Annotated in this window: 49 protein-coding genes, 2 tRNA genes and 1 pseudogene (2 of these 52 cut by a window edge); 40 read left to right on the plus strand and 12 right to left on the minus strand. The window is 71.7% G+C overall.

Annotation, left to right across the window (positions count from 1 at the left end; translation table 11 throughout):
- Both FVS66_RS23285 and FVS66_RS23290 read right to left on the minus strand, forming a co-directional pair.
- On the minus strand, nt 1-424 hold the 5' end (the start) of the coding sequence (locus FVS66_RS23285; RefSeq protein ID WP_149183143.1) for a glycosyltransferase family 39 protein. It extends 824 nt beyond the left edge of the window; only the first 424 of its 1,248 coding nucleotides appear in the window; its start codon is at nt 422-424; its stop codon lies off the left edge, out of view.
- A gap of 27 nt (nt 425-451) precedes the next feature.
- Complete coding sequence (locus FVS66_RS23290; RefSeq protein WP_149183144.1) at nt 452-1,222, minus strand: polyprenol monophosphomannose synthase; 771 nt, start codon at nt 1,220-1,222, stop codon at nt 452-454.
- A 395-nt stretch (nt 1,223-1,617) separates the two neighbouring features.
- Here FVS66_RS23290 and FVS66_RS23295 point away from each other — a divergent pair, with 395 nt between their 5' ends.
- The 14 genes from FVS66_RS23295 (at nt 1,618) to FVS66_RS23360 (ending at nt 17,988) form a co-directional block, all read left to right on the plus strand.
- Nucleotides 1,618-1,842: an FG-GAP repeat protein gene (locus FVS66_RS23295; protein ID WP_187645659.1), complete on the plus strand. Its 225-nt coding sequence runs from the start codon at nt 1,618-1,620 to the stop codon at nt 1,840-1,842.
- A 112-nt stretch (nt 1,843-1,954) separates the two neighbouring features.
- Nucleotides 1,955-2,131 carry a hypothetical protein gene (locus tag FVS66_RS35190; protein WP_187645684.1) on the plus strand — a complete coding sequence of 59 codons (177 nt, stop codon included), beginning with the start codon at nt 1,955-1,957 and terminating at the stop codon, nt 2,129-2,131.
- Nucleotides 2,132-2,157: 26 nt separating this feature from the next.
- Nucleotides 2,158-2,874 carry a class I SAM-dependent methyltransferase gene (locus tag FVS66_RS23305; RefSeq protein ID WP_149183145.1) on the plus strand — a complete coding sequence of 239 codons (717 nt, stop codon included), beginning with the start codon at nt 2,158-2,160 and terminating at the stop codon, nt 2,872-2,874.
- Between the two features lie 771 nt (nt 2,875-3,645).
- Nucleotides 3,646-3,966 carry a 50S ribosomal protein L21 gene (gene rplU, locus FVS66_RS23310; RefSeq protein ID WP_149183146.1) on the plus strand — a complete coding sequence of 107 codons (321 nt, stop codon included), beginning with the start codon at nt 3,646-3,648 and terminating at the stop codon, nt 3,964-3,966.
- A 14-nt stretch (nt 3,967-3,980) separates the two neighbouring features.
- Nucleotides 3,981-4,235, plus strand: a complete 255-nt coding sequence (gene rpmA / locus FVS66_RS23315; RefSeq protein WP_010041940.1) for a 50S ribosomal protein L27 — start codon at nt 3,981-3,983, stop codon at nt 4,233-4,235.
- Between the two features lie 148 nt (nt 4,236-4,383).
- Nucleotides 4,384-5,820 (plus strand): GTPase ObgE, encoded by a 1,437-nt coding sequence (gene obgE, locus FVS66_RS23320; protein WP_149183147.1) that lies wholly within the window; start codon nt 4,384-4,386, stop codon nt 5,818-5,820.
- Nucleotides 5,821-6,020: 200 nt separating this feature from the next.
- A complete protein-coding gene (locus FVS66_RS23325) occupies nt 6,021-8,246 on the plus strand; it encodes a glycosyltransferase family 4 protein (protein ID WP_149183148.1) in 2,226 nt (741 codons plus the stop codon).
- Between the two features lie 303 nt (nt 8,247-8,549).
- Nucleotides 8,550-10,061: a bifunctional cytidylyltransferase/SDR family oxidoreductase gene (locus FVS66_RS23330; RefSeq protein ID WP_149183149.1), complete on the plus strand. Its 1,512-nt coding sequence runs from the start codon at nt 8,550-8,552 to the stop codon at nt 10,059-10,061.
- Between the two features lie 152 nt (nt 10,062-10,213).
- On the plus strand, nt 10,214-12,367 hold the full coding sequence (locus FVS66_RS23335) for a hypothetical protein (protein WP_149183150.1): 2,154 nt from the start codon (nt 10,214-10,216) through the stop codon (nt 12,365-12,367).
- Nucleotides 12,368-12,653: 286 nt separating this feature from the next.
- Nucleotides 12,654-13,790: a glutamate 5-kinase gene (gene proB / locus FVS66_RS23340; RefSeq protein WP_149183151.1), complete on the plus strand. Its 1,137-nt coding sequence runs from the start codon at nt 12,654-12,656 to the stop codon at nt 13,788-13,790.
- A 122-nt stretch (nt 13,791-13,912) separates the two neighbouring features.
- Nucleotides 13,913-14,452, plus strand: coding sequence for a hypothetical protein (locus FVS66_RS23345; protein WP_149183152.1), 540 nt, complete (start codon nt 13,913-13,915; stop codon nt 14,450-14,452).
- A 141-nt stretch (nt 14,453-14,593) separates the two neighbouring features.
- Complete coding sequence (locus FVS66_RS23350; protein WP_149183153.1) at nt 14,594-15,895, plus strand: glutamate-5-semialdehyde dehydrogenase; 1,302 nt, start codon at nt 14,594-14,596, stop codon at nt 15,893-15,895.
- 88 nt (nt 15,896-15,983) lie between these two features.
- Complete coding sequence (locus FVS66_RS23355; RefSeq protein ID WP_149183154.1) at nt 15,984-16,553, plus strand: hypothetical protein; 570 nt, start codon at nt 15,984-15,986, stop codon at nt 16,551-16,553.
- Between the two features lie 136 nt (nt 16,554-16,689).
- Nucleotides 16,690-17,988, plus strand: a complete 1,299-nt coding sequence (locus FVS66_RS23360; RefSeq protein ID WP_149183155.1) for a hypothetical protein — start codon at nt 16,690-16,692, stop codon at nt 17,986-17,988.
- Nucleotides 17,989-18,187: 199 nt separating this feature from the next.
- Here FVS66_RS23360 and FVS66_RS23365 read toward each other — a convergent pair whose 3' ends face one another.
- Nucleotides 18,188-19,276, minus strand: a complete 1,089-nt coding sequence (locus FVS66_RS23365; protein WP_149183156.1) for a M48 family metallopeptidase — start codon at nt 19,274-19,276, stop codon at nt 18,188-18,190.
- A gap of 213 nt (nt 19,277-19,489) precedes the next feature.
- Between FVS66_RS23365 and FVS66_RS35195 the strand changes: the two genes are divergently transcribed.
- From FVS66_RS35195 to FVS66_RS23395, 7 genes are all read left to right on the plus strand, one after another.
- Complete coding sequence (locus tag FVS66_RS35195; protein WP_187645661.1) at nt 19,490-19,654, plus strand: hypothetical protein; 165 nt, start codon at nt 19,490-19,492, stop codon at nt 19,652-19,654.
- A 52-nt stretch (nt 19,655-19,706) separates the two neighbouring features.
- Nucleotides 19,707-20,327, plus strand: coding sequence for a nicotinate-nucleotide adenylyltransferase (nadD, locus tag FVS66_RS23370; protein ID WP_149183157.1), 621 nt, complete (start codon nt 19,707-19,709; stop codon nt 20,325-20,327).
- A 19-nt stretch (nt 20,328-20,346) separates the two neighbouring features.
- The gene (locus FVS66_RS23375) at nt 20,347-22,176 is read left to right on the plus strand and encodes an LCP family protein (RefSeq protein ID WP_149183158.1); all 1,830 of its coding nucleotides are present in this window, start codon (nt 20,347-20,349) and stop codon (nt 22,174-22,176) included.
- Nucleotides 22,176-22,712 (plus strand): ribosome silencing factor, encoded by a 537-nt coding sequence (gene rsfS / locus FVS66_RS23380; protein ID WP_399226125.1) that lies wholly within the window; start codon nt 22,176-22,178, stop codon nt 22,710-22,712. The genes FVS66_RS23375 and rsfS overlap by 1 nt, the downstream gene beginning before the upstream one ends.
- Complete coding sequence (locus FVS66_RS23385; protein ID WP_149183159.1) at nt 22,709-23,362, plus strand: histidine phosphatase family protein; 654 nt, start codon at nt 22,709-22,711, stop codon at nt 23,360-23,362. The genes rsfS and FVS66_RS23385 overlap by 4 nt, the downstream gene beginning before the upstream one ends.
- A 73-nt stretch (nt 23,363-23,435) precedes the next feature.
- Nucleotides 23,436-23,508, plus strand: a tRNA-Ala gene (locus FVS66_RS23390).
- A 263-nt stretch (nt 23,509-23,771) separates the two neighbouring features.
- The gene (locus tag FVS66_RS23395; protein ID WP_030494108.1) at nt 23,772-24,005 is read left to right on the plus strand and encodes a hypothetical protein; all 234 of its coding nucleotides are present in this window, start codon (nt 23,772-23,774) and stop codon (nt 24,003-24,005) included.
- Here the strand turns inward: FVS66_RS23395 and FVS66_RS23400 are convergent.
- Entirely contained in the window at nt 23,984-25,303 is a 1,320-nt protein-coding gene (locus FVS66_RS23400; RefSeq protein ID WP_149183160.1) for a glycosyltransferase 87 family protein, read from the minus strand. The two genes, FVS66_RS23395 and FVS66_RS23400, sit on opposite strands and share 22 nt — an antisense overlap.
- Nucleotides 25,304-25,446: 143 nt before the next feature.
- Between FVS66_RS23400 and FVS66_RS23405 the strand changes: the two genes are divergently transcribed.
- Nucleotides 25,447-25,519 (plus strand) — tRNA-Ala (locus tag FVS66_RS23405).
- Nucleotides 25,520-25,575: 56 nt separating this feature from the next.
- Here FVS66_RS23405 and FVS66_RS23410 read toward each other — a convergent pair.
- Both FVS66_RS23410 and FVS66_RS23415 read right to left on the minus strand, forming a co-directional pair.
- Complete coding sequence (locus FVS66_RS23410; protein WP_149183161.1) at nt 25,576-27,156, minus strand: NADH-quinone oxidoreductase subunit NuoF family protein; 1,581 nt, start codon at nt 27,154-27,156, stop codon at nt 25,576-25,578.
- Nucleotides 27,153-28,463 (minus strand): hypothetical protein, encoded by a 1,311-nt coding sequence (locus tag FVS66_RS23415; RefSeq protein WP_262387162.1) that lies wholly within the window; start codon nt 28,461-28,463, stop codon nt 27,153-27,155. Before FVS66_RS23415 ends, FVS66_RS23410 begins: the two co-directional genes overlap by 4 nt.
- Nucleotides 28,464-28,891: 428 nt before the next feature.
- Here FVS66_RS23415 and leuS point away from each other — a divergent pair, with 428 nt between their 5' ends.
- The 7 genes from leuS to holA all read left to right on the plus strand — a co-directional run bounded on the left by leuS (nt 28,892) and on the right by holA (nt 38,890).
- A complete protein-coding gene (gene leuS, locus FVS66_RS23425) occupies nt 28,892-31,759 on the plus strand; it encodes a leucine--tRNA ligase (RefSeq protein ID WP_149183163.1) in 2,868 nt (955 codons plus the stop codon).
- Nucleotides 31,760-31,887: 128 nt separating this feature from the next.
- Nucleotides 31,888-32,760, plus strand: a complete 873-nt coding sequence (locus FVS66_RS23430) for a hypothetical protein (RefSeq protein ID WP_149183164.1) — start codon at nt 31,888-31,890, stop codon at nt 32,758-32,760.
- A 66-nt stretch (nt 32,761-32,826) separates the two neighbouring features.
- The gene (locus FVS66_RS23435; protein WP_149183165.1) at nt 32,827-33,672 is read left to right on the plus strand and encodes a DegV family protein; all 846 of its coding nucleotides are present in this window, start codon (nt 32,827-32,829) and stop codon (nt 33,670-33,672) included.
- Between the two features lie 393 nt (nt 33,673-34,065).
- Nucleotides 34,066-34,785, plus strand: coding sequence for a helix-hairpin-helix domain-containing protein (locus FVS66_RS23440; protein ID WP_399226129.1), 720 nt, complete (start codon nt 34,066-34,068; stop codon nt 34,783-34,785).
- Nucleotides 34,786-34,970: 185 nt separating this feature from the next.
- Nucleotides 34,971-37,457, plus strand: a complete 2,487-nt coding sequence (locus tag FVS66_RS23445; protein ID WP_149183167.1) for a ComEC/Rec2 family competence protein — start codon at nt 34,971-34,973, stop codon at nt 37,455-37,457.
- 66 nt (nt 37,458-37,523) lie between these two features.
- On the plus strand, nt 37,524-37,787 hold the full coding sequence (locus FVS66_RS23450) for a hypothetical protein (protein WP_149183418.1): 264 nt from the start codon (nt 37,524-37,526) through the stop codon (nt 37,785-37,787).
- Nucleotides 37,788-37,906: 119 nt separating this feature from the next.
- Nucleotides 37,907-38,890 (plus strand): DNA polymerase III subunit delta, encoded by a 984-nt coding sequence (holA, locus tag FVS66_RS23455; RefSeq protein WP_149183419.1) that lies wholly within the window; start codon nt 37,907-37,909, stop codon nt 38,888-38,890.
- 342 nt (nt 38,891-39,232) lie between these two features.
- Here the strand turns inward: holA and rpsT are convergent, their stop codons facing one another.
- Nucleotides 39,233-39,499 carry a 30S ribosomal protein S20 gene (rpsT, locus tag FVS66_RS23460; protein ID WP_149183168.1) on the minus strand — a complete coding sequence of 89 codons (267 nt, stop codon included), beginning with the start codon at nt 39,497-39,499 and terminating at the stop codon, nt 39,233-39,235.
- 219 nt (nt 39,500-39,718) lie between these two features.
- Between rpsT and lepA the strand changes: the two genes are divergently transcribed.
- The 3 genes from lepA (at nt 39,719) to hemW (ending at nt 45,416) form a co-directional block, all read left to right on the plus strand.
- Nucleotides 39,719-41,587: a translation elongation factor 4 gene (lepA, locus tag FVS66_RS23470; protein WP_149183170.1), complete on the plus strand. Its 1,869-nt coding sequence runs from the start codon at nt 39,719-39,721 to the stop codon at nt 41,585-41,587.
- Between the two features lie 315 nt (nt 41,588-41,902).
- Nucleotides 41,903-43,792, plus strand: a complete 1,890-nt coding sequence (locus FVS66_RS23475; RefSeq protein WP_149183171.1) for an AMP-dependent synthetase/ligase — start codon at nt 41,903-41,905, stop codon at nt 43,790-43,792.
- Between the two features lie 391 nt (nt 43,793-44,183).
- Nucleotides 44,184-45,416 carry a radical SAM family heme chaperone HemW gene (gene hemW / locus FVS66_RS23480; protein ID WP_149183172.1) on the plus strand — a complete coding sequence of 411 codons (1,233 nt, stop codon included), beginning with the start codon at nt 44,184-44,186 and terminating at the stop codon, nt 45,414-45,416.
- Between the two features lie 73 nt (nt 45,417-45,489).
- Here the strand turns inward: hemW and FVS66_RS23485 are convergent, their stop codons facing one another.
- Nucleotides 45,490-46,293 carry a DUF3097 domain-containing protein gene (locus tag FVS66_RS23485; protein WP_149183173.1) on the minus strand — a complete coding sequence of 268 codons (804 nt, stop codon included), beginning with the start codon at nt 46,291-46,293 and terminating at the stop codon, nt 45,490-45,492.
- A gap of 128 nt (nt 46,294-46,421) precedes the next feature.
- On the minus strand, nt 46,422-47,159 hold the full coding sequence (locus tag FVS66_RS23490) for an MBL fold metallo-hydrolase (RefSeq protein ID WP_149183174.1): 738 nt from the start codon (nt 47,157-47,159) through the stop codon (nt 46,422-46,424).
- Nucleotides 47,160-47,374: 215 nt separating this feature from the next.
- Between FVS66_RS23490 and hrcA the strand changes: the two genes are divergently transcribed.
- The 6 genes from hrcA (at nt 47,375) to FVS66_RS23520 (ending at nt 52,964) form a co-directional block, all read left to right on the plus strand.
- Nucleotides 47,375-48,391 (plus strand): heat-inducible transcriptional repressor HrcA, encoded by a 1,017-nt coding sequence (gene hrcA, locus FVS66_RS23495; RefSeq protein ID WP_149183175.1) that lies wholly within the window; start codon nt 47,375-47,377, stop codon nt 48,389-48,391.
- Nucleotides 48,392-49,534, plus strand: a complete 1,143-nt coding sequence (gene dnaJ, locus FVS66_RS23500; protein ID WP_149183176.1) for a molecular chaperone DnaJ — start codon at nt 48,392-48,394, stop codon at nt 49,532-49,534.
- A gap of 119 nt (nt 49,535-49,653) precedes the next feature.
- Nucleotides 49,654-50,727 carry a nitronate monooxygenase gene (locus FVS66_RS23505; protein ID WP_149183177.1) on the plus strand — a complete coding sequence of 358 codons (1,074 nt, stop codon included), beginning with the start codon at nt 49,654-49,656 and terminating at the stop codon, nt 50,725-50,727.
- Nucleotides 50,724-51,467: a 16S rRNA (uracil(1498)-N(3))-methyltransferase gene (locus FVS66_RS23510; protein WP_149183178.1), complete on the plus strand. Its 744-nt coding sequence runs from the start codon at nt 50,724-50,726 to the stop codon at nt 51,465-51,467. The genes FVS66_RS23505 and FVS66_RS23510 overlap by 4 nt, the downstream gene beginning before the upstream one ends.
- Nucleotides 51,468-51,693: 226 nt before the next feature.
- Nucleotides 51,694-52,053 (plus strand): histidine triad nucleotide-binding protein, encoded by a 360-nt coding sequence (locus tag FVS66_RS23515; protein WP_149183179.1) that lies wholly within the window; start codon nt 51,694-51,696, stop codon nt 52,051-52,053.
- 5 nt (nt 52,054-52,058) lie between these two features.
- Entirely contained in the window at nt 52,059-52,964 is a 906-nt protein-coding gene (locus FVS66_RS23520) for a ribonuclease Z (protein ID WP_149183180.1), read from the plus strand.
- Nucleotides 52,965-52,983: 19 nt separating this feature from the next.
- On the opposite strand, the pseudogene FVS66_RS23525 reads toward FVS66_RS23520, so the two are convergent.
- The 3 genes and pseudogenes from FVS66_RS23525 to FVS66_RS23535 all read right to left on the minus strand — a co-directional run.
- Nucleotides 52,984-53,198: pseudogene (locus FVS66_RS23525) on the minus strand (IS5/IS1182 family transposase); the annotation flags it as partial.
- 77 nt (nt 53,199-53,275) lie between these two features.
- A complete protein-coding gene (locus tag FVS66_RS23530; RefSeq protein WP_149183181.1) occupies nt 53,276-53,695 on the minus strand; it encodes a roadblock/LC7 domain-containing protein in 420 nt (139 codons plus the stop codon).
- Entirely contained in the window at nt 53,692-55,674 is a 1,983-nt protein-coding gene (locus FVS66_RS23535) for a nitrate- and nitrite sensing domain-containing protein (RefSeq protein WP_262387163.1), read from the minus strand. Before FVS66_RS23535 ends, FVS66_RS23530 begins: the two co-directional genes overlap by 4 nt.
- A gap of 638 nt (nt 55,675-56,312) precedes the next feature.
- Here FVS66_RS23535 and FVS66_RS23545 point away from each other — a divergent pair.
- Nucleotides 56,313-57,362, plus strand: a complete 1,050-nt coding sequence (locus FVS66_RS23545; RefSeq protein ID WP_149183183.1) for an adenosine deaminase — start codon at nt 56,313-56,315, stop codon at nt 57,360-57,362.
- A gap of 183 nt (nt 57,363-57,545) precedes the next feature.
- Nucleotides 57,546-57,671 carry the beginning of a PfkB family carbohydrate kinase gene (locus FVS66_RS23550; RefSeq protein ID WP_149183421.1) on the plus strand. 978 nt of this gene lie beyond the right edge of the window, so only the first 126 of its 1,104 coding nucleotides appear in the window; its start codon is at nt 57,546-57,548; its stop codon lies beyond the right edge, outside the window.

The following is a 57,671-nucleotide window of genomic DNA, read 5'->3' on the forward strand; positions in this document are numbered from 1 at the left end:
GTGCGGCCACGGCGGCGACAGCCCATGCCACATGCCCGGCGGGCAGTGGCAGGACCGCGGAGCCGCCGCGTATCAGCGCCGGGTACAGCGGGAAGAACGCGTACTTGCACAGCTCGCCCTGGACGGTGCAGGCACCGGTCATGGGGGCCGCGTAGCCGTACTCGGCTATGTGGGTGTAGAAGACCGCGTCGTACTTGGCCGTCAGCATCGTGCCGAGGCCCGGCCCGTCGTCGCCCGCGCGCAGGGCCACTGCGGCCACACCGAGGCCGCGTACGACGACGTACGCCAGGAGGGCCGGCCAGGCGCGCGCGGCGGCACTCCGCAGACGGGAGAGAAACGTTTCTGTCGCGGGTGCGTGGCGTCGGTGGGTCCGGCCGGAGGGGCGGGCGGGCGCCTGGGCCGGCTCGGTGCGCAGTGGGGGCATGGGAGCTTCTCGGCTGGAAGGGGCGGCTCAGCGGCGTCCGGGGAGCAGGCGGCCGAGGCGGTGCCCGACCCCCCAGGCGGTGACCCGCCACAGGGCCTCGACCACGATGGCCCGGCTCATCTTGCTGTCGCCGCGCTCGCGTTCGACGAATGTGATCGGGACCTCGACGACCCGGAAGCCGGCCTTCGCGGTGCGCCACGCCAGGTCGACCTGGAAGCAGTACCCCTGGGAGGCGACCCGTTCCATGCCGAGACCCTCCAGGGTCTGTCGGCGGAACGCCCGGTAGCCGCCGGTCACGTCCTTGATCGGCACGCCGAGGAGGGTGCGGGAGTAGAGGCTGCCGCCGCGGGACAGGAACTCGCGGGACTTCGGCCAGTTCACGACCTTCCCGCCGGGTACCCAGCGCGAGCCGAGCACGAGGTCGGCGCCGTCGAGGGCGGCCAGCAGCCGGGGCAGTTCCTCCGGCTGGTGCGAGCCGTCGGCGTCCATCTCGACGAGCACGTCGTAACTCCGCTCGATACCCCACCGGAAGCCCGCGAGGTAGGCGGCGCCGAGTCCCTCCTTGCCGGCGCGGTGCAGGACGTGGGTGTGGTCGTCGGAGGCGGCGAGCTCGTCGGCGATCTTGCCGGTGCCGTCGGGGCTGTTGTCGTCGGCGACGAGGACGTGCGCCTCCGGGACGGCGGACCGTACACGGGACACGATCGCTTCGACGTTGTCGGCCTCGTTGTAGGTCGGAATGATCACCAGAATCGATTCCGCAGGGCTGGAGCCCTGGGCCCGCCGCTCGTTGATGTTCACTGCACCTTCACCCTCGGGATGCCGCCGGCGGGTCGGACGGCCGCGCGGTTTCCCGAAGCATACGGCGTCTCTGTGCTGGTCAGGGGGGTAGGGCGGGATGTCCGTGTTGGGTGTGAAGTACCACCGCCCGTGAACTACCTGTGATGGAGCTGTGACCGTCCAGTTATGGTCATGTCGGATATGTGATCTTGAGCCGTTGTCTGACGACGCGTCAAAGTCGGCCAGGTTATGACAGATTCATTCGGGTGGGGAACACACATGTCCAGCGCAGGAAGGACCTGGCGGCGCAGCGCCGCCGGGATCGCGACAGCGGCATGTCTCGCACTGGGACTGGGGGCGGGATCCGCACAACCTGCGGCAGCTGCCGGCACCTGTGCAGGAGGTCCATACCGAACGTGTCCGACGGCGCGGAGGCCGGTGACCAGTTCGGCTTCTCCTTCTCCGTGTACGACGCCAACAAGGACGGCTGCAGCGATCTGGCCGTCGGTATTCCGTACGAGGACGTCGGCACGGTTCCCGACGCGGGCCTCGTGCACTTGATCTTCGGCTCCACGGCGGGGATCGGCCAGGGCGCGGCGGACAAGGGATTCCAGGCAGGGCGGGGCGCTTTCTGTGGCTGAGGCCCACGCCGGGACTGGTCAGCTGGCCAAGGACGGGGGCGCGACCGTCCGCGCTCGGTCGTAAAGGTCCCGTGCGGTGGGGTTCTTCAGATGGGGTCGCAGGAGGCCGAACATGGTTCTGATCCGGTCGTCGGCGCGGCCGGACAGCACCATGGGGTTGTTGGACCTCGGCTACGTTGACAGGAAGGCTCTTGCCCAGGCGCGCAAGGATGCCGGCGCCGCCTTGGTCGTCCCTGACCTGTTGTGCGATGTGCTCGCCCTGGAGGTCGGACTGCGAAGTCTCATGTGACCAGCCCCGACACGGAAGCCGAGCACGTGGAAGCCACAAACCTCCTGTACCGCGATCCGGCACTTTACGACGTGGTCCAGTCCGACAGCACAAGCGCCGATCTGTGCCAGACCCTGATCGAGCAGCACCGGCCGGACGCCCGGACGCTGGTCGACTTCGGATGCGGTACCGGGCGGGATCTGGAAATTCTGGCCGAGCGTTTCGAGTGCATCGGCGTGGATCTCCAGCCCGGCATGGTCGACCACGCTCACCAGGTCAGGCCGGGACTGGACATCCGCATCGGGGACATGCGCACCGTACGACTCGGCAAGCGCATGGACGTGGTGACCTGTATGGGCAACAGCCTGGCCTACGTACACGACTACGAGCAGATCAGCCAGGTCTTCGCCACCTTCGCGGCCCACACCCGGCCGGACGCGCTGCTCGTGCTGTGCTCCCCTGTCGCCCCGATCACCCGGACCGAGCCGACCACCGCCGCGGTTGACACCCCGAGGGGACCCGCCACGGTCACCATCCGACATGAGTGGGACCTGCGGACCCAGATCAACACCATGCACCGGCGCTGGGTGCTCCCCTGGGGCGACGAGGCCCAGGACGAAATCCGCAGGCGTGTCCTGTTCCCCCGCGAGCTGGAGCGCTACGCGGAGGGTGCCGGCTTCGAGGTCCTGGACATGACCGACGGCACAGGCGCAGGGCCTACCGGCCAATCCGCCTACACGGTGGCCCGGTACACCCGTGCCTGAAACGGCTGGGCGGAACCAGTGCCCGCCCCCGATCTCCTGACGGCAGTAGCGACGGCAACACCCACGGCAGTAGTTGACGCAGGGCAAGGTCAGTGGGCGGTGTATTCGGTGTCGGGTGGTTCGTACCCGTCGTGGGGGAGGTCCTGCCGTCTTGTGGGGGTCGCGCAGGGCGGCATCGACGATGTTGAGGGCGTCGCACCTGCTGGGGGGCCGTTACTCGCTTGCGAAGCTCCCGAGCCCTGAGGGGCCCTCCCGCTCAGGGGCGACGCTGCTGGAGCCCGGCACCCGCGGAGTGGTGGACCCCGACCGTGAGCACGCATCTCCGGATCACCTCCAGGTGACGCGCCTGCTGCGTCGTACCGTGGCGGCGAGGTGGTGAGCAGATGACTGCGGCGTTGGCCGACGATGTCGGCAAGAACCGGTGCCGCGCGGGGATGCCTGGCTCCGTGACCACCGACACGCCAGTCCGTAATGGAGCACGAGGGTGCTTCCGGTTCCGGGAATGTCCACGTCGCCGACCAGTAGGCACGTCCAGGTGCCCATGGTGACGAGCGGTGAACGCGCAGACAGCAGCAGGGCCGGTTTGACCGCCCAGGTCGGGGCCCGTAATCTTGACCGTCGGCGTGTTTCCATGCGCGCCAGCTCCTGAGCACCTTCCCTCCCTGGCTCCGGTCGGGAGAGGCCGTTCCGACCATCCGGTTCAGTCGCGGGCCCCGGCCCGTGCGGGCGGCTGGCGTCAGGGGTTTCCGTTTCGAGCGAGGAGAGATCCGCGTGTACGCCATCGTGCGCAGCGGTGGTCGCCAGCACAAGGTTGCTGTCGGCGACATCGTTGAGGTTGACAAGATTTCCACTGCCAATGTTGGCGACACGGTCGAGCTCTCGACCCTGCTCGTTGTCGACGGCGACGCCGTGACCAGCGACCCGTGGGTCCTGGCCGGGATCAAGGTCCAGGCCGAGGTCGTGGACCACCACAAGGGCGCCAAGATCGACATCCTGCGCTACAAGAACAAGACCGGCTACCGCCGTCGTCAGGGCCACCGCCAGCAGTACACGGCGATCAAGGTCACTGCGATCCCGTCGGCCGCGAAGTAAGGGACTGAGGAGACATGGCACACAAGAAGGGCGCATCGTCCACCCGGAACGGTCGCGACTCCAACGCTCAGCGGCTCGGCGTGAAGCGCTTCGGCGGTCAGGTCGTCAACGCCGGTGAGATCCTGGTCCGCCAGCGCGGCACCCACTTCCACCCGGGCGCGGGCGTCGGCCGCGGCGGCGACGACACGCTGTTCGCACTGCAGGCCGGTTCGGTGCAGTTCGGCACCCACCGTGGCCGCAAGGTCGTGAACATCGTTCCGGTCGCCTGATCGGACTCTTCGCGAGGGCGGACCTCTCTTCTCGTACGGTGTACGCCGTGCGGGAAGCGGGTCCGCCCTTCGCGTGTTACAGGTAAGACAGCTCAACAGCTCAGACTTTTCACTCGCACATTTTCCGCACTGCTGGAGGCACCCCACCATGACCACCTTCGTGGACCGCGTCGAGCTGCATGTCGCCGCGGGTAACGGGGGCCACGGCTGTGCCTCCGTGCACCGGGAGAAGTTCAAGCCGCTCGGCGGCCCCGACGGGGGCAACGGCGGGCGTGGCGGCGATGTGATCCTCGTCGTCGACCAGTCGGTGACGACGCTCCTCGAGTACCACCACTCACCCCACCGCAAGGCCACCAACGGCAAGCCCGGCGAGGGCGGCAACCGCTCCGGCAAGGACGGCCAGGACCTGGTCCTGCCGGTGCCGGACGGGACCGTCGTCCTCGACAAGGGCGGCAATGTGCTGGCCGACCTCGTCGGACACGGCACCCGGTACGTCGCCGCCCAGGGCGGTCGCGGTGGCCTCGGCAACGCCGCGCTCGCCTCGGCCCGCCGCAAGGCCCCCGGCTTCGCGTTGCTCGGCGAGCCGGGTGACCTCCAGGACATCGTCCTGGAGCTGAAGACCGTCGCCGATGTGGCCCTGGTCGGGTATCCGAGCGCGGGGAAGTCTTCGCTGATCTCGGTGCTGTCCGCAGCCAAGCCGAAGATCGCGGACTACCCGTTCACCACCCTCGTACCGAACCTCGGCGTCGTCACCGCCGGCTCCACCGTCTACACCATCGCCGACGTCCCCGGCCTCATCCCCGGCGCCAGCCAGGGCAAGGGCCTCGGCCTGGAGTTCCTGCGCCACGTCGAGCGGTGCAGCGTCCTCGTCCACGTCCTCGACACGGCGACCCTGGAGTCCCAGCGCGACCCGCTCTCCGACCTCGACACCATCGAGGAGGAGCTCAAGCAGTACGGCGGCCTCGACGAGCGTCCCCGCATCGTCGTCCTCAACAAGATCGACATCCCGGACGGCAAGGACCTCGCCGACATGGTCCGCCCCGACCTGGAGTCCCGCGGCTACCGCGTCTTCGAGGCGTCGGCCGTCGCCCACCAGGGCCTCAAGGAGCTGTCCTTCGCGCTCGCCGACATCGTCGCCAAGGCGCGTGCCGCGAAGCCGAAGGAGGAGGCGACCCGGATCGTCATCCGGCCCAAGGCGGTCGACGACGCCGGCTTCACCGTCACCCAGGAGGAGGACGGCCTGTTCCGGGTCCGCGGCGAGAAGCCGGAGCGCTGGGTCCGCCAGACCGACTTCAACAACGACGAGGCCGTCGGCTACCTCGCCGACCGGCTCAACCGACTCGGCGTCGAGGAGGAGCTGATGAAGGCCGGTGCCCGGGCCGGCGACGGCGTCGCCATCGGCCCCGAGGAGAACGCGGTCGTCTTCGACTGGGAGCCGACCCTGATGGCGGGCGCCGAGATGCTCGGCCGCCGAGGCGAGGACCACCGCCTGGAGGCGCCGCGCCCCGCCGCCCAGCGCCGCAAGGACCGGCAGGCCGAGCGCGACGAGGCCGAGCGGGAGTTCGGGGACTTCAACCCCTTCTGAGGACTCATCTTCTGACTGTTGGTCAGTAAGGCGGGGTCGCTTTCCGGCGGCCCCGCCTTTCGCATGCCCCCCGCTCCGCGCGCCTCGCCCGGCCTATGGCTGAAAAGGGTTCCCGACCTGCACAACCTTTCGGTTATCGCCACCGTCTAGCAATCGGGGCGACCGACTAGCGCCCCGTTTCGCACACACACGGGGCATCGGTGAAGATCTCTTTCCTCATCCACACGATCTACGGCATCGGCGGCACCATCCGCACCACGCTGAACCTCGCCGAGGAGCTCGCCGACCAGCACGAGGTCGAGATCGTCTCCGTCTTCCGGCACCGCGACATCCCGCTCTTCACCATCGACCCGCGTATCAGCGTCGTACCCCTGATCGACACCCGCCCCAAGTCGCCCACTTGCGAGAATGAGCACCCGGACCAGCTCACGCCCGCGGAGCTCTTCCCCCGCAACGAGGCGCGCTACAAGGAGTACAGCAAGCTCACCGACGAGCGGGTCCGCGCCCACTACGCGCGCTCCGACGCCGACGCCGACGCCGACGCCGACGTCGTCATCGGCACCCGCCCCGGACTCGTGGCGTACGTCGCGCAGTTCGCGCCCTCCGGCGCCGTGCTCATCGGCCAGGAGCACATGACGCACAACCACCACAAGCAGGTGCTGCGCGAGGAGATGCGGCCTCATCTGGAGGCGCTCGACGCCTTCGTGACCGTCTCCGAGGGCGACGCGGAGGTGTGGCGCGAGCGGATGCGGCTGCCGGACACGCGCGTGCTGTGCATACCCAACAGCGTGCCCGAGCCCATGGTCACCCCCTCCGATCAGTCGGGCACCACCGTCGTCGCCGCGGGGCGGCTCTCCCGGGAGAAGCAGTACGAGGTACTGATCCAGGCGTTCGCGAAGGTCGTCGCCGTACGGCCCGAGTGGACCCTGCGCATCTGCGGCTGGGGCCCCGAGCGGGAGAAGCTCCGCAACCGCATCGACGCTCTCGGCCTCAACAACAGCGTCTTCCTCATGGGCCCCCGCTCACCCATCGAGCCCGAGTGGGTCAAGGGCGCCATCGCCGCCTCCACCTCCCGCCACGAGTCGTTCGGTATGACCCTCGTCGAGTCGATGCGCTGCGGCGTCCCCATGGTCAGCACGGACTGCGACTACGGCCCCCGGGAGATCATCAAGGACGGTGAGGACGGACTGCTGGTGCCGGTCGGTGACGCCGGCGCCGTGGCCGACGCGCTGTTGCGGCTCATCGAGGACGAGGGGCTCCGCCGCCGCATGGGCGAGGCGGCCCTCCGTAACGCCGGCCGCTTCGACCCGTCCGCCATCGCCAAGCAGTACGCCGACCTCTTCGCGGAGCTGGCTGCGGGTGCGGGTGCGGGCGCCGGGGACGGGGCCACCGGCGGGGCCACCGGCGGGGAGGGTACGTCTGCCGGTACGTCCGTCGGCTCCGGCTCCGGCTCCGGCTCCGGCTCCAGTGCCGGTGCCGGTGCCAGTGCCGACAGCGTCGTACGGCCGGACGGGCAGCGGGGCGGTCGGCCCGACGGTCAGTCCGACGGCCGGTCGGAGCCGGACGGCTTCGCGCCCGTCGCCGACTGCGTCGCCGAGGCCGACGGCTCGCTCACCGTCCGCCTGATCTCCCCGCCCGCCGCGGCCGCGCGCTACGACGGGCTGCGCCTCGTGGCCGTAGTCCAGGGCTCCGAGCCCGCGGAGCGGACGTATACGTTCCGCCCCGACGGCACTCTCACCATCCCCTCGGGCGAGGACCTCACCGAGGGCAACTGGGTGTGCCACGCCGAACACCCCGCCACCGGCACCCGCGCGCCCCTCACCGCGCGCGCTGTCGACCAGCGGGGGTCGCTGCACGCCGCCGAGCGGATCGCCCCCGGAGCCGGGGTGCGCCACCTCGTCCCGTACCGCAGGGCGCCCCAGCACCTGCTGGAGCTGCGCTCCTGGGTACGGGCCGTGCATGCCGAGGCCGGCGACATCGAGGTCACCGACCAGGATGTGACCGTCACGGGGCGGCTCATCGGGCCCGCCGACCGGGTCGTCGATCGCCCCCAGCTCGTCCTGCGTCGCTACGACAGCCACGAAGAGGTCGTCGTCACCGGCGCCTGGCTCCCCGACCGGCGCTTCCGGATCACCCTGCCGTGGGCCGAGCCGGCCGGCCGCCGGCGCCGTGAGCAGGACACCTGGGCGCTCTGGCTGCGCCACGCCGACGGCCAACCGCCCATCAAGATCGCCAGGTTGCTCGACGATGTGGTGGCGAAAGCGGACGTCTTCGCGTACCGGCCGGTCCGGCGGCACCGGCAGCGGCCGTTGCTGCTCCTGCGCCGGATCGTGCGGAAGGTGCGCCGACAGCCGCAGCGGATCGACGAGCTCACGCTCCGCTACGACGGCCACAACGCCCTGTACGTCCGCGTCACCGACACATAGGCGACACACAGGGCGACGGCACACACAGTCCCGAGGAGAGCGGAGAGTGACGGAGAGAGTGAGAGAGGGTCGCGGAGCGTACACACCGCGGCCGCGCCGGGCGCACAGGATCTTCCAAACCGCCGGATGGTGTGCCGTCCGTCACCACCGCCGCCCGCTCCCGGCCGCCTCAACAAGGCTGGCCACGAGGTGAACTGCCAGTGGCCGGCAGGGGTAGCGCCCTTCTGTCCCGCCTTGCGATTTGGTAACGGACAGTGCGACCATCAGCCCGTTCCCCCAGCCATAGCAAGGTAGGTCGTCCCTGTGTCAGCGCCTCCGTCCGCGGCCCGAGAAGCCAAGACCCGTACCACTGCCGTCGTACTCGCCGGGGGCACCGGTCAGCGGGTGGGTCTCGCGATCCCGAAGCAGTTGCTGAAGATCGCGGGCAAGGCGGTCATCGAGCACACACTCACGATCTTCGAGCAGGCCGACTGCGTCGACGACGTGATCGTGCTGATGGCACCGGGTTTCGTGCCCGACGTCGAGAAGATCGTCGCCAAGGCCGGGCTGACCAAGGTCACCCAGGTCATCGAGGGTGGCGCCACGCGCAACGAGACCACCGAGCGTGCCATCGCCGCCCTCGGCGAGGGCCTCGGGGACGGAGAGGACCTCAACGTCCTCTTCCACGACGCCGTCCGTCCGCTGCTGTCACAGCGAGTGATCAAGGACTGCGTCGACGCCCTCGACCGCTACGAGGCCGTCGACGTCGCCATCCCGTCCGCCGACACGATCATCGTGACCCGTACGCACGGCGAGGACGGCGAGTTCATCACCGACGTACCGGACCGCTCCCGGCTGCGCCGCGGCCAGACCCCGCAGGCGTTCAAGCTGTCCACCATCCGCAGGGCGTACGAGGTCGCGGCCGGGGATCCCAACTTCCAGGCCACCGACGACTGTTCCGTCGTCCTCAAGTACCTGCCGGACGTGCCGATCCACGTCGTGCCGGGCGACGAGTACAACATGAAGGTCACGCAGCCCGTCGACGTCTTCATCGCCGACAAGCTGTTCCAGCTGGCCTCCACGGCCGCCCCGCGCCAGGCCGACGAGGCCGCCTACCGGGAGCTGCTGGCCGGCAAGACCCTCGTCGTCTTCGGCGGCTCGTACGGCATCGGCGCCGACATCGCGAGCCTCGCCGAGAGCTACGGCGCCAAGGTGTACGCGCTGGGCCGCTCGACGACCGGCACGCACGTCGAGAACCCGCAGCACGTGGACGACGCACTCTCCACGGCGTACACGGAGACCGGCCGCATCGACTACGTGATCAACACGGCCGGGGTCCTGCGTATCGGCAAGCTCGCGGAAACCGACACCGCCACCATTCAGGAAGCCCTGAACGTCAATTACCTGGCTCCTGTACAGATCGCGCGTGCGTCGTACAAGTACCTGGTGGAGACAAAGGGGCAGCTGCTCCTCTACACCTCCTCCAGCTACACCCGCGGACGCGCCGAGTACAGCCTGTATTCATCGACCAAGGCCGCCATGGTGAACCTCACCCAGGCGCTCGCCGACGAATGGGCGGCCGACGGAATCCGTGTGAATTGCGTCAACCCGGAGCGCACCGCGACTCCCATGCGGACCAGGGCGTTCGGCCAGGAACCGGCCGGGTCGCTGCTCTCCTCGGAGGCCGTCGCCCGCACCTCGCTGGACGTTCTGCTCTCCGAACTCACCGGCCACGTCATCGACGTACGGCAGCAGGATCCGACCCGGGCGGCCGGTGAGGCATCCGGGTTCGAGCAGGCTCTGGCGGCCGTCCTGGACCGCCAGGAAGATGTGTAATACTCGCTGGATGTGAAATTCCCGGGCCCCCGCATCAGCGCCTGAATCATCGCCGGATTCGCGAATGCGGGGGCCCGCGCAGTGAAGCCCCACCTTCACGGAACCAACGCCTTGTGAAACAAACCGGCATCCCCGTCTGGAGCAGGTTCTACGTGATTTCGACCGTCATTCGAGTGGCCCGTGTGGGCAGCGGGTCGGAGCTGGCCGCGGCAGTCCTCATGGGACTCGGATATCCGTGCGTCATGCTCGCCGCGCTGATTCCGAACATCTGGTTGTTCGCGGGTGCCGGCGCCGTGACCTATGTCGCCGACTGGTATCTGCACCAGAAGAAGAGCCGTCTGGTCAACCGCCTCAACAGCGTCAGAGCCGGACTCCCCATCCGCTTCCTGCTGCGCCAGCTGCTGCTGATCCTGCTCCTCGCCCGCGAGAACCTCGCCGAGCAGCCGGTGTTCTACGCCACGGTCGCCTGCTTCCTGCTCTTCTACGGCCTTCAGGCTCCGCAGGGCGCCCTCGCCACCTTCATCCGGCTCCGCCGCACCATGCCGGTCGTCACCCGCAACGTCGACCTGCACGGCGTACGCATCCCGGACGCCCCGCCGCGCGCGCTGCTGAACCGCTCCGGCGAGAAGATGCTGCACCTCGACGTCCCCGCCGTCGTCGGCGTCATCGCCGCCGTCGCCACGGGCCGGAACGTTCTCGCGTACGCGGGAGTGACCGCGACGCTGGCCCTCGGCACGCTCTACATCCTGCTTCTCGCCCCGTACCTGCGCCGCAAGCGCCGCGTCCCCGGTCCGGGCGCGGTCCTCAAGGCCGTCGACACCTGGCTGCGCGAGTACCAGCCGACCGTCGCGCTCTACTTCTCCGGCTCCGACGACTCCGCCTACCAGGTCAACATGTGGCTGGACACCATGGAGCAGGTCGACGGCCGGCCGATCATCATCATGCGCGAGCGGAACCTCGTACCGAAGCTCGGCGACACCTCGGTACCCGTCCTCTGCATTCCCGGCGGCCAGCACCTGATGGCGAGGGACCTGTCCACGATCCGGGTCACCCTCTACCCCGCCAACGTCGGCAAGAACATCCACATCCTGCGTGTCCCGACCATGAAGCACGTCTTCATCGGCCACGGCGACAGCGACAAGCTCGCCAGCGTCAACCCGTTCTCCAAGGTGTACGACGAGGTGTGGACCGCAGGCCAGGCCGGCCGCGACCGGTACGCGCTCGCCGACGTCGGTGTCCGCGACGAGGACATCGTCGAGGTCGGCCGCCCCCAGCTCGCCCCCATCCAGCGCTGGACGGGCGCGCCGAAGAACCCGATCCCGACCGTCCTGTACGCCCCCACCTGGGAGGGCTGGGACGGCAACCCGGGCAACACCTCGGTGCTGCTCGCCGGGGAGAACATCGTCAGGCGGCTGCTCGCCGCCGACCCGCCGGTCCGCGTCATCTACAAGCCGCACCCCTTCACCGGACTCGTCAACAAGAAGGCCAAGGCCGTCGACGAGCGCATCCGCAAGCTGGTCACCGAGGCCGCCGCCCGCCGCGCCACCGACCCGCGCTGGGCGAAGGAGGCGGCCGCGGCACAGTCCGGACAGGCCGCCGCCCGCGCCGAACTGAGCCGTATCGAGGCCCGCCTGGCCGCTCTCAGCAGTCCGGGCCGCAAGGGCACCGACGAATCCGAGACATCCCGCGTCTCGCTCGCCGACCCCCACCGCCTCACCGCGATCAAGCGCCTGCGTGCCGAGTGGAACGACGCCTACTGGCGTTCCTTCGGCTGGTGGGAGCACCGCGTCGTCACCGGCTCCCAGCCGCACCTGTACGACTGCTTCAACGAGTCCGACGGCATGGTCTCCGACATCTCCAGCGTCGTCTCCGACTTCATCGCGAGCGGCAAGCCGTACGCCGTGACCGACTCCGCCGAGATCGGCGTCGACGAGTTCCGGCGTCAGAACACCGCCGTACGGGCCGCGGTGATCCTCTCCAACAGCGCCGCCGAACTCGACGAGCTGCTCGCCGCGGTGGCCGACCCGGCCGCCGACAAGCTGGCGGAGGAACGGCGCGGCCTCAAGCGGTACCTCCTCGGGCCCGACGAACCCACCTCCATCGAGCAGTTCAACGCCGCGGTGCGCGCCCTGGCCGCCAAGGCGGAGGCCCGTAACTCGGGCGTCTCCCAGCGGCTCGCCGGGCAGCGGATCGGCGAACTGGACCGTGAGGACGGCGCGACGCCGGTCGCCGCGCCGGACGGCGGGTCCACCGCCGCGGCCGAGGCGGACGACACGGACGCCGCCGAGACGACGGCGGTCGGCTGACCGCGGCCGTCACCCACGCCCGCGCCCGTGGACTCCGCGCAGACACTGCGACGGCCCGTACGCCCCTCGTGAGGGGAGCGTGCGGGCCGTCGCCGTACGGACCCGGGACTGTCCTCGGGGCCGCGCCCAGGTGTGTGCACGCGTGTGTCCCCGTGTGTGTCCCGGTGTGTGTCCCCGTGTGTGTCTCCGTGTGTGTCTCCGAGTGTGTCCATGGGGCTGTCCACGGGTGTGTCCATCGAGTGGGATATCCGCGCACGGGGCGGCGCCGCTGGCATAGATTCGCCATGTGACAGTGGCAAGGCAGTACGTAACGGAAGCTCGCAGGATCGTCGTCAAGGTCGGCTCATCGTCCCTGACCACAGCCTCAGGCGGCCTCGACGCGGACCGCGTCGACGCGCTCGTCGACGTACTCGCCAAGGTCCGCGGCCAGGGGGAGCGGGAGGTCGTCCTCGTCTCGTCCGGCGCCATCGCCGCCGGGCTCGCCCCGCTCGGTCTCGTCCGCCGCCCCAAGGACCTCGCCCGCCAGCAGGCCGCCGCCAGCGTCGGCCAGGGCCTCCTCGTCGCCCGCTACACCGCCTCCTTCGCCCGCTACGGGGTGCGTGTCGGCCAGATCCTGCTCACCAGCGACGACATGAGCCGCCGCGCCCACTACCGCAACGCGTACCGGACGCTCGAGCAACTCCTCACCATGGGCGCCCTCCCGGTCGTCAACGAGAACGACACCGTGGCCACGGACGAGATCCGGTTCGGCGACAACGACCGCCTCGCCGCGCTCGTCGCCCACCTCGTCCGCGCCGACCTGCTGGTGCTGCTCTCGGACGTCGACGGGCTGTACGACGGCGACCCGAGGAGGCCCGGCACGTCCCGTATCGAGGAGGTCCGGGGGCCGGAGGACCTGACCGGTATCGAGATCGGCTCCGCCGGGAAGGCCGGGGTCGGCACAGGCGGCATGGTCACCAAGGTGGAGGCGGCCCGGATCGCCGCGGCCGCCGGCATCCCCGTCGTACTCACCTCGGCCAGCCGGGCGGCCGACGCCCTCGCCGGCCGCGACACCGGCACGTACTTCCACAGCACAGGGCGGCGCTCCACAGGCCGGCTGCTGTGGCTCGCGCACGCCTCCGCGCCGCAGGGCGCCCTGACCCTCGACGAGGGTGCCGTGCGGGCCGTCGTGCACGGCAGGAAGTCCCTGTTGCCGGCCGGAATCGCCGCCGTGGAGGGGGAGTTCGGGGCGGGGGACCCGGTCGAGCTGCGTGACACCGACGGCCGGCCCGTCGCGCGCGGACTCGTCAGCTTCGACGCGAAGGAGATCCCGCAGCTGCTGGGACGTTCCACCAAAGAGCTGGCGAAGGAGCTCGGTCCGGCATACGAGAGAGAAGTCGTACACAGGGACGATCTGGTCGTACTGCACCCCTGGAACGGCTGAAAGTCGGCTCAACCACCGGAGACCTTTACCAAAACCGCCCCACGTTCCGCGCCGGGCTGGTCAACTTTGTCTGGGGGGTAAGCGGGGTGACAGCACGACAACGCATCAACAGGAGGCCGCCGGTGAGACGAGCGCGCCCAGGGGCTTCGCCCCGCGGGACGACCGAACGTGCCTTGACGAGTGTCGAGGCCGGGGCCGATTTCGACGACGCCGCGTTCGGAGCCGGGACCGGCACGGGCGCCGGAGCGAGCACGGGGGCCGGCGCGGGCGTCAGGACGGGCACCGGGACGGGCGCGGGTGACGACACCCCGGACCGGCCGGTGTCGAAGCTGTGGCACATCACGCTCAGCGTGTCCGGCCGGGAGGCCCCGCTGAAGGAGGTCCGGCGGGCGCTCGAGCAGCTCGCCCACGACCATCCGTTCCTGCTGACCAGCAGGTACGCGAACGATCACGCCGAGATCCGGTACTGGGAAGAGGCCCGCGACCTGCACGACGCGGCGGCGGTCGCGCTGCGCCTGTGGGGCGAGCACCGGCAGAGCGCCAAGCTGCCGCCCTGGGAGATCGTCGGCCTGGAGGTCATCGACCGCGAGACCTACCACCTGCGCATCGCCGAGGGGTACGGACCGCCGCCGGCGGCGCCCGTGGGCGTACACCCGTACTGAGGTCCGTCCCGTCGTCGGACGTCGGTGCCCGGCACCAGGGCTCGGTGCCCGGCACCAGGGCTCGGTCTCGCTCCGTCTCGCAGAGCGGGACGGAGCGTTACATATGCGGGATGCCCGCGGGGAGCGCATTACCCTGCGGGCATGACCTCGCACTCCGCCTCTCCCTCCATGAACCCGTACGACGACATGTCGCCGGTGGCCCAGGCCGCCTATCGGGCCCGTGCGGCCGCCGCCGACCTCGCGCCTCTCCCGCGCGCGGTGAAGGACGACGCGCTGCTCGCCATGGCCGACGCGCTGGAAGTCCGGACGGCCGAGATCGTCCAGGCCAACGCCGAGGACGTGGCCAAGGCCCGGGAGGCGGGCACCAGCGAGTCGGTCGTCGACCGGCTGACGCTCACCCCGGAGCGGGTACGGGCCATCGCCGCCGACGTCCGGCACGTCGCCGCGCTGCCCGACCCGGTCGGCGAGGTGGTACGCGGCTCGACCCTGCCGAACGGCCTGGACCTGCGGCAGGTACGCGTCCCCCTCGGCGTGGTCGGCATCATCTACGAGGCGCGTCCGAACGTCACGGTGGACGCCGCCGCCCTCTGCCTGAAGTCCGGCAACGCGGTCCTGCTGCGCGGCTCCTCCTCCGCGTACGCGTCCAACACGGCCCTGGTCCGGGTCCTGCGCGACGCCGTCGGCGGCGCCGGGCTCCCGGCGGACGCCGTGCAGCTCGTGCCGGGCGAGTCCCGCGACTCGGTGCGCGAGCTGATGCGCGCCCGCGGCCTGGTCGACGTGCTCATCCCGCGCGGCGGCGCGTCCCTGATCCGCACGGTCGTCGAGGAGTCCACCGTCCCGGTCATCGAGACCGGCACCGGCAACTGCCATGTGTACGTCGACGCCCAGACCGACCTGGACATGGCCGTCGACATCCTGATCAACTCCAAGGCTCAGCGCGTCAGCGTGTGCAACGCCGCCGAGACCCTCCTCGTCCACCAGGACATCGCCGCCGAGTTCCTGCCGCGCGCCCTGGACGCCCTCGCCGACGCGGGCGTCACCGTCCACGGCGACGAGCGGGTCCTGCCGTACGCGGAGAGCTCCAAGGCCACCGTCGTCCCGGCCACGCCGGAGGACTGGGAGGCCGAGTATCTCTCGTACGACATCGCCGCGGCCGTCGTCGACTCGCTGGACGCCGCCGTCGGCCACATCCGGCTGTGGTCCTCCGGCCACACCGAGGCGATCGTCACCACCTCGCAGGCCGCCGCTCGCCGGTTCACCCAGTTGGTGGACTCCACGACCGTCGCCGTGAACGCCTCGACGCGGTTCACGGACGGTGGCCAGTTCGGCTTCGGCGCGGAGATCGGGATCTCCACGCAGAAGCTCCACGCCCGTGGCCCCATGGGCCTGCCGGAGCTGACGTCGACCAAGTACATCGTCACCGGCGACGGTCACATCCGGTAGCCGCCAGGGCCCGGTCGCCGCTGTGAAGGCAGGGGGAGCTTCCGCGCTCTCCCTGCCCAAAGCCGCCGTCCGGGTCTACTCTGAGACCGTGCCGGACGACGTGGGGGGCAGGCCGTTCCCGGACGGCTGGGAGCCCGACGACGACCGCGGAGGCGCCGACGAGGACTTCGCCTCCGTGGTGTTCGACGAGGACTTCGTACGAGCCGCCGCGGTCCATGAGCCGAGCGCCGTGGAGAGACTGGTGGCCGCGGCCCAGGCGCGGGCCGACGCGGACGCCGCCAGGGCCCGCGGTGGCGGCCCCCCGCCCGACGACGATCCGTACGGCCCGGACGGCCCGGACGGCCACGACTACTACGGCGACGACCCGTACGATCCCTACGGGCCCGACGACCCGTACGGCCCCTACGGCGGCGCCCTCCGCCCGTACCGCCCGGGCCTCCGCTGGCACCGACCCGTCGCCTGGATCGTCGCCCTCCTGATGGGCCTCGGCATGGTCGCCCTCGCCTTCACCGCCGTGTACCGCAGCTCCTCCGGCGACCGCGACGACCAGATCCCGGCTCCGGCCACCACCGACGTCGGCCCGGACACGGCCCCGTCCGCCTCGGCGTCCGCCGACTACTCCGCCCCACCGGTCCCCGCGGTCCCCCGTACCCCCTGACGCCCCTCTCCCTGCCCTGGCATGCCGACGATGAGGGCGGTGCCCGCGCGCATCGGAAGATACGACCTCGGCCCTCCGGTGAACTCGGCGCCGAGCGGCGCGTTTACCCGGCCGCCCGAAGACCCACCCTGAAGGTATGGCAGGGAGTGGCGACCCACCTGACGGGACGCCCGACGGCACGCCCGAGGGGCTCCCCGGCGGTGGCGAGGACGAGTACCGATCCGTCGTCTTCGACGAGTCGTTCATCCGCGCTGCCCACATCCAGGAACTCTCAGCCGAGGAACGGATGGGCCACGACACCGACGGCGTACGCAGACTCCCCGGCCCCGACTCCGACTCCGAAACCGCCCCCGATGCCGATCCGGACCCGGACGCGGACCTGGACCCGGACGGGGACCACGGACCTGATGCCGGGTACGAGCCCGGTCCCGGGGGCGCGTACGGGTACGGACCCCGGGGTGGGCCGCGGCTCGGACGCCGACGCGGGCGAGCGCGTCTGCGCCGGTCGCGGACCGCCGCCCTGATGGTCGTGCTGCTCGTCGGGATGGTCTTCGCCGCCGCCATCCACCTGGGCTCCCGGTACCCCTACCAGCCCCCGCCCGCCCAGCGCGCCGAGCCTCTGAGCACGATCCTCGTCGCCCTGACGCCCCAGGACTCCGTCCCCGGCGGCCGCCCGGCCGACCTGTATGCCCACAGCCCTGCCGCGCAGTACCGCGCCGGTGCCGCCGGCGTCACCCTGCCGCCCGCGAGACGCACCCCCCACTTCTCCGAGGGCCAGGTCATGGCCGCCCTGACCATCGCCAAGGACTACCTGGTGCAGTCCTCACTCGACCCCGACACCCTCACCGGCGGAACCGTCCGGCCCGTGCGGCTGCTGCTCGACCCGGACCAGCTGGACCAGTTCGACCGGAGCGTCGACTCCCCGGCCGCCGACGGGCGCCACGCCACCGGCGGCTGGCTCATCCGGTTCGACCCGGCCCGCGTGGCCCTCGCCGACCCCTCCGTCCGCGTCCAGGGCACCCTGCGGGTCGCGGAGACGTCCGCCGAGGCCCTGGAGGTGACGTCCGACCACACCTTCGCCTACACGCTGCGCCCCGCCGCCACCGCCGCCACCGCCGCCACCGCCACTACCGCCGACACCGCGGACGCCTCGCTGTTCACCGTCCGCCGCGAGCTGCGCTTCCGCTTCGACCGCGAGGACCTGCGCATGCACCGCGCCGAGCTGGTCGCCGGCCGGCTGCAGGCCGGCCCCATGGACTGCGCCGCCGACCTGTCCGGCGCCCTGCGCCCCCTCCTGGCCGGCGAGCGCCCCACCACGACCGCGCCCCCGGCAACCGACCCGTATGCCACCGCGCCGGCCGCAGCCACCCCCCTCTGTGCCACCCTGCCCGCCGTCTCCCAGCCCACGGAGGCACCCGGGGAGCCCAAGTCCTGACACCGGCGGCCCGTGGCGCCGCCAGGCGCCCGTGACGCAGGCACCACGACGAGGAAGTCCCCGGGTGCCCCGCGACGCCTGGCAGGTCCGTCCTTGGCCCGGGATGTCTCTGCAGGGCCCGGGCCAGGGCGCGACAGCCGGACGGGCCGGCCGCCGGGTCAGGGGGTCAGGCTGTGCCCGGCCGGGGGCGGTCTCAGGGTCAGGCCGTGCCCGGGCCGCCCTCGCCCTTGCTGCTGTTGGTGGGGCCGCCGGGCCGGTTGCCCGAGCCGCCGCCGGCGAACTTCTCGAAGAGCTTGCCGCCGAGGTCACTGGCACCGCCGGCTATGTCACCGACGAGCTTCATCAGCGGATCCTTGCTGCCGCGCACCGTCTCCGCGTAGTGGCTCGCGGACTCGCGGAAGGAGTCCGTGACGGACGTTTCCCTGTCCTCCGACCGCCGCGGGTAGTGACCGTCCATGATCCGCTGGTAGTCGCGGCTCTCCGCCCACCGCTTCAGCTCGGCCGCGCGCACCGTGGTGAACGGGTGGGAGCGGGGCAGCACGTTCATGATCTTCAGCACCGAGTCGCGGAGGTCGCCGCCCGACTCGTACTCCTCCGCCTGCGCCAGGAACGCGTCCACGTTCATCTCGTGCAGATGGTGCCCGCCCGCCAGCTTCATCAGCCCGCGCATCGACGCCTGAAGGTCCTGACCGACCAGCAGCCCGGCCCGGTCGGCGGACAGCTCCGACTTGCGGAACCACTCCCGCAGCGCCGTGACGATCGCCATGATCGTCATATTGCCGAGCGGGATCCACGCGACCTTCAGCGCCAGGCTGGTGAGGAACAGCAGCACCGTCCGGTACACGGAGTGGCCGGAGAGGGCATGGCCCACCTCGTGGCCGACCACCGCCCGCATCTCCTCCTCGTCCAGCAACTCCACCAGCCCCGTGGTGACCACGATGATCGGCTCGTCCAGGCCGATGCACATCGCGTTGGGCTTCGGGTCCTGCGTGACGTACATCGGCGGGACCTTCTCCAGGTCCAGGATGTAGCAGGCGTCGCGCAGCATGTCGTGGAGGTGGGCGAACTGCTCATCGCTCACCCGCACGGAATCGGAGAGGTACAGCAGCCGCAGGCTCCGCTCGGGCAGCAGCCCGCTCAGGGCCTTGAACACGGTGTCGAAGCCGCTGAGCTTGCGCAGGGCGACGAGCGCGGAGCGATCCGCCGGATGCTCGTAGGCGCGGGAGGAGATGCCGGGAAAGCGCCTGCGCCTACGGCTCGGCACGCTCTCGTGACCACTTTCTGTCATGGTTGCCCCCATATTCGTACGAGATCTGCCTCGTCCCCCTGACAGACCTCAGAGTAGGCGCTGCTCCCCGGGACCGTTGGGGCTGTGGACAACGGCCTGTGGACAACCGCCCGTGGGAGGAGAACGACTGAGTCGGCGTGAGCGTGCCCGGACCGCCCGCATACGATGTGCGCGAAGTCTCCGCTCCGACTCCGATGGATAGGTCCGCAGAAGATGAGCAGCCTCCACACCGCCGCCACCCACCTGGTCACGCTCGCCCAGGGCTCCGAGCACGGCGGCAACCACGAAAGCCTCAACCCCTACGTCACCGGTGGCGGCGCGCTCCTGGCGCTGCTGCTGATGCTGTGGGTCACCACCCGCTTCAACCGCGACCGCTGAGTCGGCGCTCGCCGGGACCGGCCGGGCCGTCGTGCCGTTAGGCTCTGCACGCATGGGAGAGCAGGAAGTGCCGAGAAGTCCCGGCAAACGCCGCCTGGGCGTGATGGGTGGGACGTTCGACCCGATCCACCACGGACACCTGGTGGCCGCCAGTGAGGTGGCCGCCCTGTTCCACCTGGACGAGGTCGTTTTCGTACCGACCGGCCAGCCGTGGCAGAAGACCCACAAGACGGTCTCCCCGGCCGAGGACCGGTACCTCATGACGGTCATCGCCACGGCGTCCAACCCGCAGTTCTCGGTCAGCCGTATCGACGTCGACCGCGCCGGTCCCACCTACACGATCGACACGTTGAGGGAGCTGCACTCCCTCAACCCGGACACCGATCTGTTCTTCATCACCGGCGCCGACGCGCTCTCCCAGATCATGCCGGGCTGGCGCAACGCCGAGGAGCTGTTCTCGCTCGCGCACTTCATCGGGGTGACCCGCCCCGGTCATGACCTGTCGGACGACGGCCTGCCCAAGGGCGGTGTCTCGCTGGTCGAGGTGCCCGCGCTCGCCATCTCGTCGTCGGATTGCCGCGCGAGGGTCGCGCAGGGCGACCCGGTCTGGTATCTGGTGCCGGACGGTGTGGTGCGCTACATCGCGAAGCGCCATTTGTACCGGGGCCAGTAAGTCACGGAGAGGGGCACCGGTGAACGACCAGAACAGCCAGTACGACCCGTACTATCCGCCGCAGCCGCAGATCATCGGTTACGACGAGTACGGGCAGCCCGTGTACCAGCAGGCCCAGCAGGCGCCCCAGGCCCAGCCCCCGCATCCCCAGCAGCAACAGGGCTACGGATACGACCCGTACGCCCAGCCCCAGCCGTACCAGCCGTACCAGCACGGCCAGCAGGACCAGCAGAATCAGCCGTACCAGAACCAGCCCTACCAGGGGCAGCCGCAAGGCGGCCCCCAGTACGGCTACGACCAGTACGGCACCCAGCAGTGGCAGGCCCAGCAGGCCCAGCGGGCCCAGCAGGCCCCGCGGGCGCCCCAGGCCCCGCACCCGTCCCCGCCCCAGCCCCCCGTGCAGCCCGGCCCCGGGGCCGGGCCCACGGCCGTACCCGAACAGCGCCGCCCCGCGCCGGGGCAGCAGCACCCCGGCGCGCCCCGGCAGCCGCAGCCCCAGCGGTCACCACAGCGCGACCCCCGCGCGGCAGGCGGGCCGCGCGACCCCCGCGAGGGCCGGGACTCCCGCGACGCCCGTGACTCGGGCGACTACCGCACCGAGCAGTTCGCCTTCGTCGACGTGCCGGACGAGGAGTCCGAGGACGTCATCGACTGGCTCAAGTTCACCGAGAGCCGCTCGGAGCGCCGCGAGGAGGCCAAGCGGCGAGGCCGTAACCGCGTCGTCGCACTCCTCGTCGTCCTCGCCCTGGCGCTCGTCGGCGGCGTCGGCTACCTGTGGCAGGCCGGGCTGATCCCCGGCCTCTCCAAGGAGGACGCCAAGCAGGGCGGCGCCACTGCCACCGGCCCGCAGAAGCGCGACGTGATCGTCCTCCATCTGCACAGCACCAAGGACGAGGCCACCTCCACCGCGCTCCTGGTCAACAACGCCACTACCAAGCAGGGCACCACCGTCCTGCTCCCCAACGCCCTCGCGGTGGCCAACGACGACGGGACCACCACCACCCTCGGCAAGTCCGTCGAGGACGACGGCTCGTCCGGCACCCGTGAGGCCATCGGCACCCTCCTAGGCACCAAGATCACCGGTACATGGCGGCTCGACACCCCGTACCTGGAGAACCTCGTCGAGCTGGTCGGCGGGATCGACCTCAACACGGACGCGGAGGTGCCGGCCGCCAAGAAGGGCGAGGCGCCGCTCGTGCCCAAGGGTGAGAACCAGACCCTCGACGGGCGCATGGCCGTCGCCTACGCCACCTACCGCGGCTCCGGCGAGTCCGAGACACAGCAGCTCCAGCGGTTCGGGCAGGTCGTTCACGGCGTGCTGCGCAAGATGTCGGACGACCCCAAGAACGCGACCATGACGATCCAGTCGCTCGCGCAGATCCTCGACCCGTCGCTGCCCGACAAGGACCTGGGGGCGTCCCTCGCCAAGCTGGCCGAGCACGCCAAGACCGGCGCCTACAAGACGGCGCTGCTGCCGGTCCAGGGCGACGGTCGGCTCACCCAGGACGCCACCAGGAGCGTGGTCAAGGACATCCTCGGCGGCTCAGTCAGCGCTCCCGGGCAGGGCGCCGTGGTCCGTGTCGGCGTCCGCGACGCCAGCGGCAACGACGACGCCATGGAGGCGGCGCGGATCGTCCTGGTCAACGGCGGCTACGCGGTCATCGACGGAGGCAGCGCGGACGGTGCGGAGAACACCTCCGAGGTCCGCTACGGCGAGGCCGCGCAGAAGGCCAAGGCCGAGGAGGTCGCAAAGACCCTCGGACTGCCGGACCGCTCCGTCCGCAAGGGGGAGCCGTCCACGAACGCCGACGTCACCGTCGTACTCGGCAAGGATTACAAGGTCAAGTAATGGTTGTCGGGCTGTCGGCGGCACGTGAGACCCTTGAGGTGTCCTTGACCGCCGACGAAAGCCTGCATGTGACCGCCACCGACCGATCCATCGCGCTTGTGAACGCCGCCGCCCAGGCGGCCGCCGACCGGCTCGCGCACGACATCATCGCGTACGACGTGAGCGACGTGCTGTCGATCACCGACGCATTCCTGCTCGCCTCCGCGCCCAGCGACCGCCAGGTCAAGTCGATCGTCGACGAGATCGAGGAGCGGCTGAACAAGGAGCTCGGGGCCAAGCCGGTGCGCCGCGAGGGCGACCGCGAGGCCCGCTGGGTCCTCCTGGACTACGTCGACATCGTGGTCCACGTCCAGCACAGCGAGGAGCGGGTCTTCTACGCACTGGAGCGGCTCTGGAAGGACTGCCCGGAGCTGGCGCTGCCCGAGGACGCCAGGAAGACCCGCGGCAAGGCGGCGGAGCACGCCCAGCTCAGCGGTGCCGACGGCGCCGGCCCCGAGGGCCTCGCCGGTGACGGGATGGACGGTGAGCTGCGCTGAGCGGCACCAAGGGCGGCAGGGGCCGCCGTATCGTCCTCTGGCGCCACGGCCAGACCTCCTGGAACCTGGAGCGCCGCTTCCAGGGCAGTACGGACATCGAGCTCACCGATACCGGCCTCGCCCAGGCACGCCGGTCCGCCCGGCTGCTCGCCGCGCTCAAGCCGGACGCGATCATCGCCTCCGACCTGAAGCGGGCGGCGGCCACGGCGGCCGAGCTCGCCGCGATCACCGGGCATCCCGTCGGCCATGACTCCGCGCTCCGCGAGACGTACGCGGGCGTGTGGCAGGGCCTGACCCACGAGGAGATCCTCGCCCGGTACGGCGACGAGTACCGCGCCTGGAAGCGTGGCGAGCCGGTCCGGCGTGGCGGTGGCGAACTGGAGAGCGAGGTGGCCGACCGGGCCGCTCCCGTGGTCCTGGAACATGCCGAGAAGCTGCCCGAGGAGGGCACCCTCGTCGTGGTCAGCCACGGTGGGACGATCCGCACCACCATCGGCCGGCTCCTCGGCCTGGCGCCGCACAGCTGGGAGAGCCTCGGCGGGCTGTCGAACTGCTGCTGGTCCGTGCTGGGCGAGGGCGCGCGGGGCTGGCGGCTGCTGGAACACAACGCCGGCACGCTCCCCGAGCCGGTCCTCGGCGACGACGACTGACCCGGATTTCACTTTCCGGCAGGTGACAGGCTAAAGTTCTTCTTGTTCGCAGCGCGGAGCGCGAAGAACACGAGGGGCTATAGCTCAGTTGGTAGAGCGCTTGCATGGCATGCAAGAGGTCAGGAGTTCAATTCTCCTTAGCTCCACAGTCAAGGATCCCGTCCCCGCAAGGGGGCGGGATTTCTGTTTCCGTACCCCCTCCACCAGCCTCCAGCACCGTCCTGGGATGTCGCTGGGACGGCCGCCGGGGCCGGACGGCCGACCCCGCTGCCGCCCGTGCGGCGCCATGGCAGAATCGGACGGCCGGAGGGGGCGACGAACCGGACGGGAGGGATTGCGCGCGATGGCCGCCAGCAGATTCGAGGGACCCGCCGTCTGCCCGTCCTGCGGCCACAGCTGGAGCTGAGTGATGGGTGCACACAGGCGGAAGTGCGACTGGTGCGGCAGTGGTACGCCGATCGTTCGCGACATGGACCCGGTCAACCCGGACTACCAGTACTGGTGCGAGGAGTGCGCGCGGGCGCTGATCATAAAGGGCGACCCCATCGAGACGTACCGGGAGCTCGAGGGGGAACCGATCTACGGGCGTCTCCTCGACGAGCACTGCACCCTCAAGCGCTTCTACTCGTTCGCCACGGCCTGAGGCCGCCCCCTGCCGCGCAGTTCCCTGCCGCGCCGCCCCCTGCCGCGCCGCCCCCTGCCGCGCAGCTCACGGAGGGCCGGCACGGCGAACGAGGCCAACAGCGCGAGCCCCAGCAGGGTGTAGAGACCGGACAACAGCATCTGCCAGCCGTTCTGGTGCAGTTCGAGCCGTATCGGGGCAGGGGCGTGCGGAACCCACCAGAGCGAGAACGACGCGAACACCAGCCCCGTGGCGACCGTCCACACCGGCCGTACGCGGGTCGCCAGGAGTATCAGTGTCGGCACACACCACACCCAGTGGTGCGACCACGAGATCGGGCTCACGAGCAGCGCCGTCGTGGCACACGCCACCACCGCCACCGGACGGTCCCCCCGCAGCGCCGCCAGCACCGCCACGGCGAGCCCCGCCGCACCCACCAGAGTCGCCGCGACCAGCCACCACAGCCCCGGGTCGGTGGTGTGCAGCAGGCGCGCCAGGACCCCGCTCAGCGACTGGTTGGCCGTCTCCTCGGTGCGGCCGACCCGGCTCGTCTGGAAGATCATCTCGGTCCAGAAGCGGCGCGAGTCGTACGGCAGGACGACGGCGGACACGACCGTCACCACCAGGAACGCCATGGTCGCCCGCACTCCCCGGCGCAGCCACTCGTTCCACCAGGGCGCCCAGCCGCCGCTACGCGCGCGTGCCACCCCCACGACGAACAGCAGCACCACGAAGAGGCCCGGTGTGAGCTTCACCGCAGTGGCCAGGCCGATGCCCACGCCGGCCCAGCGGCTGTCCCCGCGGCGTGTGAGATCCCACATGACCGCCGTCGCCGTCAGCAGGTTGATCTGGCCGTACCGGAACGTCTGCCACACCGGCTCGCTCCACACCAGGACCGCCGCGATCCACAGTGCCGCCCCCGGCCGCTCCCAGAAGGCGCCGCCGCGGAGGTTCCCGGCCCCCGGGCCCGACGTCACGAGCCGCAGCGACAGATGCACCAGCGCCACCAGCAGAAGGAGATTCCCCAGCGTCGCCAGTGCGCGCATCTCCGGGACGCCGACCAGCGTCAGCGGCGTGAACAGCAGTGCGGCGAAAGGCGGATACGTCGTCGGCAGGTTCGCCGAGGTGGCCCGCATCGCGTACAGATCGCCGGCCGCCAGAACGGTCTCTCCCTCGGCCCGGTAGACCGACAGGTCGAGCATCGAGACGTTGGCGGCGCGCTGCGCGGCCCAGAAGGCCACGAACGACAGCAGGCAGGCTCCCAGGGCGGCCAGTGGCAGGCTCCGGAGGCGGGTTTGTGCGGTCACGGTCACGGTCACGTGGGCCGACGCTACCTGCCTCGGTGCGGGCGGGTCGGGGGTACGGACAAACGATTTGGTGAATGGCCGGGGGGACCGTGTAATGTTCTCCGTGTCGCCGCGAGGGAGCCCCAAGGGAAACCGAGCGAGGCGGCACACAGCAAGGGGCTATAGCTCAGTTGGTAGAGCGCTTGCATGGCATGCAAGAGGTCAGGAGTTCAATTCTCCTTAGCTCCACAGCACAAGAAGGCGGGCCATCCGAATCGGATGGCCCGCCTTCTCCGTGTGCGGCCTCAACTCCTGCCGCTGCCCAGGGCCTTCCGGTTCGGGGCGGGCAGGGCGGGACGCTCCTTCGGCGCAGCCGCCTGCTCGAGGCGGAGCGCCAGCGCGGGACAGCGCCGTACGGCGCGCTGCGCCCGCCCCTGCAGATGTGTGGGCACCGAGGTGTCCGCCAGCACCGGGAAACCGTCCGGGCCCATGCGGATCAGCTCCGGCACGATGTCCGCGCACAGTCCGTGTCCCTGGCACAACGTCCAGTCCACGGCCAGCCGCTCGCCGCTCGGGATGGACTCCTCGACGTCCTGGTAACCGGGGCCGGGCAGCGGCAGCACACCCGTCGTCGGGCGGCCGCAGCCCCCGTCCAGCACATGCGCCGCCAGATCGTCCGTGAACGCGGACAGCGTCGAGGCGAAGAACCGGGCCGAGCCGTCCGGGTGCTTGCACGCGCCCCGGCCCTTCACGGCCTGCACGACCTCCCGCAGCGCCTCCAGCGCCGCCGGTCCGCCCCCGTTCAGTACGTCCGAGAGGCCGCCCGCGGCGGCGGGCAGGCCCAGTCGGCACGGCCCGCACTGCCCGGCCGTCTCCGCGGCCAGCCAGTTCGCCACACGCTGCGCCTCGCCCAAGGGGCAGGTCTCCGGGCCGATCGGGAGGATCGCCCCCGCGCCAAGGGAGCCGCCCACGGCCGCCAGGGACGCGCGCGACACCACAGCGTTGTCCACAGCCGCCGCGTCGATCCAGTTGCCGTGGTAGCCGCCCGTCAGCACGCCCTGGGGAAGCTGCGGCGCACCCGCCAACTGCAGCACGTAGCGCAGCGGGACGCCCGTCGGGACCTCCACCACCATGGGGCGGGCGACCGCGCCGGACAGCGTCAGCAGCACCGTGCCCGGCTCGCCCTCCAGACCCGTGTGCGCGTACCGGTGGGCGCCGATCCGGGCCGCCACCGCGAGCTGTGCGAACGTCTCGGCGTTCGAGAGCAGGGTCGGCGCGCCCCCCACGCCCGACTCCGAGGCCCGCTCGCGGCGGCCCGGCGGCAGCGCGGGGCCGCCTCCGATCGCGCGGATCACCGAGGACGCCTCACCGGACACCATGCGCTCCGGCGTACGCACCACGCGCGCGCGCAGCTGCTGTCCGCGCCGGTCGGACAGACCCCGCTCGGCGAGCGCCGCGCGGATGGAGATCTCCGTCGAGTTCCGGGTCACCGCGACGACCAGGGTGCGCGCACCGAGCGCCTCCGCCGCCAGCAGCGCACCGTCCAGGATGAGATGCGGCGCACGGTTGAGGAGCACCGTGTCCTTCCGGCACGCGGGTTCGCCCTCACTGCCGTTGACCACGACGACGGGTCGCACCCCCCGACGTATCGCTGCCTCCGCCACGGCCCGCAGCTTCTTCCCGAACGGGAAGCCCGCGCCGCCGCGGCCGCGCAGGGAGACCTCGTCGGCGAGGCGTGCCAGCCGCTCACCGGCCATGGGCTCAAGGGGGCCGTGCACCTTCAGGTGCATGGCCAGGTCCAGCCGTTCGATCAGGTCGAAGCCCTGGGTGAGCTGGGGGAGGCCGACGACACGGACCTCGGGTACGTCGGGCAGAGGGGCGTTCACGGGCGGTCTCCTGCGGGTGCGGTCCAAGGCTCGCCGGCGGGCGGGCGCTGGAACTGGCCGGGCGTCGGCTCGGCGGCGCTGCCGTACGAGGACGGCTGCTGGGCGGTGTCGTAAGAGGGCGGGGAGGGAGACGGGGCGTCGGGAGCCGGGTCGGAGGCGTCGTACGCGCGCGGGGCGGGGGACGGAGCGGGCGGTGGCGGCGACGGGGTCGGCCAGTAGCCGGCGCGTACCGTCGGTTCCTCGGTGACGGTCGGCAGCTCCTCCGTCATGGGCACGCGCTCGGCGAACGGGATCTCCTGGGCCGGGTCGGCGGAATCGCTGCCGCCGCCCAGTGACACGGCGCGGTATCCGGCGGCGAGGCCCGCGCCCGCGCCCGCGCCGCTCGGCCGGGGCGGGTCCTCGGCCGGGAGCGCCGTCTCGGGAACGCGTTCGGCCTGGGCGCGCCTGGGCGGCTCCCAGCGTGCCTCGGGCTCGTACGGGTGCGGGCGGGGCGCCTCGGCCACGTCGAACGCCGTCACGCCCGCCGCGCCCGGCAGCGGCGCCATGGCGGGGTCGCGCCGGGCCCGCCGCGCCACCCGCGGAACCGGACCGGCGCCGGTACCGTCCGGGCCGGTCCCGAACAGGGCGAGGACCCGCTCGGCCAGCTCACGCTGCACCTGCGAGGGCAAGAGGCGTACGGAGACGGCCGCGGCTACCGCGGCCAGCGAAGCGCCGTACAGGACGGTCACCCAGGGGGCGGCCGGGCGCCCCGCGTACAGGCCGTGGATCAGGGCCGCGCACCAGGCCGGGTAGGCGAGCATGTGCAGCGGGCGCCAGCGGGCGGCTATGGCGCTGCGTCCCGCCAGGGTGCTGCGCAGTGCGCCGGTCGACGCGACGACCACCATCAGGAGGCCGGCCAGCGAACCGAACCCTATGAGGCCCGCCGAGCCCGAGACGCCGAGCCCGAAGGGTATGAGCGCGCCGATCAGCTCCACATGCCCGAGCGAGACCTTGACCGTGCCGTGCAGGAGGAGGAAACCGAGCGAGGACACGGCCGTCGCACGGTGGACGGCCTGGGCGAGCAGACGCTGACGGGGCGTGAGCAGAAGGCGGTCCGTTGCGACGAGTGCCCACGCCACGGAGGCCGTCAGCGACACGAGGGTCAGGACGCCGGTGCCGAAATCCAGGAACTCGCGGAAACCGTCGCTTCCGCCAATGGCCAGCAGGGGAAGGAGGACAAGGGCGGCCACGTACATGCCGCCCTGTACCGGCCGGCTCAGGCCCGCCTTCTCGGCGGGGGAAGAACGGATCTTGCGATGAGGGGTCATGGGCGACTCCGAATGGTGCGGATGAGGTCCCGTTGGCGCATGCTATGGCCGCGCATACCGGTGAGTACGGCGTTTGCGGGTTTACGGAGGGGACTGACCGACAACTGACTCGGGGGTTGCCCAGGAACGCGCCGATACGCCGAGTAAGCGTTCTCCGCGCGTAGTGCGACGGTCACGCGACAGGCCGTGTCCGCGTGCCGGACGGTGCGGTGCGGCGCGCAGGGGCCCTGCGGTACCCTGACGCCATGCGTGCCGTACGCCTTCTGCTTAGCGAGCCGCGCTGATCAGTGTCGGCGGATGAGAAATCTGTCCGGAATCGGCGCGGCGTCCCCTCCTGTGCGAGGGGCTTTTTCATTTCGCCGCGCTGAAGGAATCAGGGCGCGGCAGCGGCAGCGAGGCAGAGACGATCGATGGAGCTTCAGAGGATCATGACCGAGACGAATTCGGCTGCCGAGACGGCGGCCCCGCATCGTTATACGGCGGCCATGGCGGCCGACATCGAGGCACGCTGGCAGGACTTCTGGGACGCCGAGGGCACCTACGCGGCGCCGAACCCGAGCGGTGACCTGGCAGGGGATCCGGAGCTCGTCGCCCGACCCAAGAAGTTCGTCATGGACATGTTCCCGTACCCGTCCGGTGCCGGACTGCACGTCGGCCACCCGCTGGGTTACATCGCCACCGACGTGTACGCCCGCCACCAGCGCATGACGGGCCACAACGTCCTGCACACCCTGGGCTTCGACGCGTTCGGCCTGCCCGCCGAGCAGTACGCCGTCCAGACCGGCACGCACCCGCGCGTGTCGACCGAGGCGAACATCGAGAACATGAAGGCCCAGCTGCGCCGCCTGGGTCTGGGCCACGACAAGCGCCGGTCGTTCGCCACGATCGACCCGGACTATTACAAGTGGACCCAGTGGATCTTCCTGCAGATCTTCAACTCCTGGTATGACCAGGACACCGGGAAGGCCCGCCCGATCGCCGACCTGGTCGCCGCGTTCGAGAGCGGTGAGCGGCCCGTACCCGGCACCACGCGCGCGTGGAGCGAGCTGACCGCCGCCGAGCGCGCCGACGTGCTGAGCGGGTACCGCCTGGCGTACGCCTCCGACGCACCGGTCAACTGGTGCCCCGGCCTGGGTACCGTCCTGGCCAACGAGGAGGTCACCGCCGACGGCCGCTCCGAGCGCGGCAACTACCCCGTCTTCAAGGCGAAGCTGCGCCAGTGGAACATGCGCATCACCGCCTACGCGGACCGGCTGCTGGACGACCTGGATGCGCTGGACTGGCCCGAGGCCATCAAGCTGCAGCAGCGGAACTGGATCGGCCGCTCCGAGGGCGCCCGCGTCGACTTCCCGGTCGGCGACGACGCGATCACCGTCTTCACCACCCGCCCGGACACGCTGTTCGGCGCCACCTACATGGTGCTGGCGCCCGAGCACGAACTGGTCGAGAAGATCGTCCCGGACGCCTGGCCGGCCGGCACGCAGGCGCTGTGGACCGGCGGCCACGCCACCCCGGCCCTGGCCGTCGACGCGTACCGAAAGCAGGCCGCCGCCAAGTCCGACGTCGAGCGGCAGGCCGAGGTCAAGGAGAAGACCGGCGTCTTCACCGGCGCGTACGCCGTCAACCCGGTCAGCGGCGAGCAGGTCCCCGTCTTCATCGCCGACTACGTCCTGATGGGCTACGGCACCGGCGCCATCATGGCCGTCCCGGCCCACGACACCCGCGACTTCGCCTTCGCCCGCGCCTTCGACCTGCCGATGCGCTGCGTCGTCGAGCCCGGGGACGGCCGCGGCACCGACACGGCCACGTGGGACGACGCGTTCGACTCGTACGACGCCAGGATCGTCGCGTCCGCCAACGACGATGTGTCCCTGGACGGGCTGGGCGTCGTCGACGCCAAGACGAAGATCACGCAGTGGCTGGAGGCGCGCGGCATCGGTGAGGGCACCGTCAACTTCCGGCTGCGCGACTGGCTGTTCAGCCGACAGCGGTACTGGGGCGAACCCTTCCCGATCGTCTACGACGAGGACGGCATCGCCCACCCGCTGCCCGAGTCGATGCTGCCCCTGGAGCTGCCCGAGGTCGACGACTACGCGCCGCGTACCTTCGACCCCGACGACGCCGACACGCAGCCCGAGACCCCGCTGTCCCGCAACGCGGACTGGGTCCACGTCACCCTGGATCTGGGCGACGGCCCCAAGAAGTACCGCCGCGAGACCAACACCATGCCCAACTGGGCCGGTTCGTGCTGGTACGAGCTGCGTTACCTGGACCCGCACAACAGCGACAAGCTGGTAGACCCGGACATCGAGCAGTACTGGATGGGCCCGCGCGACGGCATGCCGCACGGCGGCGTCGACCTGTACGTGGGCGGCGCCGAACACGCCGTACTGCACCTGCTGTATGCCCGGTTCTGGTCCAAGGTCCTGTACGACCTGGGGCACGTCTCGTCCGCCGAGCCGTTCCACAAGCTGTTCAACCAGGGCATGATCCAGGCGTACGTGTACCGCGACGCGCGCGGCATCGCCGTCCCGGCCGCCGAGGTCGAGGAGCGCGACGGCGGCTTCTGGTACCAGGGCGAGAAGGTCAGCCGGGTCCTGGGCAAGATGGGCAAGTCCCTGAAGAACGCGGTCACCCCGGACGAGATCTGCGCCGAGTACGGCGCCGACACGCTGCGCCTGTACGAGATGGCCATGGGCCCTCTGGACGTGTCCCGGCCGTGGGACACGCGCGCGGTGGTCGGCCAGTACCGGCTGCTGCAGCGGCTGTGGCGCAACATCGTCGACGAGTCGACCGGTGCGGTCACCGTCGCCGACACCGAGCCCGACGAGGACACGCTGCGTGCCCTGCACAAGGCCATCGACGGTGTGTCCCAGGACATGGCCGCGATGCGCTTCAACACGGCCATCGCCAAGATCACAGAGCTGAACAACCACCTGACCAAGGCGGGCGGCGCGGTGTCCCGCCCGGTCGCCGAGCGGCTGGTGCTGCTGGTCGCGCCGCTGGCCCCGCACATCGCCGAGGAGCTGTGGCGCAAGCTGGGCCACACCGACTCCGTCGTCCACCAGGACTTCCCCGTCGCCGACCCGGCGTACGTGGTCGACGAGACCGTGACCTGCGTCGTCCAGATCAAGGGCAAGGTCAAGGCGCGGCTGGAGGTCTCGCCGTCCATCACGGACGCGGAGCTGGAGGCGCTGGCCCTGGCCGAGCCCCTGGTCGTCACCGCCCTGGGCGGTGCGGGCATTCGCAAGGTGATCGCGCGGGCGCCGAAGCTGGTCAACATCGTCCCGGCGTAATCGGGCACGGTGCGTCACCATGTGACGTCCCCGGGTTTCTCCCTACGGGCAGGTTGGGGGTTCGATGGAACCCCCAACCTGCCCGTGGACGTTTACCGTGGAGAGAACAACGACATCGAGGGGACCCCATGACAGCCGCGATCCTGATCCTGGCGTTGCTCTTCGTCGCCTTTGTCGCGCTCGGTGTGTATGTGAGCGTGAAGGTCGTCGGGGCCGCCAAGCGCGGGGTCGACCGCACCATCCACCAGGCCCGGCGCACAGTCGAGGACACCACGCTGCGTGCGAAGAGCTACGGGCAGGGCGGCGTCGTGGGCGAGCTGGCACAGCTGCGGCTGTCCCTGCGTACCTCGATGCGGGCCACGCAGGACGCTCTCGAGGCGCACGTGGGGGAGGACGCCTCGCTCCAGGAGTCTCTGGAGCTGTTCCGGCGGCTCAGCGCCCACGGGCACGAACTGGACGACGACCTCAAGCGGATGGAGCGGGACCCGGACCGGGCCAGGGTCGCAGAACGGCTCGACGAGCTGCGGGAGCGTACTCGGCGGGTCACGGAGTCTGCCGACTCGCTGCGCTGGGCGGCCAGGGACCGGGCGCAGAACTTCGCCAAGGACGACCTGGACACACTGAGTGCGCAGATCGACGTGGAGGCGGGCGCCCTGCGCCATTGGACCGAGTCCGGGGCGGCCGAGCCCGGGGCGGCCGCGCCGCGTGTGTCCGAGCCCGGGGCGCCCGGGCCAGGGGTGGCCGGGCCGGGGATGGCCGGGCCGGGGCGGTCGGCGGCGTCCGGCGCGTCCCAGCCGCATCGGGACCGCACACAGGTGTCGTGGCCGGAAGTGCCGACGGCGCAGGGGGCCGACCAGGTCTGGCCGGCCGAAGCGGATGCCGAGCCGGACCGGCAGACGGACGAGGCCGAAGGCGGCCGACGGGCGATCACCGCGCGGGACCCCCGCCTGGAGAGCGGCTACCCGTGGCAGAAGTCGGCAAGGCCCGAGACAACCAACTGACCGTGTCACACCCGTGGGACGGGGCCGGGCTGCCCTCGGGTGTCGCCTGGAGGTAACCTCCGGGTCATGTCCCGCCATGTCGCGATCGTCACTGATTCCACGGCCTATCTGCCGCCGCAGACGATGGAGCGGCACGGTATCACCGCGGTGCCGCTGACGGTCGTCCTCGGTGACCAGGCCCTCGAAGAGGGCACCGAGATCTCGGCCCGCTCGCTCGCCCAGGCGCTGCAGAAGCGACGCTCCGTCACCACGTCGCGGCCCAGCCCTGAGATGTTCGCCGCCCACTATCGCAAGGTGGCCGCGGCCGGCGCCGACGGCATCGTGTCCCTCCACCTGTCGGCCGAACTCTCCGGCACGTACGAGGCGGCGCTGCTCGCCGCCCGGGAGGCGCCCGTGCCCGTTCGGGTCGTCGACACCCGGATGATCGCCATGGCGCTCGGCTTCTGCGCCGTGGCGGCGGCCGAGGCCGTGGAGACGGGCGGCAGCATCGACGAGGCCGTGGCGGCGGCCGAGAAGCGAGCGGCCGGGACATCCGCGTACTTCTACGTCGACACCCTCGACTATCTGCGCCGCGGCGGCCGCATCGGCGCGGCCCGCGCCCTGCTGGGCTCGGCGCTGGCCGTGAAACCCCTGCTGGAGCTGGTCGGCGGCCGCATCGAGCCCCGTGAGAAGGTCCGCACCGCCTCGAAGGCCATCGCACGGCTCGAGGAGATCGCGGTGGAACGGGCCGGCAGCGGCTCCGTGGACATCGCCGTGCACCACCTCGCCGCGGCGGAACGGGCCGACACACTCGCCGGACATCTGCGGGAACGGGTCGAGGGGCTGACCGAGCTGCACGTCAGCGAGGTCGGCGCGGTGATCGGTGCGCACACCGGGCCGGGGCTGCTGGGAGTAGTCGTCTCACAGCGGTGAATTCACCCGGGCGGGTGGCCGGGTTTTCCACAACTTCCGTGTTATCCACGGAAATAAGCTCCCCTCAGCGGACTTGGGTGGATGCGTCTACCGTGCTGTGGCATGACGACTCGAACACACTCCGTAACGACGGTAGCGGCATCACATCGTCCGGCCGCGACGAGCGGGCCGGGCCGGGCCCGGGGCTCCGACGGCCGCGGGCGCGTCCGGGCAGGCGGCGGCCGGACACGAGGACGACACCGCGCCGGAAGCCGGGACGCGGCGGCACGCGCCACTGTTCCCGCGTCCGCGCTGCGGCGCAGGGCGGACGCGCTGATGGCGGGCACGGGCCCGCCGCCGGAGCCCCCACCGGCACGGCGGCAGGCACCGAGTGAGCCCCTGGAAGCCCCGCCCGTGCGGTCCGCCGCCGGAGCGCGTGAGCGGTGGCGGCTCGCGCTGCGGGACCGGTTACCGGTGTGGGTGCAGCTGCGGTGCGGGCTGGAGCGCCGGACGCTGGGCGCGCTGGCCGTCGTCCTGGTCGTGGGCGCGGTGCTCGCCGGACGGCACTTCTGGGCGGGCCGCCCCGAGGCCGTGAGCGCCCCCGAGGTGGTCGGACGCGGTGTGCCCGCGGCGACCGCGGCCGCGGCTCCGCCGTCGTCCGGGCGGCCGCCGAAGACCGGTTCCCCGCCGCCTGTGGTCGTCGTCGACGTGAGCGGCAAGGTACGGCGCCCGGGCGTGCTGCGGCTGCCGGTGGGCGCCAGGGTCGTGGATGCCCTGCGGGCGGCGGGAGGCGTCCGCCCGGGCGCGGACACGACCGGGCTGAACCGGGCGCGCGTCCTGATGGACGGCGAACATGTCCTGGTCGGCCTCCCGGCCGCGGCCGCGGCGGCGGGCGCCCTGCCGGTGGCCGCCGGCCAGGCTCCTGGCGGCCCCGGCGGCGCGGGACCGGTCAGCCTCAACACCGCGACGGCCGAGCAGCTGGACACACTGCCCGGCGTCGGACCGGTCCTCGCCCGCCACATCATCGACCACCGCACCCGGCACGGGGGCTTTCGCTCGGTCGACGAACTGCGCGAGGTCCGCGGCATCGGCACCCGCCGCCTCGCCGACCTCCGTTCCCTTGTACGACTATGACGCTCGGACAGGACTCACCGGCCGATCCGGGCGGGGCGCCGCCCGCCACGTCCACGGTGGCTCCGACCCACCGCGCGGCGCCATCGGCCGAGCCCCGCCCGGAGGAACCGGCCGATCGGGGAACAGCGGCGGGCGCCGCACCCGGCCAGGTGGTGCCCGCCACTCCCCGTGCGGGAGCGGAGCCCGTGCCCCGGGCCGCGGTGCATGCCGCGTCGGGGCATCGGCTGGGGGCTGCGAACCCTCGGCAGGAAGGCCCCACCGATCTGCGGCTGGTGGCGCCCGCCTTGGCGGCGTGGGGTGCGGCGGCGCTGGCGCTGGGAGCGCCGGGGCGGTGGACGGTGACCGGGGTCGTCCTGTGCGGGGCCGTGGCCGTACTGGTCCTCGTGAGCGGCTGTCGGCGGCGGCGGAACGGCGTCGCGTGTGCCGCGGTGTTGCTGTGCGCCGTGACCGGGGCCGTGTCGGCAGGGTTGCACGGGGCCGATCTGAGGCGGGGGCCTGTCCCGGGGCTGGCGCGGGAGCACGCGAGGGTAGTCGCCGAGGTGAGGGTCACCTCGGATGCGCGACCCAGCGTCCCGCGGGTGCGCGGCAACCGGGCGGCGCCCGCCTCCGTGGTCCTGAACGCGGAGGTGACGCGGGTGACATCGTCCGACGGGGCAGTCACCCGGGTCCGTACGCCCGTCCTGCTGATCGCGCGGGTGGGGGAGCGGGGGCAGTACGGCGACGCCTGGCTGCGGCTGTTGCCGTCCACGGGGCTCCGCGCGGCAGGGCGATTGGCGCCTCCGCACCGGTCCGGTGACCCCTTCGCGGCCGTGCTGTACGCCGACGCGGGGCCCCCGAGGATCACCGGCCCGCCCAGTGCTCTGCAACGCACGGCCGGGGAGCTGCGGGCCGGGCTGCGCGAGGCGACCGGCGGGCTGCCGGCGGACGCGAAGGCCCTGCTGCCGGGGCTGGTCGTCGGTGACACGTCCCGGGTCCCGCAGGACCTGCGGGCCGCGTTCGAGGCGACGGATCTGACTCATCTTCTGGCCGTGTCCGGGAGCAACTTCACCATCGTGCTGTTGCTGCTCATCGGGCCCGCGGGTACCGCGCTCAGGGCAGAGCGCGGGGGGCTCGCGCCCCGGCTGGGCATCTCGCTGCGGGGCACGGCGCTGCTGGGCGGTGCCCTCACGCTCGCGTTCGTGGTGGTGTGCCGGCCCGAGCCGAGTGTGCTGCGGGCCGCCGCGTGCGGGCTGGTCACCCTGCTCGCCATCGGGACCGGACGCCGTCGGTCACTGATCCCGGCGCTGGCGGCGGCGGTTCTGCTGTTGGTGCTGTACGAGCCGTGGCTCGCGCGGAGTTACGGGTTCCTGCTCTCGGTCCTGGCGACCGGCGCGCTGCTGACGATCGCCCCGCGCTGGAGCGCCGCGCTCCAGGCGCGCCGGGTGCCGCCGCGCCTGGCGGAGGCACTGGCCGCGGCGGCGGCCGCGCAGGTGGTGTGTGCCCCGGTGGTGGCCGTGTTCGCCGCGCGGGTCAGCCTGGTGGCGATCCCCTGCAACCTGTTCGCCGAGCTTGCGGTGGCCCCTGCGACGGTGCTGGGGTTCGCCGTGCTGGGCACGGCGCCGGTGGCCATGCCCGTGGCCCGGCTGCTGGCCGAGTGCGCGGCCTGGCCGGCCGGGTGGGTGGCGTCCGTCGCCCGTGCGGGAGCGGCGCTGCCCGGCGCGGAGGCGGACTGGCCGGGAGGCTGGCGGGGCGGGCTCCTGCTCGCGGCCGTGACCGCGGGGCTGGTTTTTCTCGCGCGGCGGCTGCCGTACCGCCCGTGGGTGGCGGTCGGCTGCGCCGTGGTGCTGCTGGTGGCGGTGGTGCGGCCGACGCCGCTCACCCGGATCGCCACCGGGTGGCCGCCGACGGGCTGGGTGTTCGCGATGTGCGACGTGGGCCAGGGGGATGCCACGGCCCTCGCGGCGGGGGACGGCACGGCGGTCGTCGTGGACGCGGGGCCGGACCCGGAGCCGGTGGACCGGTGCCTGCGGGACCTGGGCGTGAGCCGGGTGCCCCTCGTGCTGCTCACCCACTTCCACGCCGACCACGTCGCCGGGCTGCCGGGCGTGCTGCGCGGCCGGTCCGTCGGGGTGATCCAGACGACGGGGCTGCACGACCCGCCCGCTCAGGCGGCGTTCGTGCACCGGACAGCTGCGGTCGCCGGTGTGCCCGTGGTCCGCGCGGCGGCCGGGGAGCGGCGCAGGACCGGGTCGCTCGACTGGCAGGTGCTGTGGCCCGCGGCCGTACCCGGGCGCGCGCCCGAGGAACCCAACGACGCCAGCGTCACCCTGCTCGTCCGCACCCGCGCAGGCGTGAACCTGCTGCTCCTCGGCGACCTGGAGCCGCCCGCCCAGCGGGGCCTGGCCCGGGCGTATCCCGCCCTGCCGCGCGTGGACGTCCTCAAGGTCGCCCACCATGGCTCGGCGCACCAGGACCCGGGGCTGCTCCGCAGGGCCAGGCCTCGGCTCGCCCTGGTGTCCGCCGGCCGGGACAACCCGTACGGCCACCCCTCACCGCGTACGCTCGGCGCCCTCCGGGACGCGGGCGCGGCGGTGCTGCGGACCGACCGCGACGGCGCCATCGCGGTGACCGGGTCGGGACGCGACCTCCGTGCGGTGGCCCGACACCCTCCGAGGGGGCCGGACGACCGCTGACCCGTGCCGGGCGGACCTGGACGTTCGTCCCGTATCGGGGGGTTGAAGAATGGTGCCGTGAACGCAGTGAACGAAGAGAACGGCGTCGGCCACGTCACGCATGTGCTGGTGCTGCCCGACCGGGGCGCGGCGGAGGAGGCCGCGGAGGCGCTCGCCGGCCGATTCGGGCTGCCCGAGGAGCCCCAGCTGGTGCGGGACGCCCTGGCCGGCGAGGACGACGCCGAGGACGCCCAGTGGCTCGTGGTGGTCGAGGACCCGGACGGCGAGTTTTCCGCGGCCGAGCTGGACGAGTTCGCCGCCGAGTGGGACGGGTGGCGCGAGGAGCCCTAGCAGACCCGGGAGCCCTACGAGGTGCTGGGATGCCGGGATGCCGGGACGCCGGGGTGCCGGGCGCGGCCGGGTGGGCGCTGTCGGTGGGGGTGTCAGTGGGCCGTGGGATGCTGGTCGCGATGGCACCCAAGAACTCCACCGACGACCTCCTCGCCCCCGTGACCCTCGCCGTGGGCCAGGAGGACCTTCTGCTGGACCGCGCTGTCCAGCAGGTCGTGGCGGCGGCCCGCGCCGCCGACGCCGACACGGACGTCCGTGACCTGACCGCCGACCAGCTCCAGCCCGGCACCCTCGCCGAGCTGACCAGCCCGTCGCTCTTCGCCGAGCGCAAGGTCCTGGTCGTGCGCAACGCACAGGACCTGTCGGCGGACACCGTCAAGGACGTCAAGGCGTACCTGGCCGCGCCCGTCGAGGAGATCACGCTCGTGCTCCTCCATCCGGGCGGCGCCAAGGGCAAGGGGCTGCTGGACGCTGCCCGGAAGGCGGGCGCCCGGGAGGTCGCGTGCCCGAAGACCACCAAGCCGGCCGAGCGCCTGACCTTCGTACGGCAGGAGTTCCGGGCGCTGGGCCGGTCGGCCACGCCGGAGGCGTGCCAGGCGCTGGTCGACGCGATCGGCAGCGATCTGCGTGAGCTCGCCAGCGCGGTCGCACAGCTCACCGCGGATGTCGAGGGCACCATCGACGAGTCCGTCGTCGGCCGGTACTACACGGGCCGGGCGGAGGCGTCCAGCTTCAACGTCGCGGACCGGGCGGTGGAGGGGCGCGCGGCCGAGGCCCTGGAGGCGCTTCGCTGGTCGCTCTCGACCGGGGTCGCGCCCGTGATGATCACCAGCGCACTGGCGCAGGGGGTACGGGCCATCGGCAAGCTGTCGTCCGCGCGCGGCGGCCGTCCCGCCGACCTCGCACGCGAGCTGGGCATGCCACCCTGGAAGATCGACCGGGTGCGGCAGCAGATGCGCGGCTGGACCCCGGACGGTGTCGCCGTTGCCCTGCGCGCGATCGCGGAGGCCGACGCGGGCGTCAAGGGCGGCGGGGACGACCCGGAGTACGCCTTGGAGAAGGCCGTCGTCACCATCGCCCGAGCCGCCCGCTCCCGCCGCTGAGGGGCGAGCCGCGGAACGCCGAGCCGCAGAACGCCGAGCCGCGCGACGCCGAGCCCCGAGCGCCCGCCGCCGCCCCCCTGCCACCCCCCCCGAACGCAGGCACGCCGAAGGCCCCGGCGTCCGTTCTGGGGAAGAACGGGTGCCGGGGCCTTCGGGTCACGATGGTGAGCTCGTACCCGCGTGGCGAACGCAGGCCGCGTACAAGCTCGGGGGTGCCGGTCAGGAGCGGATGAGAGGGCCCGCTGGGTCCCTTCCGGCGATCAAGTCTTCCGTCCGTTCCCCAGGGCGTCAGCCCGGGGGAGTCCGGCCGGTTCCGGGGGTCACCCCGGGACTGCGGGAAGCTCAGCCCTGCAGGGCGGCAACCTTGGACGCCAGCGCCGACTTCTTGTTGGCGGCGGCGTTCTTGTGGATGACGCCCTTGGAGACAGCCTTGTCGAGCTTGCGGGACGCCTCGCGAACGGCCACGGTGGCCTTCTCGACGTCGCCGGCGGCGGCGGCCTCACGGGCCTTGCGGATGGCGGTCTTGAGCGACGACTTGACGGCCTTGTTACGCAGGCGCGCCTTCTCGTTCGTCTTGTTCCGCTTGATCTGGGACTTGATGTTCGCCACGAAAGAGCCTTTTCAGGTTCGTAAGGATTTCTCGATCCGTGTCACGCTGCTTGAGAGGGCCACGAGACACAGCTGCCCAGGCTACCAGCAGCCCTTCGAGCGGCCCAAACCGAGCGCCCGTCGCCGTCCGTGGGACCATGGAACCTACGTATCGATCCGCCGTCGACCCGAGCAGAGACACCGGCGTACGCCCGGCAGTCTCGAGAATCAGGACCCTGCGTGCCCGCGACCCCTATCCACGTGCCCGAGCCGAGCCGTACCGACCCGGCACTGATCCGCAACTTCTGCATCATCGCGCACATCGACCACGGCAAGTCGACCCTTGCCGACCGGATGCTCCAGCTGACCGGCGTGGTCGAGCAGCGGCAGATGCGCGCTCAGTATCTCGACCGCATGGACATCGAGCGCGAGCGCGGCATCACGATCAAGTCCCAGGCCGTCCGTCTGCCCTGGGCCCCCACGGAGGGCGAGGACCAGGGGAAGACCCATATCCTCAACATGATCGACACCCCCGGCCACGTGGACTTCACGTACGAGGTGTCCCGTTCGCTCGCCGCCTGCGAGGGCACGATCCTCCTCGTCGACGCGGCCCAGGGCATCGAGGCGCAGACCCTCGCCAACCTCTACCTGGCGATGGAGAACGACCTCACCATCGTCCCGGTCCTCAACAAGATCGATCTCCCGGCCGCCCAGCCCGAGAAGTTCGCCGAGGAGCTCGCGAACCTCGTCGGCTGTGAGCCCGACGACGTCATGCGTGTCTCCGCCAAGACGGGCCTGGGCGTCGAGGCGCTGCTCGACCGCGTGGTCAAGGACATCCCGGGCCCGGTCGGCGTCGCCGACGCCCCCGCCCGCGCGATGATCTTCGACTCGGTCTACGACTCCTACCGCGGTGTCGTGACCTACGTCCGTGTCGTCGACGGGCAGCTCAACAAGCGCGAGCGCATCCGCATGATGTCGACCGGCGCGACCCACGAGCTGCTGGAGATCGGCACGAACTCGCCGGAGATGCTCGCCGCCGACGGACTCGGCGTGGGCGAGGTGGGCTACCTCATCACCGGTGTGAAGGACGTCCGCCAGTCCAAGGTCGGTGACACGATCACCACCCTGTCGAAGGGCGCCACCGAGGCGCTCGGCGGCTACAAGGACCCCAAGCCGATGGTGTTCTCGGGCCTCTACCCGCTCGACGGCTCCGACTACCCGGAGTTGCGCGACGCCCTCGACAAGCTCCAGCTCAACGACGCGGCCCTGGTCTACGAGCCCGAGACCTCCGCCGCGCTCGGCTTCGGCTTCCGCGTGGGCTTCCTCGGCCTCCTCCACCTCGACGTGATCCGCGAGCGCCTGGAGCGCGAGTTCGGCCTCGACCTGATCGCCACCGCGCCCAACGTGGTCTACCGGGTCCTGATGGAGGACGGCACCGAGCACACCGTCACCAATCCGAGCGAGTTCCCCGAAGGCAAGATCAGCGAGGTGTACGAGCCGGTCGTCCGTGCCACGATCCTCGCCCCGTCCGAGTTCATCGGCTCGATCATGGAGCTGTGCCAGGCCCGCCGGGGCTCCCTCCTCGGCATGGACTACCTCTCCGAGGACCGCGTCGAGATCCGCTACACGCTCCCCCTCGCCGAGATCGTCTTCGACTTCTTCGACCAGCTGAAGTCCAAGACCCGCGGTTACGCCTCCCTCGACTACGAGCCCACCGGCGAGCAGACCAGCTCGCTCGTGAAGGTCGACATCCTGCTGCACGGCGACAAGGTGGACGCGTTCTCCGCGATCACGCACAAGGACGCGGCGTACGCGTACGGCGTGCGGCTCGTCGCCAAGCTCAGGGAGCTCATCCCCAGGCAGGCGTTCGAGGTGCCCATCCAGGCGGCCATCGGCTCCCGGGTCATCGCCCGCGAGACCATCCGCGCCATCCGCAAGGACGTCCTCGCCAAGTGCTACGGCGGCGACATCTCCCGTAAGCGGAAGCTGCTGGAGAAGCAGAAGGAAGGCAAGAAGCGGATGAAGATGGTCGGTTCCGTGGAGGTCCCGCAGGAGGCCTTCATCGCGGTGCTGTCCAGCGACGAGTCCGCCGGCAAGGGCAAGAAGTAGCACCCCCCACCGCACCAAGCGGGCGGCCCGGTCGCCGGACCGCAGGCGCGCGCCCGGAGCGTGCTCGATGTGCGGAAGCGCCCGTTCGGATGACGGACGGGCGCTTCCGCCCTTTCACGAAGGGGGCACAGTCGTTATGAACCGGGTATGAACCACGAGGCCGTAGCCCCTTACGCGGCGGACGACCGCGCTCTACCCTGATCCCGCTCGGTGGTTACTCGCGAGTTAAACAACCCGCCGTTGAACCCGCTTTTCACGCAGCAGCGAAACAGCCCGCACGACGTGCGGCACCTGCCAGGCCCGCCGGAGGACGCCGTGAGCGACACACAGACCCAGATCGAGAACCGGCCGCCATCCGTGGCGAGCCTCTTCCTTGAGCGCGTGGCGAAGACCCCGGACGCGGAGGCATACCGCTACCCCGTGCCGTCCCCCACCGGTCAGGGCCCCGACGACTGGAAGTCGCTGAGCTGGGGCCAGGCCGCCGATCGCGTGTTCGCCATGGCGGCGGGGCTCGTCGACCTCGGCGTACAGCCCGAGGAGCGCGTTGCGCTCGCCTCCGCCACCCGCGTCGAGTGGATCCTGTGCGACCTCGCCGTCATGTGCGCGGGCGCCGCCACGACCACCGTCTACCCGCAGACCAACGCCGAGGAGTCCGCGTACATCCTCGCCGACTCCGAGAGCCGCGTCCTGATCGCCGAGGACGCCGCGCAGCTCGCCAAGGCGCGTGAGCGCCGCGCCGACCTGCCGAAGCTGCACCATGTCGTCGTGATCGAGGCCGCGGCCGCCGAACCGGCCGAGGGCGACCCCGAAGGCTGGGTCCTCTCCCTCGCCGAACTGGAAGAACGCGGCAAGGCGTACCTGGAGAAGCACCCCGAGGCGGTCAAGGAGCGCGTCGCGGCCATCACCGCCAACCAGCTCGCCACACTGATCTACACCTCCGGCACCACCGGCCGCCCCAAGGGCGTGCGCCTCCCGCACGACAACTGGTCGTACATGGCCAAGGCCATCGCCGCGACCGGGCTCGTCCGCGAGGACGACGTGCAGTACCTGTGGCTGCCGCTCGCGCACGTCTTCGGCAAGGTGCTCACATCCGGGCAGATCGAGGTCGGGCACGTCACCGCCGTCGACGGCCGTATCGACAAGATCATCGAGAATCTGCCGGTCGTCCAGCCGACGTACATGGCCGCCGTACCGCGGATCTTCGAGAAGGTCTACAACGGGGTCGCCGCCAAGGCCCGGGCCGGGGGCGGCGCCAAGTACAAGATCTTCCAATGGGCGGCGGGTGTGGCCCGCGACTACGCCAAGGCCACCCAGGACAACTTCCGCCGCACCGGCCAGGCGACGGCGCCCTTCGGCCTCACCGCCAAGCACAAGATCGCCGACGCGCTGGTCTACTCCAAACTGCGGGACGCCTTCGGCGGGCGGCTGCGCGCCGCCGTCTCCGGTTCGGTCGCGCTCGCGCCCGAGATCGGCTACTTCTTCTCCGGCGCGGGCATCCACATCCTGGAGGGGTACGGCCTGACGGAGTCCAGCGCGGCCAGCTTCGTCAACCCGGGAGAGGCGTACCGCACCGGCACCGTCGGCAAGCCGCTGCCCGGCTGCGAGGTGCGCGTCGCCGACGACGGCGAGATCCTGCTGCGCGGGCCCGGGATCATGGAGGGCTACCACGGGCTGCCGGAGAAGACCGCCGAGGTCCTGGAGCCGGACGGCTGGTTCCACACCGGTGACATCGGTGAGCTGTCCGCGGACGGATATCTGCGGATCACCGACCGCAAGAAGGACCTCTTCAAGACCTCCGGCGGCAAGTACATCGCGCCGACCGAGATCGAGGGCGGTTTCAAGGCGGTCTGCCCGTTCGTCTCCAACATCGTCGTGCTCGGCGCCGACCGGAACTTCTGCTCCGCCCTCATCGCCCTTGACGAGGCCGCGCTGCTGGGCTGGGCGAAGGATCACGGGCTCGGTGGGAGGCCGTACGCCGAACTCGTGGCGACCCAGCAGGTCAAGGACCTGATCCAGGGGTACGTCGACCGGCTCAACGAGGGCCTGCAGCGCTGGCAGACGATCAAGAAGTTCCGGCTGCTGCCGCGCGACCTCGACGTCGAGCACGGCGAACTCACTCCGAGCCTCAAGCTGAAGCGGCCGGTGGTGGAGCGCGAGTACAAGTCCCTCATCGAGGAGATGTACGAGGGCGCGCGCGAGGCGTGACGCGAGGGGGCGCCCAGCGCGTCCCCTCGCCCCCAGGAGGCTTTCGTGCGCCCCGCCCCGCCCCGGAAACCCGCCCCGCCCCGGAAACCCGCCACGGGGCCGTCGGGCCCGGGACGGGCCCCGGACGCCGGGACGGGCCCCGGACGCCGGGACGGGCCCCGGACGCCGCCGCACGGTACGGATCCGCCCGGCACCCCACGCAGGGGCGGCGCCACACGCACGGCCGGACCCCGGCGGCCCGGCCCGGCCTCCGGAGGCTCCCCGCACCCACGTCGCGGCCGCCCGGCCCCCACGCCGGGCGGCCACCGCGTCGTGCCCGCCACTCCGCGACGGGCAGGTGGGGCGCCCGGGCCGGCCCGGCTTCTGCCGCGGGTGACGGACAATGGGGCTCATGCCTTCCGTACTGCCCGATGGTGAGCCCATGCCCGAGGACGGCGCGCTGCCCGCGTCCGCCCTGCTCGGGAGCGAGGCGCGGCCGCTCGGGTTCTATCTGCACGTGCCGTACTGCGCGACCCGCTGCGGCTACTGCGACTTCAACACGTACACCGCCACCGAGCTGCGCGGTTCCGGCGGGGTGCTCGCCTCGCGGGACAACTACGCCGCGACGCTCACCGACGAGGTGCGGCTCGCCCGCAAGGTCCTCGGGGACGACCCCAGGCCCGTGCGGACCGTCTTCGTCGGCGGGGGGACGCCCACGCTGCTCGCCGCCGACGATCTCGTACGCATGCTGGGCGCCGTCCGGGACGAGTTCGGGCTCGCCGACGACGCGGAGATCACCACCGAGGCCAACCCCGAGTCCGTCGACCCGGCCTACCTGGCCGCGCTCCGCGAGGGCGGGTTCAACCGGATCTCCTTCGGCATGCAGAGCGCCCGGCAGCACGTCCTGAAGGTCCTCGACCGCACCCACACCCCCGGCCGCCCCGAGGCATGCGTCGCCGAGGCGCGGGCCGCCGGGTTCGAACACGTCAACCTGGACCTCATCTACGGCACCCCCGGTGAGAGTGACGACGACTGGCGGGCCTCCCTCGACGCCGCGATCGGCGCGGGCCCCGACCATGTCTCCGCGTACGCGCTGATCGTCGAGGAGGGCACCCGGCTGGCCCGCCGTATCCGGCGCGGCGAGGTGCCGATGACCGACGACGACGTGCACGCCGACCGGTACCTGATCGCCGACTCGGCCCTCGCCGACGCCGGGTTCCACTGGTACGAGGTGTCCAACTGGGCCACCTCCGAGGCGGGCCGGTGCCTGCACAACGAGCTGTACTGGCGCGGCGCCGACTGGTGGGGCGCCGGGCCCGGCGCGCACAGCCATGTCGGCGGGGTGCGCTGGTGGAACGTGAAGCATCCCGGCGCCTACGCCGCCGCCCTCGCGGAGGGGCGGTCGCCGGGGGCGGGGCGTGAGGTGCTGTCCGAGGAGGACCGGCGGGTCGAGCGGGTGCTGCTGGAGCTCCGGCTCCGGGACGGCTGCGAGCTGTCGCTGCTGAAGCCCGCGGGGCTGGCCGCCGCCGAGAGGGCGGTAAGGGACGGGCTCCTGGAAGCCGCCCCTTACGGCGAGGGGCGCGCCGTCCTGACGCTGCGGGGGCGGCTCCTCGCGGACGCGGTGGTGCGGGACCTGGTCGACTGACGGCGTCCCGGGGGTGCGCAGGGGGGACGGGTGTTCAGCGCGCCGGCACGATCGCCCACAGCCGCGTGCGCCTCTACGAAGGCTCGGTCACATGGTCGATGAGCCGCTCCACCGCCCCCAGCAGGGCCGGCTCCAGGTCCTTGTACGAGTGCACCCGGCCCAGGATCCGCTGCCAGGCGGCGCCCGTGTTCTCGGGCCAGCCCAGGGACCGGCACACTCCCGTCTTCCAGTCCTGGCCGTGCGGCACCGCCGGCCAGGCCGGGATGCCCAGCGCGGACGGCTTCACCGCCTGCCAGACGTCCACGTACGGGTGCCCGACCACCAGGACGTGCGGGTCCGTGACCGACGCGGCGATCCGGGACTCCTTCGACCCCGGCACCAGGTGGTCCACCAGGACCCCCAGCCGGGCGTCAGGGCCCGGTCGGAAGTCGCGCACGATCGACGGGAGGTCGTCGACGCCCTCCAGGTACTCCACGACCACGCCCTCGACGCGCAGGTCGTCGCCCCACACCCGCTCCACCAGTTCGGCGTCGTGGCGGCCCTCCACATAGATACGTCCCGCCCGGGCGACGCGCGCCCGCGCCCCCGGCACCGCGATCGAGCCGGAGGCCGTACGGGACGGCCGTACGGGCGTGCTCACCGGCCGGACCAGGGTGACCGTACGGCCCTCCAGCAGGAAGCCGCGCGGTGCCAGCGGGAACACCCGGTGCCTGCCGAACCGGTCCTCCAGCGTCACCGTGCCCGCCTCGCACCGGATCACCGCCCCGCAGAACCCGGTGCCGGCCTCCTCCACCACCAGATCCGGCTCGGCGGGCACCTCCGGCACGGGGGCGGACTTCTTCCAGGGCGGCGTGAGATCGGGGTCGTAGCTGCGCATGGCTCTTTCGTTCCGGGTGCGTGGCGGGGCGGGCGGCGCTCTGCCGGGGGGCCGGGTTCCCGGGGGCCCGGGCTCCCCGGCAGGCGGACGCAAGCGCGTACGGGCAAGACGCTACGACACGGCCCGCGCTACGCCACACCGAACCGCCGCGCCAGCGCCTCCCGTTGGGCGCGCACGTATGCCGCGTCCACCACCGCCCCGTGTCCCGGCACGTACACCGCGTCCTCGCCGCCCAGCTCCAGCAGCCGGTCCAGCGCGGCAGGCCAGCGGGACGGGATCGCGTCCGGGCCCGCCTGGGGCTCGCCGGACTCCTCCACCAGGTCCCCGCAGAAGACCACCTCGGGCGGCCCGTCCCCCGCCACCCCCGGGACCAGCAGCGCGAGGTCGTGGCCCGTGTGCCCGGGGCCCACGTTCGCCAGCAGGACCCGCCGCCCGCCCAGGTCGAGCGTCCACTCGCCGCACACCAGATGGTGCGGGTGCACCAGTACGTCCACGGCCTCGCCCGCCTCGTCCTCGGGGACGCCCTCCCGTACCGCGTCCGCCCGCATCACGTCCCGGTCCCGCATCAGCACCTCGTCCACACCCACCGCCCCGAACACCTGCGCGCCCGCGAACGCCGCGGCCCCCAGGACATGGTCGAAGTGCGGGTGGCTCAGTGCGATGTGCGTCACGCGCCGTCCGCTCAGCAGCGTCTGGGCCTGGGCGCGCAGCTCCGCGCCCTCACGCAGGGTGGAACCCGCGTCGAACAGCAGGGCGGCGTCGTCACCGACGACCAGCCCGACGGTGGCGTCCCACCCGGGGAGTCGCCGCCGGCCCACCCCCGCCCCGAGCCGCTCCCACCCGAACTCTTCCCAACCGGCGTCCATACAGCGACGCTATCCGCAACGCCCCCGACCGGCGCGCGGTACGGTGATCGGCCGCCGCCGAGTCGTCCGGCGCCATCGCCCGGAGAGGAAGCCCACGTGGTCTCCCTTGCCAGGCAATGACCTGGGCGCCGTACACTGGCCGCGGGGATGATTGGCACTCGGACGCGGTGAGTGCCAGCAGACGTCAGCAGACCGGAGCCAGCTGGAGGTGCGCAGTGCTCAGTGAACGCAGACTCGAGGTGCTGCGCGCCATCGTCCAGGACTATGTCGGCACGGAGGAGCCCGTCGGCTCCAAGGCGCTCACCGAGCGTCATCGGCTGGGCGTCTCGCCGGCCACCGTGCGCAACGACATGGCGGTGCTGGAGGAGGAGGGGTTCATCGCCCAGCCCCACACCAGTGCCGGCCGCATCCCCACGGACAAGGGCTACCGCCTCTTCGTCGACAAGCTCGCCGGAGTCAAGCCGCTGTCGTCGCCGGAGCGCCGGGCCATCCAGAACTTCCTGGAGGGCGCCGTCGACCTGGACGACGTCGTGGGCCGTACGGTCCGGCTGCTGGCACAGTTGACCCGCCAGGTCGCGGTCGTGCAGTACCCGTCGCTGACGCGGTCGACCGTGCGCCACGTGGAGCTGCTGTCGATGGCCCCTGCCCGGCTGATGCTCGTCCTGATCACGGACACCGGGCGGGTGGAGCAGCGCATGGTCGACTGCCCCGCCCCGTTCGGTGAGACATCCGTCGCCGATCTGCGCGCCCGGCTGAACAGCCGGGTCGTCGGGCGGCGCTTCACCGATGTGCCGCAGCTGGTGCAGGACCTTCCCGACTCCTTCGAGTCGGAGGACCGCGGGACGGTCTCCACCGTGCTCGCCACCCTGCTGGAGACGCTGGTGGAGGAGACCGAGGAGCGCCTGGTGATCGGCGGTACCGCCAATCTCACGCGCTTCGGACATGACTTCCCCCTCACCATCCGGCCGGTGCTGGAGGCGCTTGAGGAGCAGGTCGTGCTCCTCAAGCTGCTCGGTGAGGCGACGGATCCGGCCATGACCGTGCGAATCGGCCACGAGAACGCCCATGAAGGGCTGAACTCCACGTCCGTCGTCGCGGTGGGCTACGGTTCGGGCGACGAGGCGGTCGCCAAACTCGGCGTGGTCGGACCGACCCGCATGGACTACCCCGGAACGATGGGAGCGGTACGCGCAGTGGCACGTTACGTCGGACAGATCCTGGCGGAGTCGTAGGTGGCCACGGACTACTACGCCGTACTCGGCGTGCGCCGCGACGCGTCCCAGGACGAGATCAAGAAGGCATTCCGGCGGCTCGCGCGCGAGCTGCACCCGGATGTCAACCCCGATCCGAAGACGCAGGAGCGCTTCAAGGAGATCAACGCCGCCTACGAGGTGTTGTCCGACCCGCAGAAGAAGCAGGTCTACGACCTGGGTGGCGACCCGATGTCGTCGTCCGGCGGGGCCGGAGCGGGCGCGGGCGGCTTCGGCGCGGGCGGCTTCGGGAACTTCTCCGACATCATGGACGCCTTCTTCGGTACGGCGTCCCAGCGCGGGCCCCGGTCGCGGACGCGGCGCGGCCAGGACGCGATGATCCGGCTGGAGGTCGAGCTCGACGAGTCGGCCTTCGGCACGACGAAGGACATCCAGGTCGACACGGCCGTCGTCTGCACGACGTGTTCCGGCGAGGGCGCCGCGCCCGGTACGTCGGCGCAGACCTGCGACATGTGCCGTGGCCGCGGTGAGGTGTCGCAGGTGACGCGGTCCTTCCTCGGCCAGGTCATGACGTCCCGGCCTTGCCCCCAGTGCCAGGGCTTCGGCACGGTCGTGCCGACCCCGTGCCCGGAGTGCGCGGGCGACGGGCGGGTGCGGTCCCGGCGCACGCTCACGGTCAAGATCCCGGCCGGTGTCGACAACGGCACGCGCATCCAGCTGGCCGGCGAGGGCGAGGTAGGACCCGGCGGCGGTCCGGCGGGTGATCTGTACGTCGAGATCCACGAGCTGCCGCACCCGGTGTTCCAGCGGCGCGGCGACGATCTGCACTGCACGGTGACGATCCCCATGACGGCGGGCGCGCTCGGCACGAAGGTGCCGCTGGAGACGCTCGACGGCGTGGAGGAGGTCGACATCCGCCCGGGCACACAGTCCGGCCAGTCCATCCCGCTGCACGGGCGTGGCGTCACGCATCTGCGGGGCGGCGGGCGCGGTGACCTCATCGTGCATGTCGAGGTCCAGACGCCCTCGAAGCTGGACGCGGAGCAGGAGCGGCTGCTGCGGGAGCTGGCGAAGCTCCGTGGCGAGGAGCGCCCGACGGGCCAGTTCGCCCCGGGGCAGCAGGGTCTCTTCTCCCGTCTGAAGGACGCGTTCAACGGGCGTTAGCCCCTGGCGGGGGCGTGCGACGGGGCGTGTCCGCGCCGTCGGCACGCCCCGCCCCGGCCTCATGGAGTGAGCGGAAGCGGGGGTTCGGCGGCGGGGCGGGGGCGTGACACCATGCGTGCATGTCCTCCGCGCTGACCGATCTCTGCCGTTACCCGATCGTGCAGGCCCCCATGGCCGGCGGCGCCTCCTGTCCGCAGCTCGCCGCCGCCGTGTCCGAGGCCGGGGGCCTGGGGTTCCTCGCGGCCGGGTACAAGACGGCCGACGGCATGTACCAGGAGATCAAACAGGTCCGCGGGCTCACCGCGCGGCCCTACGGCGTCAACCTGTTCATGCCGCAGCCAGGCCAGGCCGACCTCGCCGCCGTCGAGGTGTACCGGCAGCAGCTCGCCGGTGAGGCCGACTGGTACGACACCCCGCTCGGCGACCCCGAGACGGGCCGGGACGACGGGTACGACGCCAAGCTGGCCATCCTGCTGGACGACCCGGTGCCGGCCGTGTCGTTCACATTCGGCTGCCCGACACGCGACATTCTGGCCGCCTTCGCGCGCGTGGGCACCCGTACGGTCGTGACCGTCACCAGCCCCGAGGAGGCCACGGCCGCCGAACGCGCGGGCGCCGACGCCGTGTGCGTCCAGGGCGTCGAGGCGGGCGGCCACCAGGGCACCCACCGGGACGACCCGGAGACCGCCGGGGCCGGCATCGGCCTGCTGGCGCTGATCACCCAGGTGCGTGCGGCCGTGCGGCTGCCGATCGTCGCCGCGGGCGGACTGATGCGGGGCAGCCAGATCGCCGCCGTCCTCGCGACGGGCGCCGAGGCCGCGCAGCTGGGCACCGCGTTCCTCGTGTGCCCCGAGTCCGGCGCGCACGCCCTGCACAAGCGCGCCATGACGGACCCGCTCTTCACCCGCACCGAGCTGACCCGGGCGTTCTCCGGGCGGCCCGCCCGGGGTCTGGTCAACCGGTTCATGCGGGAGCACGGGCCGTACGCCCCGGCCGCGTACCCCGAGGTGCACCATCTGACCAGCGGGCTGCGCAAGGCCGCCGCCAAGGCCGGCGACCCGCAGGGCATGGCCCTGTGGGCGGGCCAGGGCCATCGCATGGCCCGCGAGCTGCCCGCCGGGCAACTCGTCGAACTGCTCCAGTCCGAACTCCGGTCGGCCGTCGCCGCGCTGGCCCTGGGAGGTGTCTCATGACCGCCCCCGTCTTCGTCGTCGACGACCTGACGGCCGCCGCGCCCGGCGGAACCATCACCCTGGACGGGCCCGAGGGCCGCCACGCGGTGTCGGTACGCCGTCTGCGCGTCGGCGAGGACGTCGTGCTCACCGACGGCGCCGGGCGGGGCGCGTACGGCTCGGTCGCCGCCGTCGAGGGCAAGGACCGGCTCGACGTGGCGGTCGCGGAGGTGCGGGAGGAGCCCGCGCCCACGCCCCGTATCACCGTCGTGCAGGCCCTCCCCAAGGGCGACCGGGGCGAACTGGCCGTCGAGACGATGACCGAGACCGGGGTCGACGCGGTCGTGCCGTGGGCGGCGGCTCGCTGCATCACCCAGTGGAAGGGCGAGCGCGGGCTGAAGGCCCTTGGCAAGTGGCGGGCCACCGCGCGCGAGGCGGGCAAGCAGTCCCGGAGGCTCCGCTTCCCGGAGATCGCGGAGGCGGCCACGACCAAGCAGGTCGCCCGGCTGCTGGCCGAGGCCGACTTCGCGGCGGTCCTGCACGAGGAGGGGGCGGAGCCGCTGGCCTCCGCCGCGCTGCCGGTGACCGGTGACATCGTGCTGGTCGTCGGGCCCGAGGGAGGCGTGTCGCCGGACGAGCTGGCCGCCTTCGCGGAGGCGGGCGCGAAGCCGTACCGGCTGGGCCGGAGCGTCCTGCGCACCTCCACGGCGGGTACGGCGGCCACCGCGCTGCTCCTGGGCCGCACGGGTCGCTGGTCCTGACGCCCGGTCACCGCCACCGTCACCGTCACCGTCACCGTCACCGTCACCGTCACCGTCACCGTCACCGTCACCGTCACCGTCACCGTCACCGCCACCGCCACCGCCACCGCCACCGTCACCGTCACCGTCACCGTCGACGTGGGCGCGTGCTCGTCTCGGGGCGGTGGTCCGGGCGGCGATAGGGTACGGACGTATCTGTCGTCCGAGCCGAGAGAGGGCCGCCAGCATGGCCGGAGAGCCGCAGAGCGACTGCCTGTTCTGCAAGATCGTGGTGGGGGACGTGCCCGCGACGATCGTCCGCGAGACCGCGACGACCGTCGCCTTCCGCGACATCAACCCGCAGGCGCCCACCCATGTGCTGGTCATCCCCAAGGCCCACCACACCGACGCCGCCGCGCTCGCCACCGAGGCCCCCGAGCTCGCCGCCGACGTGCTGCGCGCCGCGGGCGAGGTCGCCGCGCAGGAGAAGATCGACGAAGCCGGCTACCGCGTCGTCTTCAACACCGGCGCCGGGGCCGGCCAGACCGTCTTCCACGCGCACGCCCACGTCCTCGGCGGGCGCGGCCTCGAATGGCCCCCCGGATAACCACGATGTCCGTACGAGAACTCGTCGTGCTGGGCACCGCGAGCCAGGTCCCCACGCGCCACCGCAACCACAACGGCTACCTGCTCCGCTGGGACGGCGAGGGCCTGCTCTTCGACCCCGGCGAGGGCACCCAGCGCCAGATGCTGCGCGCCGGCGTGGCCGCCCACGACATCGACCGGATCTGCGTCACGCACTTCCACGGCGACCACTCCCTGGGCCTCGCCGGGGTCATCCAGCGCATCAACCTCGACGCGGTGCCACACCCGGTCACCGCGCACTATCCGGCCTCCGGGCAGCGGTTCTTCGAGCGGCTGCGGTACGCCACCGCCTACCGAGAGCGCGCCGACATCGTCGAGGCGCCGGTCGCCGTCGACGGGCCGGTCGCGGAGACGCCCGGGTACACCCTGGAGGCGCGCCGCCTGTCGCACCCCGTCGAGTCGTTCGGCTACCGGCTGACCGAGCCCGACGGGCGCCGCATGCTGCCCGAGAAGCTCGCCGCGCACGGCGTCAAGGGCCCCGACGTGGGCCTCCTCCAGCGCGAGGGCACCCTGCGCGGGGTGCGGCTGGAGGACGTCAGCGAGGTACGGCGTGGTCAGCGCTTCGCGTTCGTCATGGACACCCGCCTCTGCGACGGGGTGCACGCCCTCGCGGAGGACTGCGACCTGCTCGTCATCGAGTCGACGTTCCTCGACGAGGACGCCGATCTCGCCGTGGAGCACGGGCACCTGACGGCAGGACAGGCCGCGCGCGCCGCCCGCGACGCGGGGGTCGGGCACCTTGTCCTGACGCACTTCTCGCAGCGCTACCACGACCCCGCCGTCTTCGAACAGCAGGCACGCGCGGCCGGGTTCGACGGCGAGCTGACCGTCGCCCGGGACCTCGTCCGGGTCCCCCTCCCCAAGCGCTCCTAGTGCCTGCGCGATGTCGTGATCAACAGGCTGCCTGCAAGAGATCTCCGACCCAGATCATCGAGGCGCGGAGTTCGAGGTCGGCGAGGTAGCTCTCGGGCGTCTTGTCGAAGCGTGTGGCGATGCCGCGCCAGTGCTTCAGCCGGTTTATCAGTCGCTCGACGGTGTTGCGGTCACGGTGAAGACCGGCGTCGAAAGTGAGGGACGGCCGCCCCGGCTGCCCTTCTTCTTGCGGTGCCGGTCGCCGCGGGGACGAGGCAATGATCTTCGCCTGTTGTGAGGACGGAGACGCAGGTAGCCGGAGCGGGCCGTGACTATCCCGCAGTCAGGGACGTGGAGTTGAGCTCGCGTATCAACTGCGGGGTGAGCAGTTCGCCGGCGCGGTCGGCGAGGACGGCCATTTCGTAGCCGACCAGGCCGACGTCGCATCCCTCGGCGGCGAGGACGCCGAGGCAGCTGCCGTCGCGGATGCGACCGACCATGAGGAAGCCCCCGAGCATCTCGATCATGACGAGCTTCATGCCGTGGAGGCCGTGTGTCGTCGCCGCGTTCTGGGCGAGGCTGGTGATGCCGGAGACGATGGCGGCGAGGTGGTCGGCACGATCTCGGCCGAGGCCGCCCGAGGCGGCCATGAGGAGGCCGTCGGAGGACACGGCGACGGCGTCGACGACGCCGTCGGTGGTGCGTACGAACTCCGAGATGAGCCAGCCGAAACTCTGAACGGCGGTGGTCACGATGACACTCCTTGTGTGCTTCTGGCCTCGGCACGGGCGACACCTGCTCGGAAACCGTTGAGCAGGGAGGAGACAGCGGGCCTGGCGGGTGGGGGTGTGGCGGAGCTGTCCTGCGCGGGGACGAGCAGGCGCCCGGGAAGGACAAGGAGCGCGGACAAGCCGCCGCCGGGGGTGTCGAAGAGCTGGACCTGCGCGCCTTCACCGAGGCGGTGGACGAGTCGGCCCACGACGAGGTGGCCGAGGAATCGGGTGGGCGCGGCGAGAAGCGCTTCCTCGCCGGAGTCGGAGAGGCGGGCGCCCGCACGTTCCTTGTCGGCTTCGGACATGCCGATGCCGTGGTCGACGACAGCGAAGCAGCACGTGTCGTCGTCGGTGTCGTACCAGCCGTGCACTTCGACCGGTTCGGTCGGTGGTGAGAAATTCAGCCCGTTCTCGATGAGTTCGGCGAGGAGGTGTGCGACATCCGCGACGGCGTGCCCGCGCAGCCGCACCGGCTCCACGGTCGCGATCAGGACACGCCGGTACTGCTCCACCTCGGCGACGGCGGACTGGACGATCTCCAGGCCGTCGGCGGGTGCCGCCGTGGGCCGCGGCGGATTCTGCCCGGCGAGGACCAGCAGGCTTTCGGCGTTGCGCCGCATGCGGGTGGCGAGGTGGTCGAGCTCGAAGAGCTCGGCGAGGGCATCCGGGTCGAGTTCCTGCCGTTCCAGTCGGGTGATGAGGCTGAGCTGGCGACGCACGAGGCTCTGGTTGCGGCGGCCGAGATTGGCGAGTGATTCTGTGGTGTTGCGGCGCAGGCCGGCCTGCTGGGCAGCCAGGTGGAGGGCGGTGTGTTCCACCTTGTGAAGGGACGCCGCGACCTCGGCGATCTCCGCCGTGCCACCCGACAACCGCGCCTCGGGGCTGTCCGGGACCTCGGCCGACGGCAGGAACTCCCCGTGGTCCTCGGAGGACTGCTGGATACGGACGACGGTTGCCGGCAGCCGGTGCCGCGCCACGTCATGGGCGGCCTCGGCGAGTGCGCGGAGCGGGCGCGTGAGGGAACGCGAGGCAAAGGCGGCGAGGCCCGCGACGAGGGCGGCCATGAGCGTTCCCGCGACGAGGTAGGCGGCGAGGCCCAGCTCCGCGTTGTGACTGAGCCGGTCGGCCCGGTCCCGTACGTCGTCACTGACCGACTGCTGGACGGCGTACAGATCGTCGACGAGTACGGTCATCGCGTCCCACCACTTGCCCGCGTCGGCGCGCAGCACGGAGCCGTCGGCAGCGCCTTCCGCTTGATTCTCGTAGGCGGTGATGCGTTGGGCGTCCTTGGTGCCGAAGGCGTTTTTCAGGGCGGCGCGCTGGGGCGCGGTGGCAACCTGGCGGAATCGGACGAGGGCGGCGACGCGCGTGGCGCGCACCTCGGTGAAGGTGAGGTACTCACGGCCGTGGAAGGCGCCGTCGGCGAACACGCCGTTGAGAAGACCGCGTTCGAGAGCGACGGACTCCTTTGCCGCGGCCAGTTCCCGCAATGCCGCCAGCCCGTCGCGCAGTTGACGGTCGGCGCGCGTCGCGGCCTCCGTCACCGGGTCGACGGCGTTGAGAGCGTCGACAGCAGTGGTGTAGAAGGTGAGGGTGGCGGCCCGGTCTTCGGTGTCTGTGCCGGCGGTTCCCCTGTCAGCGGCGGCGCGGATGGCGGCGAGGCGCCGCAAGTGCCGCTGGACGACATCCTCGACGGCTCGTTCGGGACGCATTCCGCGCAGCGCGGTGTCAACGCGCTTTCGCGTAGCGGCGAGCGGTGTGCGGAAGCTCTCCTCACCGCCCAACAGGCCGTTCGTCAGGCCGCGTTCGCGCTGCAGCTGGTGTACCAGTGCCTGGACCCGCAGGCTGAGGCCGACCTCGGCACGGGTCGTCCGCGCGTCGCCGACGGCCTCGGCGCGGCCGTACACGGCCAGCCCGGCCACCGCCAGCAGCAAGCAGATCGGGACTGTGATGACCACCGCCACACGGCCTCTGATGCTGCGCCAACCAGGCATCGGCCGGTCGCCGGGAGTCGTTCGGCCACCATGGCGGCGCCCTGCACCACCCCTGCCGAAACTGCCGTTGCCGATCGCGCCGAGCCTGCCGGGCAGCGGCCGAAATGGCGTCCACACCCTCATGATTACGAAGTTAGTCCGACTGCCGTGGCGGCCGGTTTCCGACCTGTTAGACCCCGTGGGAACTTCAGTTGCGCCGCCCTCACACCGCAGGCCGGAACAGTGTGACCGCGCAGGACGGGACAGGTGCTCGGCGTCAGCAGGCCCGTCAGCCACGACGCGAACGCCTACAAGGAGAGGAACACCGTTGAGCGCCTGGTCAACAAGCTCAAGGCGTGGCGAGGCATTGCCACCCGATACGACAAGACCTCAGACAGCCGACCCGCAGTCCAAGCGCCGCGGTAGCGGCGGCCATGGCGACGAACGGGGCCTTCGTCGTTGGTGCATTTTCCAAGCCATGAGACGATTGATCAAGACCGAGACCACAGGCACTGCAATGGCAGTTGCACTCGCGCCACGGAAGAAGATCCACCGGCCCAGGTCTCGCCACGAGGGCGAATCGACACATTGATCACGGCCCGATACGCGTCCCAGGGGCACCGATGCACCTCTCCGAAGACTTCCCCGAAGATCTCCCCGCAGGTCTCCCCAAGGCCGAACTCCACCTGCACATCGAGGGCACACTCGAACCCGAGTCGGCCTTCGCGCTCGCCGCCCGCAACGGCGTCGAGCTGCCCTACGCGGACGCCGAGGAACTCCGCGAGGCATACCGGTTCGGCGACCTCCAGTCGTTCCTCGACCTGTACTACGCGCTCATGGCCGTGCTGCGGACCGCGGACGACTTCACGGAGCTCGCCGACGCCTACCTCGCCCGCGCCGCCGCCCAGGGCGTCCGGCACGCCGAGATCTTCTTCGACCCGCAGGCCCACACCGCGCGCGGCGTGCCCGTCGGCACGGTGATCGAGGGCCTGGCCGGGGCGCTGGACCGCAGCGAGGAACGGCACGGTGTCACCACGCAGCTGATCATGTGCTTCCTGCGGGACCGGCCCGCCGAGTCGGCGATGGAGACGCTGGACGCGGCGAAGCCCTGTCTGCACCACATCGTGGGCATCGGCCTGGACTCGGCCGAGGCCGGCCACCCGCCGGCCGCGTTCCGCGAGGTGTACGCGGAGGCCGAGGCGCTCGGCCTGCGGAAGGTCGCCCACGCCGGGGAGGAGGGCCCGCCCTCGTACATCCGCGAGGCGCTGGACGTCCTCGGCGTCGAGCGGGTCGACCACGGGCTGCGCGCCATGGAGGACCCGGAGCTGGTGGAACGGCTGGTACGGGAGCGGGTGCCGCTCACGGTGTGCCCGCTGTCCAACGTCCGGCTGCGCGCCGTCGACGCCCTGGCGGACCACCCCCTGAAGGCGATGATGGAGGCCGGTCTGCTCGTCACCGTCAACTCCGACGACCCGGCGTACTTCGGCGGATACGCGGGGGACAACTTCCGCGCGGTCCGCGAGGCTCTCGGCCTGGACGACCACCACCTGCGGGAACTGGCCCGCAACTCCTTCCGCGCGGCCTTCCTCGACCACGACGAGGCCCGCAGGGCCCGCTACCTCGCGGAGGTCGACGCACACACCTCCGGCCGGGCGGGCGGCCCGTCCCGCTGAGCAGCCCGGCTCCACGGCCGTTCCGGCGTGCGACCACCGCGCACGCCCCGGTCCGTGCGCCGGGGCGCCGTTGGGGCGTACGGGCAGGCGTGGTGATCGCGGGGCGTGGGTGGTGCGGATCGGGCAGACTGGCGGAGTCCGCACCGCGCGACCGGGGAGCCCGCCGTGACCACACCCGACCCCATCGGAGGACAACCGCGCCGGCACAGCGCCGGGGTGGACCCGCTCGGCACACTCCGTACCCCCACGGACCCGGAGTGCGACGTGTTCCTGACCGGCACGGTGTTCCTCGACATCATCTTCACCGGC

The sequence above is a fragment of the Streptomyces sp. TRM49041 genome (genome assembly GCF_008271805.1).
GTDB lineage: Bacteria > Actinomycetota > Actinomycetes > Streptomycetales > Streptomycetaceae > Streptomyces.

What these genes read in the sequence shown, in the direction of transcription:
- hemW (WP_149183172.1), top strand. Translation starts at nt 44,184, where the DNA reads ATGCCTTCCGTACTGCCCGATGGTGAGCCCATGCCCGAGGACGGCGCG.
- holA (WP_149183419.1), top strand. Translation starts at nt 37,907, where the DNA reads ATGGCACCCAAGAACTCCACCGACGACCTCCTCGCCCCCGTGACCCTC.
- nadD (WP_149183157.1), top strand. Translation starts at nt 19,707, where the DNA reads ATGGGAGAGCAGGAAGTGCCGAGAAGTCCCGGCAAACGCCGCCTGGGC.
- FVS66_RS23365 (WP_149183156.1), bottom strand. Translation starts at nt 19,276, where the DNA reads ATGACAGAAAGTGGTCACGAGAGCGTGCCGAGCCGTAGGCGCAGGCGC.
- FVS66_RS23520 (WP_149183180.1), top strand. Translation starts at nt 52,059, where the DNA reads ATGTCCGTACGAGAACTCGTCGTGCTGGGCACCGCGAGCCAGGTCCCC.
- FVS66_RS23430 (WP_149183164.1), top strand. Translation starts at nt 31,888, where the DNA reads ATGACAGCCGCGATCCTGATCCTGGCGTTGCTCTTCGTCGCCTTTGTC.
- rsfS (WP_399226125.1), top strand. Translation starts at nt 22,176, where the DNA reads ATGGTTGTCGGGCTGTCGGCGGCACGTGAGACCCTTGAGGTGTCCTTG.
- FVS66_RS23395 (WP_030494108.1), top strand. Translation starts at nt 23,772, where the DNA reads ATGGGTGCACACAGGCGGAAGTGCGACTGGTGCGGCAGTGGTACGCCG.
- FVS66_RS23545 (WP_149183183.1), top strand. Translation starts at nt 56,313, where the DNA reads ATGCACCTCTCCGAAGACTTCCCCGAAGATCTCCCCGCAGGTCTCCCC.
- FVS66_RS23510 (WP_149183178.1), top strand. Translation starts at nt 50,724, where the DNA reads ATGACCGCCCCCGTCTTCGTCGTCGACGACCTGACGGCCGCCGCGCCC.
- FVS66_RS35195 (WP_187645661.1), top strand. Translation starts at nt 19,490, where the DNA reads ATGAGCAGCCTCCACACCGCCGCCACCCACCTGGTCACGCTCGCCCAG.
- FVS66_RS23515 (WP_149183179.1), top strand. Translation starts at nt 51,694, where the DNA reads ATGGCCGGAGAGCCGCAGAGCGACTGCCTGTTCTGCAAGATCGTGGTG.
- FVS66_RS23415 (WP_262387162.1), bottom strand. Translation starts at nt 28,463, where the DNA reads ATGACCCCTCATCGCAAGATCCGTTCTTCCCCCGCCGAGAAGGCGGGC.
- FVS66_RS23505 (WP_149183177.1), top strand. Translation starts at nt 49,654, where the DNA reads ATGTCCTCCGCGCTGACCGATCTCTGCCGTTACCCGATCGTGCAGGCC.
- FVS66_RS23485 (WP_149183173.1), bottom strand. Translation starts at nt 46,293, where the DNA reads ATGCGCAGCTACGACCCCGATCTCACGCCGCCCTGGAAGAAGTCCGCC.
- obgE (WP_149183147.1), top strand. Translation starts at nt 4,384, where the DNA reads ATGACCACCTTCGTGGACCGCGTCGAGCTGCATGTCGCCGCGGGTAAC.
- FVS66_RS23435 (WP_149183165.1), top strand. Translation starts at nt 32,827, where the DNA reads ATGTCCCGCCATGTCGCGATCGTCACTGATTCCACGGCCTATCTGCCG.
- FVS66_RS23360 (WP_149183155.1), top strand. Translation starts at nt 16,690, where the DNA reads ATGGCAGGGAGTGGCGACCCACCTGACGGGACGCCCGACGGCACGCCC.
- FVS66_RS23490 (WP_149183174.1), bottom strand. Translation starts at nt 47,159, where the DNA reads ATGGACGCCGGTTGGGAAGAGTTCGGGTGGGAGCGGCTCGGGGCGGGG.
- FVS66_RS23350 (WP_149183153.1), top strand. Translation starts at nt 14,594, where the DNA reads ATGACCTCGCACTCCGCCTCTCCCTCCATGAACCCGTACGACGACATG.
- leuS (WP_149183163.1), top strand. Translation starts at nt 28,892, where the DNA reads ATGACCGAGACGAATTCGGCTGCCGAGACGGCGGCCCCGCATCGTTAT.
- rpmA (WP_010041940.1), top strand. Translation starts at nt 3,981, where the DNA reads ATGGCACACAAGAAGGGCGCATCGTCCACCCGGAACGGTCGCGACTCC.
- FVS66_RS35190 (WP_187645684.1), top strand. Translation starts at nt 1,955, where the DNA reads ATGGTTCTGATCCGGTCGTCGGCGCGGCCGGACAGCACCATGGGGTTG.